This is a genomic window from Trichodesmium erythraeum IMS101, assembly GCF_000014265.1.
Classification (GTDB): Bacteria; Cyanobacteriota; Cyanobacteriia; order Cyanobacteriales; family Microcoleaceae; genus Trichodesmium; species Trichodesmium erythraeum.
Map to the genome: position 1 here is coordinate 3,460,291 of NC_008312.1, position 57,671 is coordinate 3,517,961.

General features: G+C 33.7%; 44 protein-coding genes and 1 other RNA gene (2 of these 45 only partly in view). 17 read left to right on the forward strand and 28 right to left on the reverse strand.

The genetic code is table 11. The features are described from left to right. The 4 genes from TERY_RS10540 to rnpB form a co-directional block, all read right to left on the reverse strand. A protein-coding gene (locus TERY_RS10540) for a tetratricopeptide repeat protein (protein WP_011611817.1) crosses the window boundary here: on the reverse strand, window positions 1-1,078 show its start. It extends 1,085 nt beyond the left edge of the window; the window shows 1,078 of its 2,163 coding nt (coding positions 1-1,078); it begins with the start codon at window positions 1,076-1,078; its stop codon lies off the left edge, out of view. Window positions 1,079-1,879: 801 nt separating this feature from the next. After that, window positions 1,880-2,053: a photosystem II assembly protein Psb34 gene (psb34, locus tag TERY_RS32880; RefSeq protein ID WP_011611818.1), complete on the reverse strand. Its 174-nt coding sequence runs from the start codon at window positions 2,051-2,053 to the stop codon at window positions 1,880-1,882. Window positions 2,054-2,138: 85 nt separating this feature from the next. After that, complete coding sequence (locus TERY_RS10545; protein ID WP_011611819.1) at window positions 2,139-2,978, reverse strand: thiazole synthase; 840 nt, start codon at window positions 2,976-2,978, stop codon at window positions 2,139-2,141. 531 nt (window positions 2,979-3,509) lie between these two features. Further along, window positions 3,510-3,929: RNase P RNA component class A (rnpB, locus tag TERY_RS26090), an RNA gene on the reverse strand. Window positions 3,930-4,126: 197 nt separating this feature from the next. Between rnpB and TERY_RS10550 the strand changes: the two genes are divergently transcribed. Further along, on the forward strand, window positions 4,127-5,323 hold the full coding sequence (locus tag TERY_RS10550; RefSeq protein WP_011611820.1) for a lipid-A-disaccharide synthase-related protein: 1,197 nt from the start codon (window positions 4,127-4,129) through the stop codon (window positions 5,321-5,323). A 265-nt stretch (window positions 5,324-5,588) separates the two neighbouring features. Here TERY_RS10550 and TERY_RS10555 read toward each other — a convergent pair whose 3' ends face one another. Further along, a complete protein-coding gene (locus tag TERY_RS10555) occupies window positions 5,589-6,632 on the reverse strand; it encodes a leucine-rich repeat domain-containing protein (protein ID WP_011611821.1) in 1,044 nt (347 codons plus the stop codon). 1,311 nt (window positions 6,633-7,943) lie between these two features. Between TERY_RS10555 and TERY_RS34970 the strand changes: the two genes are divergently transcribed. Next, window positions 7,944-8,102 (forward strand): hypothetical protein, encoded by a 159-nt coding sequence (locus tag TERY_RS34970; RefSeq protein WP_196797271.1) that lies wholly within the window; start codon window positions 7,944-7,946, stop codon window positions 8,100-8,102. A gap of 475 nt (window positions 8,103-8,577) precedes the next feature. Here the strand turns inward: TERY_RS34970 and TERY_RS10560 are convergent, their stop codons facing one another. Further along, entirely contained in the window at window positions 8,578-9,291 is a 714-nt protein-coding gene (locus TERY_RS10560; protein WP_011611822.1) for a M15 family metallopeptidase, read from the reverse strand. 533 nt (window positions 9,292-9,824) lie between these two features. Here TERY_RS10560 and TERY_RS25175 point away from each other — a divergent pair. Further along, the gene (locus TERY_RS25175) at window positions 9,825-10,451 is read left to right on the forward strand and encodes a DM13 domain-containing protein (protein ID WP_011611823.1); all 627 of its coding nucleotides are present in this window, start codon (window positions 9,825-9,827) and stop codon (window positions 10,449-10,451) included. Window positions 10,452-10,800: 349 nt separating this feature from the next. Here TERY_RS25175 and TERY_RS10570 read toward each other — a convergent pair whose 3' ends face one another. From TERY_RS10570 to TERY_RS10640, 15 genes are all read right to left on the reverse strand, one after another. Then, window positions 10,801-12,141, reverse strand: a complete 1,341-nt coding sequence (locus TERY_RS10570) for a WD40 repeat domain-containing protein (protein ID WP_052845777.1) — start codon at window positions 12,139-12,141, stop codon at window positions 10,801-10,803. Window positions 12,142-12,355: 214 nt separating this feature from the next. Beyond that, window positions 12,356-12,895 carry a ferric reductase-like transmembrane domain-containing protein gene (locus TERY_RS10575; RefSeq protein ID WP_011611825.1) on the reverse strand — a complete coding sequence of 180 codons (540 nt, stop codon included), beginning with the start codon at window positions 12,893-12,895 and terminating at the stop codon, window positions 12,356-12,358. A gap of 692 nt (window positions 12,896-13,587) precedes the next feature. Next, window positions 13,588-17,178 carry an SAV_2336 N-terminal domain-related protein gene (locus TERY_RS36760; RefSeq protein WP_011611826.1) on the reverse strand — a complete coding sequence of 1,197 codons (3,591 nt, stop codon included), beginning with the start codon at window positions 17,176-17,178 and terminating at the stop codon, window positions 13,588-13,590. Between the two features lie 144 nt (window positions 17,179-17,322). Next, window positions 17,323-18,468, reverse strand: coding sequence for an AAA family ATPase (locus tag TERY_RS10585; protein WP_011611827.1), 1,146 nt, complete (start codon window positions 18,466-18,468; stop codon window positions 17,323-17,325). 37 nt (window positions 18,469-18,505) lie between these two features. After that, window positions 18,506-20,029 (reverse strand): hypothetical protein, encoded by a 1,524-nt coding sequence (locus tag TERY_RS36765; protein WP_011611828.1) that lies wholly within the window; start codon window positions 20,027-20,029, stop codon window positions 18,506-18,508. A gap of 35 nt (window positions 20,030-20,064) precedes the next feature. After that, window positions 20,065-20,316 carry a hypothetical protein gene (locus TERY_RS10595; RefSeq protein ID WP_044136703.1) on the reverse strand — a complete coding sequence of 84 codons (252 nt, stop codon included), beginning with the start codon at window positions 20,314-20,316 and terminating at the stop codon, window positions 20,065-20,067. A gap of 35 nt (window positions 20,317-20,351) precedes the next feature. Then, window positions 20,352-20,603: a hypothetical protein gene (locus tag TERY_RS10600; protein WP_044136704.1), complete on the reverse strand. Its 252-nt coding sequence runs from the start codon at window positions 20,601-20,603 to the stop codon at window positions 20,352-20,354. Between the two features lie 35 nt (window positions 20,604-20,638). Continuing rightward, the gene (locus tag TERY_RS10605; RefSeq protein ID WP_044136706.1) at window positions 20,639-20,890 is read right to left on the reverse strand and encodes a hypothetical protein; all 252 of its coding nucleotides are present in this window, start codon (window positions 20,888-20,890) and stop codon (window positions 20,639-20,641) included. A gap of 35 nt (window positions 20,891-20,925) precedes the next feature. Beyond that, window positions 20,926-21,177 (reverse strand): hypothetical protein, encoded by a 252-nt coding sequence (locus TERY_RS10610; protein ID WP_044136706.1) that lies wholly within the window; start codon window positions 21,175-21,177, stop codon window positions 20,926-20,928. A 35-nt stretch (window positions 21,178-21,212) separates the two neighbouring features. Continuing rightward, the gene (locus TERY_RS10615) at window positions 21,213-21,464 is read right to left on the reverse strand and encodes a hypothetical protein (protein WP_044136708.1); all 252 of its coding nucleotides are present in this window, start codon (window positions 21,462-21,464) and stop codon (window positions 21,213-21,215) included. A 35-nt stretch (window positions 21,465-21,499) separates the two neighbouring features. Further along, window positions 21,500-22,903: a CHAT domain-containing protein gene (locus tag TERY_RS10620; protein WP_011611833.1), complete on the reverse strand. Its 1,404-nt coding sequence runs from the start codon at window positions 22,901-22,903 to the stop codon at window positions 21,500-21,502. A 31-nt stretch (window positions 22,904-22,934) separates the two neighbouring features. Beyond that, window positions 22,935-23,870 carry a hypothetical protein gene (locus tag TERY_RS10625; protein WP_011611834.1) on the reverse strand — a complete coding sequence of 312 codons (936 nt, stop codon included), beginning with the start codon at window positions 23,868-23,870 and terminating at the stop codon, window positions 22,935-22,937. A 157-nt stretch (window positions 23,871-24,027) separates the two neighbouring features. Then, window positions 24,028-24,249, reverse strand: coding sequence for a hypothetical protein (locus tag TERY_RS10630; protein WP_011611835.1), 222 nt, complete (start codon window positions 24,247-24,249; stop codon window positions 24,028-24,030). A gap of 1,370 nt (window positions 24,250-25,619) precedes the next feature. After that, a complete protein-coding gene (gene nblB, locus TERY_RS10635; protein WP_011611836.1) occupies window positions 25,620-26,282 on the reverse strand; it encodes a phycobilisome degradation protein NblB in 663 nt (220 codons plus the stop codon). 307 nt (window positions 26,283-26,589) lie between these two features. Further along, the gene (locus TERY_RS10640; RefSeq protein ID WP_011611837.1) at window positions 26,590-27,051 is read right to left on the reverse strand and encodes a CBS domain-containing protein; all 462 of its coding nucleotides are present in this window, start codon (window positions 27,049-27,051) and stop codon (window positions 26,590-26,592) included. A gap of 191 nt (window positions 27,052-27,242) precedes the next feature. Between TERY_RS10640 and TERY_RS10645 the strand changes: the two genes are divergently transcribed. Next, the gene (locus TERY_RS10645) at window positions 27,243-27,572 is read left to right on the forward strand and encodes an NAD(P)H-dependent oxidoreductase subunit E (RefSeq protein ID WP_011611838.1); all 330 of its coding nucleotides are present in this window, start codon (window positions 27,243-27,245) and stop codon (window positions 27,570-27,572) included. A gap of 30 nt (window positions 27,573-27,602) precedes the next feature. Here the strand turns inward: TERY_RS10645 and TERY_RS10650 are convergent, their stop codons facing one another. Then, window positions 27,603-28,508 carry an alpha/beta fold hydrolase gene (locus TERY_RS10650; protein ID WP_011611839.1) on the reverse strand — a complete coding sequence of 302 codons (906 nt, stop codon included), beginning with the start codon at window positions 28,506-28,508 and terminating at the stop codon, window positions 27,603-27,605. A gap of 429 nt (window positions 28,509-28,937) precedes the next feature. On the opposite strand from TERY_RS10650, the gene TERY_RS10655 reads away from it, so the two are divergent. Further along, on the forward strand, window positions 28,938-29,417 hold the full coding sequence (locus TERY_RS10655; protein ID WP_011611840.1) for an ATP-binding protein: 480 nt from the start codon (window positions 28,938-28,940) through the stop codon (window positions 29,415-29,417). Between the two features lie 30 nt (window positions 29,418-29,447). Here TERY_RS10655 and TERY_RS10660 read toward each other — a convergent pair whose 3' ends face one another. Next, entirely contained in the window at window positions 29,448-29,762 is a 315-nt protein-coding gene (locus TERY_RS10660) for a DUF6439 family protein (RefSeq protein ID WP_011611841.1), read from the reverse strand. Window positions 29,763-29,813: 51 nt separating this feature from the next. On the opposite strand from TERY_RS10660, the gene TERY_RS10665 reads away from it, so the two are divergent. The 5 genes from TERY_RS10665 to TERY_RS10685 all read left to right on the forward strand — a co-directional run bounded on the left by TERY_RS10665 (window position 29,814) and on the right by TERY_RS10685 (window position 38,420). After that, window positions 29,814-30,227, forward strand: a complete 414-nt coding sequence (locus TERY_RS10665) for a hypothetical protein (RefSeq protein WP_011611842.1) — start codon at window positions 29,814-29,816, stop codon at window positions 30,225-30,227. A gap of 2,627 nt (window positions 30,228-32,854) precedes the next feature. Next, complete coding sequence (gene asnS / locus TERY_RS10670; RefSeq protein ID WP_011611843.1) at window positions 32,855-34,246, forward strand: asparagine--tRNA ligase; 1,392 nt, start codon at window positions 32,855-32,857, stop codon at window positions 34,244-34,246. 1,512 nt (window positions 34,247-35,758) lie between these two features. Continuing rightward, window positions 35,759-36,520, forward strand: a complete 762-nt coding sequence (locus TERY_RS10675) for a DUF1995 family protein (RefSeq protein WP_011611844.1) — start codon at window positions 35,759-35,761, stop codon at window positions 36,518-36,520. Window positions 36,521-36,737: 217 nt separating this feature from the next. After that, complete coding sequence (locus tag TERY_RS10680) at window positions 36,738-37,493, forward strand: metallophosphoesterase (protein WP_011611845.1); 756 nt, start codon at window positions 36,738-36,740, stop codon at window positions 37,491-37,493. 222 nt (window positions 37,494-37,715) lie between these two features. Beyond that, the gene (locus tag TERY_RS10685) at window positions 37,716-38,420 is read left to right on the forward strand and encodes a TrmH family RNA methyltransferase (protein WP_011611846.1); all 705 of its coding nucleotides are present in this window, start codon (window positions 37,716-37,718) and stop codon (window positions 38,418-38,420) included. Window positions 38,421-38,526: 106 nt separating this feature from the next. Here TERY_RS10685 and TERY_RS10690 read toward each other — a convergent pair whose 3' ends face one another. Beyond that, a complete protein-coding gene (locus tag TERY_RS10690; protein ID WP_011611847.1) occupies window positions 38,527-39,381 on the reverse strand; it encodes a M48 family metalloprotease in 855 nt (284 codons plus the stop codon). Window positions 39,382-40,859: 1,478 nt separating this feature from the next. Here TERY_RS10690 and TERY_RS10695 point away from each other — a divergent pair. Then, a complete protein-coding gene (locus TERY_RS10695; protein WP_011611848.1) occupies window positions 40,860-41,387 on the forward strand; it encodes a DUF4330 family protein in 528 nt (175 codons plus the stop codon). Window positions 41,388-41,873: 486 nt separating this feature from the next. Here TERY_RS10695 and TERY_RS10700 read toward each other — a convergent pair whose 3' ends face one another. Continuing rightward, window positions 41,874-42,674 carry a methyltransferase domain-containing protein gene (locus TERY_RS10700; RefSeq protein WP_011611849.1) on the reverse strand — a complete coding sequence of 267 codons (801 nt, stop codon included), beginning with the start codon at window positions 42,672-42,674 and terminating at the stop codon, window positions 41,874-41,876. Window positions 42,675-43,363: 689 nt separating this feature from the next. Beyond that, the gene (locus tag TERY_RS10705) at window positions 43,364-44,989 is read right to left on the reverse strand and encodes a 2-isopropylmalate synthase (RefSeq protein WP_011611850.1); all 1,626 of its coding nucleotides are present in this window, start codon (window positions 44,987-44,989) and stop codon (window positions 43,364-43,366) included. 1,245 nt (window positions 44,990-46,234) lie between these two features. Here TERY_RS10705 and egtC point away from each other — a divergent pair. After that, on the forward strand, window positions 46,235-47,023 hold the full coding sequence (gene egtC / locus TERY_RS10710) for an ergothioneine biosynthesis protein EgtC (RefSeq protein ID WP_011611851.1): 789 nt from the start codon (window positions 46,235-46,237) through the stop codon (window positions 47,021-47,023). A 490-nt stretch (window positions 47,024-47,513) separates the two neighbouring features. Next, on the forward strand, window positions 47,514-51,638 hold the full coding sequence (locus tag TERY_RS25180; RefSeq protein ID WP_011611852.1) for a LamG-like jellyroll fold domain-containing protein: 4,125 nt from the start codon (window positions 47,514-47,516) through the stop codon (window positions 51,636-51,638). Window positions 51,639-52,254: 616 nt separating this feature from the next. On the opposite strand, the gene TERY_RS10720 is transcribed toward TERY_RS25180, so the two are convergent. Then, the gene (locus TERY_RS10720) at window positions 52,255-52,722 is read right to left on the reverse strand and encodes a DUF4334 domain-containing protein (RefSeq protein ID WP_370497030.1); all 468 of its coding nucleotides are present in this window, start codon (window positions 52,720-52,722) and stop codon (window positions 52,255-52,257) included. Window positions 52,723-52,947: 225 nt separating this feature from the next. Between TERY_RS10720 and TERY_RS10725 the strand changes: the two genes are divergently transcribed. Together TERY_RS10725 and TERY_RS10730 are read left to right on the forward strand one after the other, a co-directional pair. Continuing rightward, the gene (locus tag TERY_RS10725; protein WP_011611853.1) at window positions 52,948-54,252 is read left to right on the forward strand and encodes a serine hydrolase; all 1,305 of its coding nucleotides are present in this window, start codon (window positions 52,948-52,950) and stop codon (window positions 54,250-54,252) included. Window positions 54,253-54,372: 120 nt separating this feature from the next. Beyond that, window positions 54,373-55,041 carry an IS630 family transposase gene (locus tag TERY_RS10730; RefSeq protein WP_011611854.1) on the forward strand — a complete coding sequence of 223 codons (669 nt, stop codon included), beginning with the start codon at window positions 54,373-54,375 and terminating at the stop codon, window positions 55,039-55,041. An 891-nt stretch (window positions 55,042-55,932) separates the two neighbouring features. Here TERY_RS10730 and TERY_RS10740 read toward each other — a convergent pair. Continuing rightward, the gene (locus tag TERY_RS10740; protein WP_011611855.1) at window positions 55,933-56,196 is read right to left on the reverse strand and encodes a hypothetical protein; all 264 of its coding nucleotides are present in this window, start codon (window positions 56,194-56,196) and stop codon (window positions 55,933-55,935) included. A 49-nt stretch (window positions 56,197-56,245) separates the two neighbouring features. On the opposite strand from TERY_RS10740, the gene TERY_RS10745 reads away from it, so the two are divergent. Together TERY_RS10745 and rfbF are read left to right on the forward strand one after the other, a co-directional pair. Then, on the forward strand, window positions 56,246-56,446 hold the full coding sequence (locus TERY_RS10745; RefSeq protein ID WP_044136713.1) for a hypothetical protein: 201 nt from the start codon (window positions 56,246-56,248) through the stop codon (window positions 56,444-56,446). Window positions 56,447-57,030: 584 nt separating this feature from the next. Further along, window positions 57,031-57,671 carry the 5' portion of a glucose-1-phosphate cytidylyltransferase gene (gene rfbF, locus TERY_RS10750; protein WP_011611856.1) on the forward strand. The gene runs 136 nt beyond the window's last position, so 641 of the gene's 777 nt are visible here — the first part of the coding sequence; it begins with the start codon at window positions 57,031-57,033; its stop codon lies beyond the right edge, outside the window.

Genomic DNA, 57,671 nt, shown 5'->3' on the forward strand with positions numbered 1-57,671 from the left:
TCACATTTTCTGTATCTTCAGATGTCAACTCAATAACCATCTCATAAGCACGAATGGCAATAATTAGACTTTGCTCTGAGACTTCCCCGGCTAAAATGAGATCGCGATAAAAATCCCCCAATGTTTGATAAGCTATAACTAACTCTGGAGATGGATATTGATTAGTTTTCAACTCCTGAATTTCTTTAAGGATTTGAAACTGTTGCTTTTTCAGGGATGTTTTTACCTCTTGAGACTTTCTCGAAATTTCTGCCCATACTAAACTTGCTAGTTCAACTAATTCTAATTCTGGCTGTGGAAGATTTTTTTTGTGTGGACTTAAGTTAATAGTTAACTCTGACAGTTTTTCTATAGCCGGGGAAAGAAAATAACCTTGAGAATTTTTTGATTCGTAAGATTTTTGTTCGAGTGCCATCAATGGCCTTGCTATGTTTATGGAAGGTTGGCTAGTTATTGATGGCAAGAAAGATTGAGGTTTTACCTTGTTTGAAAATAATGATTTTTTTTGTCTAGGAGTTACTGGGGTAGGTTCTCCCTCAAATTCAAATATACCTGTGTGCCAATTCCAAAATTCTGGTGCTGACTGTTTGATAGTATTTAGCCAAGGTTTAGTCACCCAAAGTAAGATACTAGATTCTAATTTGGATAAATTTTTTTCGATTTTTTTGAGATTGCTAATAAATGACCATTGAACTGCTGAAGGTTGTTTGGTTAAGTTCTCTACTCCAATAATTTGAAATCCCAAGATTTGATATTCTTCTATTTTTTTAAATTCAGGATTAAGTGCAAACCATTGATTAATCTGAGTTACTGGATTAGGATTACTTAGGTTTAAATTTAGAGTAACAAATAATATATTTTGATTGTTATTTATTTTGTTTTTTGATTGTTCTTCCCTGTCATCAATAGTATTTGTTAGGTCGGCTTCTAACTTTTCAACTAAGCTAATTTTTAGCTGTTGGTGATCACATACAGCTATAAAAATTTGGCGACGTAGATTTAAGGATAGAGCTTGTTTTAAGCGTTGATAGATTTGCCGATTCAATCTAGAAATTGTTGGGGCATGAATGTCTATCACAGTTTTCTTAAGGGGATAGGTAAATTTAAATAATGTTGACTTGATTTTATGATAAAAAGTTAAGTATTATCTTAATTTTAACTAAGTTATTTAGTTATAGTCAATTATTTTATACCATCTTCTACTCTAACTACCCAGAATCAGAAATTTCATAATAAATCAGAGTTTTTTTTACATTACCTAATCATACTTCTAGGACATTCGGTAGTTGATGAAGTACAGTAGCAGTAATTTCAAGAGGAGTTTAATAGTTATTGAAGTATCAAATTAATGTTTTATTTTGTTCGGCAAATCTACACCTCATAAATCAAATCAGATTACTTTTGTAAAATATAATAAACAATAAATATTAAATATAAATATCCCTTGCCTTTTTAATTGAAAAAATTTAAAATTACTATATTAAAGGTTGTTTTTTTCTATCGTAAAGTTGATTATTAGAGTATTCGCTATTAAACAAAAACTAGACCCCCGAAAATTCAAGAACCTAGTTCAGTTTCAGTTATAAACGATTCCTAAAAATAATAAAAGACTTTGATCAAGACTTTAGTTATTAATTAATAAGCAAACTTCAGCAATATTTTTAATCATTCTAGGAAAACATATCGCAGATAAAATTTACAACGTGGAATAGTCAAACTTTTGTATTATAGGCATCCTGCCCGCTAAATATTATATACATCGCGAACAACATCCCTGCTATATCTTAATTTCTAAGAACCTTAAGCATGATCCCTACTATCAATAGAAAAGTAGGGATTAGAGATACTTTTAATATTTTGTGTTATTTATAGAAAAAATCTAAGCTGATACAGAAAAAGCCACAAACACTAAACTAACTATTAAGAAAGTTCCTAAAGCTCCTAAGATTAGATAAAGCTTTTGTTGGTTTTGATCTGGAGCTTCTGCTTGATAAACTTTTGGCTCTTGAGCAAAATTATTTAAACGTCCACCTTCTTCTGTTGTATATGGCATAACCCAAAGTCCCTATTTCTTTATTATTTCTTAACTATTACTTAGCCTAACAGAAATTCGGAGAATATGAGAATATAAGAAATTATTATTCTGAAGTAGTTGTATTAATCTTTCCAGTTACAGGAGAAGAAGGAGTAGCATAACTTTTTTTCGGTATTCTGCCAGCTAGATAAGCTAAACGTCCTGATTCTGTGGCCATTCCCATAGCTTTTGCCATGATGGGCGGATTTTTGGCTAAAGCGATCGCTGAATTAATTAGTAAAGCATCAGCTCCCATTTCCATTGCTTGAGTTGCTTCACTGGGAGTTCCGATACCGGCATCTATTACCACAGGAACAGTAGAATTGTCAATAATTATGGAAATATTGGCTGCATTTTGTATTCCCTGGCCTGAGCCTATGGGTGAACCCAAAGGCATAACTGTAGAACAACCAGCCTCCTCAAGTCTTTTAGCTAGAAGTGGGTCAGCATTAATATAAGGTAATACAGCAAAACCTTCTTTAATTAACTGTTCTGCGGCTTGTAGAGTTCCGATAGGGTCTGGCAGTAAATATTTAGAGTCAGGAATAACTTCTAGTTTGACAAAATTATTATCTTCTTGGCCTAACAACTTTGCCATTTCTCTACCCAACCTGGCTACTCTTACTGCATCTTCAGCAGTTTGACAACCAGCAGTATTAGGCAACATCCAGACTTTTTGCCAGTCTATAGCTTCTGCTAACCCTTTATGGCCAGGAGCTTGAGTTTGTACTCGTCGTACTGCTACAGTGATAATTTCACATTTACTAGCCTCTATACTTTGCTGCATTGTCTCAATAGTCGGATACTTGCCTGTGCCTGTCATCAGACGAGAGGTAAACTTTTTACCGGCAATAATTAGAGGTTTTTCTAGAGTTTCTGTAGTTAATTTTTCAACTGTTTGCATTGTTTAATTTTGATGTTTATAACTATAGCAGTCCTAAATATTATGTCTAATAACTGAACTTCTTAAAAATATCTCCAACTCCTGTTCCTTCTGCTTCCTATATCTTGCTTTAAAGCAGCCCCAATTTTTTATTTTCGAGGTAGGACTGATGTAATAATTCATAGTAAATACTAGAACACTCACCGATTAAATGATTATGTGTATATCATAAATTTATTCCATCACCAACAAGTATCAACTACTTGGGAAATGCTCAAAAAAATATGATTTTAACTTATTTTTCAGCTTTCATTAATTAGATTAAATTAGATTATGATATTTTTCATTTTGAGCTTTATTGAAATTTTCTTAATGTTATAAAGCAAGTCATATTTTTGCAGGTGTTAAGAGATTAGGAATAACTAAAAAAGCATTTAGTATGAAAAATTTAAATTGACGTTTTATTTTTTCTCTTGATAGTGTTTAACCTGTTAAATATTCATATATTTTTTCATTATTTTGTAGTAATTAATTATTAAGCATCAAAAAATAAGGAAAAAGTAGGAAGTAAGCCGGGTTCTGTTCTCTCAACTCAAACAAGCTTTGAGGGCAGTTATCTATCTGGGATGCCTGTTACCAGACACCTCTTGCGGTACACCAAACATTACAAATAAATCTATAATGCAATGGAACCGGAAAAAGACCAACCATTGTTCCTTCGACCTTGCTCCCCGCCGGGGTTTACCGAGCCAGTATCTCACGACACTGCTGGTGCGCTCTTACCGCACCTTTGCACCCTTACCTGAAGTGACTAAACAATAATAATTAATCTACTTTGGCGGTATTTTTCTGTGGCACTATCCTCACGATCACTCGCACTGGGCGTTATCCAGCAGGCTTGGTCTTTTGGGAGCCCGGACTTTCCTCAGACCCTAAATAAGTATTGAGTCCGCAACTGCCTCTTCTACTTTTTCCTATTTAAATTATTGTATCACAGGAGTGAGGCAAATACCCTACATTTAATCTAGTTATTGAATGAGATATTTATAACTAAAGGATTAAATTCATCCCTAAAAAATCCAAATTACAAGGTGATGAAACTACCACTAATTTTTCGTAAAAACATGGATAATTAATCCTACTCCTAATCTTTCCTATTCTCTATTCGTATGAAAACAAAAAATATACTTTTTTTAAGTAATGGTCATGGAGAAGATGCCCATAATTGTCAAATTATTAAAGCTTTTACAAAAATTTCTCCAGATACAAATATATCAGCTTTACCTATTGTTGGTGTTGGTAATAGTTATGAAAATTTGAATATACCAATTATTGGTCCTCGAGTAAATATGCCATCAGGAGGATTTTTATATCTCAGTCCTTTATTATTATTTGAAGATTTGGGAAAAGGTTTAATTAGTTTAACTTGGCAGAAGTTACAAACTATTTGGACATTTGCGAAAAACTGTGATTTAATTATGGCTACTGGAGATATTGTAGTGGCAGCTATGGCTTATTCGACAAGGCTTCCTTATATGATATTTCTTTCGGCTGATTCTAGTTATTATGAAGGTCGGATTAATTTGGGTTTAATATTGCCAAAGTTACTTCATAATTCTCGATGTTTAAAGGTTTTTGCTAGGGATGCTTTGACGGCTAAAGATTTAAAAAGACAAGGAGTTACAAAAACAGAATTTGTTGGTACTCCAGTGATGGATAATTTAATTTCAACTGGAAAAAATTTACGGCTTAAAACGGAATTGTTTACTATTGCTATTTTGCCTGGTTCTCGGTTGCCGGAAGCTGGTAAAAATTTATGTTTGCTGTTGAAACTGGTTAGAGAAATTGTCAAAGTTATGGGAGTAAATGTTTGTCAGTTTCGAGCTGCAATTGTTCCTATTTTAATGTTTGAATTAGAGGCGATCGCTATTTCTGAAGGTTGGGAATGTCAAGGAAGTAAGCTAACATTTTTTACTCAGGAATATACAATAGAAGTAATTTGTTATGAGGATGCTTTTGCAGATATTTTACAACATTCAAGTTTGGTAATTGGTATGGCTGGAACTGCAATAGAACAAGCTGTGGGTTTAGGCAAACCTGTAATTACTATTCCTGGTGAAGGTCCTTCATTTACCTATCGTTTTGCGGAAGCTCAAACTAGACTTTTAGGTTCTTCTGTACAGGTTATTGGTAAAAGAATGGCTAATAGTTTTATTCTCCAAGAAGCAGCTAGAAAAGTTAAAGAAATTTTGGCAGATGAAGAGTATTTACAAAGTTGCATTAATAATGGTTTAGAAAGGATGGGGAAGCCTGGTGCTAGTGAAAAAATAGCTAATTATCTTGTTAAGTATCTGAGTTCAGACTAAGTTTATAGGGTGAATTACTAAGTTGATATTAAGATGGCTAGAGTATTTAATATTGATGGTTTTGGGAGGGGGATTTTCAGGTTTTGCTTTCTGATGATTCAGTTAAGTATTGTGGCTTTTTGATGTGGCTAATATCTAAAACTTATTCTGGACGAAAAATTCTGGGTGACAAAAAAATTAATAGGGAGAATAAAGGGCTTTGAATTATATTTTTTAATATTTTTAATGGCATAAGTAGATACACAAGATTAATTTAATAAGGTTGCTAGAAACGACAAATTGATTCTGGTTGTATAGGACAGGTTTTTTGAGTAAGTGGGTTATTTCGCAGATGTAGAGATTTTAATTTTGCTAGAGTTGATAAGGAGCTAATATCTGTTATTTTGTTGCGACTTAAGTCTAATAAGGTAAGGTCGTTTAAGGTTGATAAAGAATCTACTTTTGTAATTTGATTGAAAACTAGGAGAAGAGATTTGAGGTGATTTAAATTAGAGAGGTTTGAGATTTCTTTGATGTAGTTATCGCTGAGGCTAAGGTAAGTTAGGTTGGTAAGATTAGAAAGAGATGAAATATGGCTTATTTGATTTCGATATAGATATAGGTTTGTGAGGTTTGTTAGGCTCGAGAGTGGGGAAAGTTCCTTGATATTATTATCATTAAGATATAGGTGGGTTAAGTTGGTTAGATTTCTTAAAGGTTTGATGTTTTTGATGTGGTTTACTCCAAGATTTAGTCGAGTTAATTGAGTTAGGTTGGATAGGGAAGATATATCTTCTATTTGATTAAAAATTAGGTTGAGATGAGTTAGTTTGCCTAAGTTGGATAAGGAGGATAAATTTTTGATTTTATTATCGTTGATACTAAGGTGAGTTAGGTTGGTTAATTGAGATAGGTCAGCAATATTTATGATTCTATTATTATCTAAATATAAATGAGTTAGTTTTTGGAGTTTAGAGAGGGGGAAGAGTTCTGAAATTTCATTGTTATTCAGAGATAGTTGAGTGATATTTTTGAGGGTAGATATTGGGAGAATATTTCTAATCTGATTATTATTTAGGGAAAAATAGGAGAGTTGGGAAAGTTTTTCTTCTGCTTCAATACAATTTTGAGTTTTTACTTTTTGCAAAATAATTTTAATTGTGTATTGGGCACTGGGAGAAATATTGCTTTGATTTAAACACCATTCTCTAAAGGTGGAAAATTTTTCTGGGGAGATGGGGCTGGCATTTACAGAGTTTTGTTTTAAGAGTATTGTTGAGCAAATATAAATGCTAAAAAAGATGGTTTTTAGGTTTTTTAATGTTAACATTCGTACCTCACATACTTGACATTTGCTGTCGTGCTAAGGCTGAAAACAACAATGCTATTCTTGATTAAACTTCAATTTAAGTCAGGTTTTTACTAAATTGATAACACTTTCTTATTCAGTTTTTTAGTAGGTTTTGTTACATAATCAATCAAGATAGTTTGAGATAATATAATCATATTTTTATAATTTTGTTTGACAAATGAAAACTTTTAGTGTAGGTTAATAATATAGTTTAATTAGTTTTAAACAATCTTAGGGCATAAGTATTCAGCACTGTATTTAGTTAGCTCAAGCTCTCTTCCTAGTCGTGTTGGGATAAAAGATGTATGAAAGTAATAAGTTACTAAGTAATAAGTTACTAAGCTGAACTAATCATCTTTTTCCTGCCGGGCTTTAAATTCTTCTTCTTGGGTTATTAATGTTTCTTTTCCTTCTAGCTGATGGCTGACTCTGAAGGGCTGAATGCTTACCTTAAGACTAATAACAGGATTTGGTATGGTATACTTTCCCTTCACCCAGACTTACTAATATCCATAAATGACCAATTGAATTGTCTCTACAAATTAGTCGCTCCCTGGAACAATATTTATGTAATATTTTTTTTCAGTAAATCTTTATACAGAATATTTAATTTTTGTAAATATGTATTTACGAATACAGAAATAAGTGAAATAATAATATTGTCACTATTCAGGAGGGTTGAGTTCCATGGAATTTGAGAATTATCAGAGTAGATCTGTTTTAGACCGGGTTACCGCTAGCTTTTTTGTAGCCTTTACTATGTTCATAGTTAGTTACACTGCAACACGGGTTTATCTAAGCCACTCATCGGAAATAAATATTCAAACACGATCAGATGTCATACCCCATCCGGGTTCGTTGTGGAGCGACTTGGGTAAGGGACTTGGGCAGTAAATAACTTGAATATTGCAAAAAGTCTTTGAAATAGAATAGGCGATCGCTTTTTTTTGGTAATAGGAGCGATCGCCTATTCTATTTAAATATCAAACTAATAGAAAAGCTTAGGACTTAGGCACCACTAACTATATACCTAGAATTATGTGTAATTATATCTCTACTACTCAAACATACCAGTATATTTTTTTGTTCGTAAACTAACCCTATTTAAAATTTGTATTGCTCAAAAGAGTTTTACCTAAGACCTTGACTTTTAAAGCGGAATATCTTAACAAAGTTACTCCAGCAGAGCCGTCACAAAAATAACTAATGTAGACTGTGCTACAGAATAAATCTCAATAAATTGAGATAATTTCATAAAATATTAATAATTTAATTAATAAGGTAATAAGTATGAGCACCTTTAACTTAGTTAGTTTAGCATTTCCAGCTATCTTAGGAATAATAACGGGAATTGGTCATGGAATACTTGCCCATCATATAGACTTACCAATGTCCATAGCTGAACAATTTAAGTTGTCTGAAAAAATTAATAGCTCCTGGGAAAAATAAGTTTTGGGAAAATATTTAATATTGATCTATAAAAAATAGAAATGATAACTGAAATCTTAAGTGATAAAAGACTAGATTATAGTTAGTTCAATAGATAGATGGATATCTAGTCATATGCAATTTCATAGTTCTCAAAAGATATTTATTTTCAAGTATTTTATGGCCAGCTTTCCCGTAGCTTTTGTAATTTTTGTATGAAGTTATACATCAACACGGGCAACAAGGATTTATTAAAATAAGTTATCACAGGTAAACTTTCAGGTAGGATCGGATGTGAAACCCTATCCAGCTTCGTTGTGGATAGACTTGAGTAGTAAATAAATTGAATATTAAAAAAAGTCTTTGAGATAGTTGAGGCGATCGCTTTTTTTGGTGATAGGTAGCGATCGCCTAGATCATCATTCTATCTATACAAATTTTTTGAATATAAAACCAGTGGAAAAGACTAGGACTGACGCACCATTATAAAAAACTACTACTCTACTCTTCCATATCTGGCCACAACTTTACCTTGATCATTAGTTAACCAAGCCCACATTTGGTCGCCTAGGGAAAAATGCCACCATTCCTGTGGATGCTGTTGAAACCCCCCAAATATCATGACTTCTGCTAATAATTGTCGATGTTGATGATATTTTTGAGCTTCTTCATTCTGGAGCTCTAAAAAATGTTTGGGATAGGAGCGAGGGGATAATTCATCAATGGGAGAGCCCATATTAATGATTTTGCCATTGGCATCAACTAAGGTGACATCTACAGCAGCACCAGTGCTATGAGGTGGTGGTGTCCTAGGATCTGAATTGGGAGTTGCCCAAAACTGATAAACTAGCTCTAAAATTTCTTGGCGTTTTACTTCGGTTAAAGACGGACTATCTAATGTTAAACCATGAGCTTTTACTGTTTCTGTAAAAGTATAATCTACCATAAATTTTTGTATGATAATAGGGCGATAAGCATCAAATATTTGGATTTGCCAACTGGGATAATTTTGTTGTAATTTTGTTTGAGCTGTTATTAAGCTATCTAATACTTTTTGACGTAAAAAATAAGGTGATTTTGTTTGAGAAAGATGATAGGGAGCACCTAGTTTTTGATAGGGATGAGGTGATTCTATGGCAAATAATTCTAAGGGAATTGGAACTAAGGGCTCGTTACATTCTTGAATTTTAATTTTTTGGTAAGGTTTCATGTTAGTTATGAGTTATTAAGTATTATTTATGAGTTATTATTTGTTAGTTATTGATTCATAATTTACGGATATTTTAAATATATATAAATATATTTTGAATCAGACTAAAAATTCTATAATTTGTAACTATTATAGAGGCTTTTTATGTAAAAAAAAACTATGAAGATAAATCCTCAAAGTAACTGTATTTTTATATATAGTAGGAATAACAGTTATTGACTTTGACTGGTGTATATAATACTAGTTATCAACAAATTTTATGCTCTACTTAGGTAAAACTTCAGTTATTAAGTAATTAACAGAAATAGGATAACCTTTTTTACAAGATTAATGCTTTAAAATTTTGTTAATTGTTATCATTAAATGTTTTTATTTGGTTATTTCTATGGTTAGGCTTATAAGTGAGTTCCCTACTTCGTAAAAATGGAAGTTTATGATAAATTGTCATTTTATATGGGTTGGTAAATCCTATTAATTTCCTGTATACTTCTTTAAATATAATATGAAGGTTATATCTAAAAGGTAAAATATAAATGAAAAAAATAATGGTTTTTTCTTTGGCTATTGTCCGGAAAATATATAAAGATAAAAGTTACAAGTGGCGTCAAGTTTATATAATTTTCAACTGTTTGGTAGTTTTGATATTTTTTGGGGAAGGAATTACAGGAGGTCGAGATTTACTTAAGGTTTCTCTGAGTTGGCAACAGAAATATTTATATAATTGTGATTGGCAAAATCAAGTTTGCTTAGACTCAAAATCTCAATCAAAATCTCCTGAAGTTCTTGTTGCTTCTATCTCAAATTATCCGACTTTGGTACAGGCAAATCAGGTTTTGGCTTCGGGGAAATTTGTAACTGTTACTCGAGGAGAAAATACAAAAGGTAGGGCGGAAATTATTCGGGTGGGAGGTAAAACTCAAGTGCGGTTAGGAGAAAATTTTTCTACTATGGTTGGTCCGGCAGTAAAATTAGTTTTGCATAAACAAAGTCGTCCGGAAAGTTATACGGGAGAGAATTATGTACCCTTGGGAGATTTAAAAAGTTTTACGGGGGAGCAAGTTTATAATATTCCAGAGGGAATAAGTTGGCAAGATTTCCCTAATGTTGTGGTTTGGTGCGAAAGATTTGATGTGACTTTTGGCTCGGCAAAGCTTAATTAGGGTTTGTTGAAAAAGTCTTTTTTAAAAGTATTTTTTAGGAGTAGGATACTTACCCAAAAGAGGAAGTTTCTAGGGACTTTTTATGTAAAGTCCCTACAGTTAAAAGGAAGGTCGAATTAGGTCGGAGATAGTTGGGTATATTTGTTCTTTTATTTTTGGTAAATTACTGTATTAAATGCTTTGGCTTCTGAATAATACAGCATATTTTGGCTGTATGAGTACGGTATGTGCGGGCATCTTGTTCCCGTGGCTGTGCCTGATAATAACGGAAAGCCCTGTATAGTTCTCTCGATCATTATGGGATGGGGATGGGCAAATACCAGAAAGCTTCTACAATATAGGTTCTTATTTAGTTTTCCCAACCTCTCCAAGGACTCACCTCAAGTACTCCTGTTGGTGTCATTACTGTTTTGAATAGTGCAAAAGACTTTTGATGACTCCCATGAGCATCAGAACTATTGAGCAATTTTGGTAAAGGTGTTTGTTGAAAATAATCTCTTGCTGATCTATTTATGGGTTCTAAACTGAGGATGACACCATTATTATTAACTGTGGCCTGATAAACTAAGTTCTCAGACCATGTTGGAGTCTGTTGCCAGCTTTGATTAATTTGATGATATAATATTTGGTTTAACTCTTCTAATTTTTGTGTATCAATAATTTCTGAGATGAAGATTTTATCTGCTTCTTCCTTGACGACAGGTCGAAAAGTAGTATTCTGTAACTGTTGAGTATTTAAGTTAGATAAACACCACAATTTAATGTTCCTGTCAGTACTACCACTCACAAGGGTTTGACCATCTGGGGTAAATTTTAAAGACCAAACTGCTTGAGAATGGCCTGTAAATGTTTCTAGTAATTTTCCTGTCTCTACTTGCCACAGATGAATTTTGCTGTCATAACTACTACCAGCAACAATTTTGCTATCAGGACTAAAGTCGACGGATAAAACTGCTTGATCATGGTTTTCTAAAGTACTGTGAAGTTGGCCTTTTTCTATCTCCCATAGCTTAACTTTCTGGTCTTGGCTGCCACTAGCAAGAATTTTGCCGTCAGGACTAAAGGCGATCGCCCAAATTGTCTTGGTATGTGCTGCAAAGGAGTGGAGTTCTTTACCTGTATTTAATTCCCAAGTTTTGATGTTTCCTTTCTTACATCCACTAGCAAGTATCTCTCCATCAGGACTAAAAGCTAGAGCAATTATAGGGTATGGCTGTTTAATTTTCATCTTAAGGGAACCGGTTTTGAGGTTCCATATTTTAATGACACCATTATAACTACCACTCGCCAGGGTCTGACCATCCTTACTCATTGCTATGGCTTTCACATCGTCGGCATGACTTTTAAGGGTCTGGATAAATTTTCCATTTGTAATATTCCAAAGTTTAATGTCGTTATCCCAACTACCACTGATAATAAATTTTCCATCGGGACTGATAACAAGGGACTCAATGGCATCTGCATGGGCATTGATGGTATGAAATAGTTGACCGTTTGTTAAGTTCCAAACCTTAATTTTACCATCATGACTGCTACTTGTTAAGGTTTTTCCGTCAGCACTAATGGCAACTGCATAAATTGGTGTTTTATGTCCGGAAAGGGTGACGGAGGCTTGAGTTTTTGCTTTCAATTCGGTTAATATTGATAGCGATCGCCACAACCATAGTCCACTAATAGCTGTTACTATCATTATGGAATATTTCCAAAGCTTTGGTTGGTTTAGTATAAGTTTAAGTTCAGTCATTGTTATCTTTTGGAAAAGCTTGAAATTACTGTTTACTATTTATTGATTTCTTTAATGATATTGCTACAGCATTTGTATGATTTTTTTTTTTAGCAAGTAGCTTTTTGTTAACAAGAAGGGAAGTAATGTAGATAGTAAATATTTAGAATTTATATCTATATTATGCAATAGTGGTTTCGTTTTTGCTTTTAGTTTTTGCCCATTTTTTTCTCCACTCTAGAATTTTTCTAATAATAAATAAAATTGTTATGCTTGTAATTCCTAACATTGCTAATGGGGTAATATAGCTCCAATGACCCTGCATTTTGTCTATGACGTGCCAGAGTAAAAGAAACATTGCTAAATAAGTCATTTGATGTAGTTTCTTCCAATTCTTTTTCATTATTTTGATACTCCAATTATTGGAGGTTATTGTTAGTAGTGCAAAAATAATGAAGCTGGCGACTCCGGTATATGATATCAAGTATGTTTGAAGATTAAAAAAATCAAAGTATCTCTTGATAATTAGTAACCGTGCATGAGCAACAGTAAAGAAAAAAGTAACTATGCCTATTTGACGACGATATTTGAATAAGAATTTAAGAAATCTTGTTTTTTTTGTTCCTGGAAAAACAATTTTTAAAGTTGTGGGAAGTAATGTTGCAATATAGAAAATTAGTGCTAACAAACCTAAGCAGTTAGCAACTGGTGCGCTATCCAAAACAGACTCTCCTGTGTTTAATTATTAAACTATATTGGAAGCAAATAAAAACTAAAGCTGCTCCAAAATTTATTCTTTAATTTTTCAGATTGAGTTTAAATAGCTTCAAAAAGACTTTAATTTTTCAAAAACATAGCTTTTAGCTAAAAAAGTACCTAAATTTAATAATTATATTTATTGATACTTTTGGATTTATGTTCATTAGTATAAGTAATTTTTATATTTTTTTAATAACATCACTATACAAGTTTTCATAAAAACTATTAGCTATCATAACATTTTGAAACAATTATTGTTTCTAAAGTGGTTAGGGGTAGCTTCCTCTATCTCCTAAAGAAGTCTTTTAATTACTTGGACGTAATATTTGTAGGACTAACGCAGTATATTAAGTTATAGAATCAATCTCTTTAATAAATAATATCAATTTTGGGGGGAAAACATCAAGATTTAAGAATTTCTTACTGTATCTAGGCCGTTCATTCTAGATACGTTAGTGTTGCCTAAGTTTTGATGATTTAACCATAGGTTTTTTGATAGTTGATAATTCTATCATTTGATTACTTTAGCTTTTTGTCATTTGTCACAATTATAAGACAAGTGACATTATGAGATAAAAAATCGATACGCCTAGAGGTGGAAACTAAGGGTAAAGAAACACAGGGTAAAGGGCAAAAGGGGAAAAGAGAAAAGGGTTAGAGAGTTCTCCCGCCATCGCAGACAAGACGAAAACCAGAATTGATGATGTGGACGTCGCGCCTAAGACCGTCGGTGCGAACCGCAGAACGGCAAATATCAGGACTGTTGTTCCAAGAACCGCCCCGCAGCGGTGAGCGTTGTTTGTCTCCATTTAGCCAAGTGCTGCCGTCTATAGGAGCATTTCGATAATTATCATGCCATTCATCACCACACCATTCCCAAACGTTTCCGTGCATATCATATAACCCAAAACCATTGGCTGAAAACTGACCTACAGGAGTTGTTTGCTTTCTATGTTCTCCTTTTGGCTCATCCGCATAAGTCACTGACGCATTATAATTAGCTAACTCTCCTGTGATCGTTTCTCCACAGCTAAAAGGTGGATAACTTTCTCCCTTTCCTAGGCCTAAAGCTTTTCTCTGTGCTCGACAAGCATATTCCCATTCCGCTTCACTGGGTAGTCTATAATTCCTTCCTGTTAATTTCGATAGTCTTTTACAAAATTCTACAGCTTTGTACCAACTCACGGCCTCAACTGGTCTCTGCCATCTATCTATACCTTGGTATGGTTTTTTGAAATAAGATGGCTCTGGGTTTAGGTCTAATTCTACTTTTAAGTCTGTTCGAGAAGCGATCGCTCTCCACTGTCCTTGAGTAACCGGATATTTGCCCATAAAAAAGGGAGAAACAGTCACATTATGCTGGGGGCGTTCTGTATCTCTGTTAAGTTTTTCACTTTCAGGAGAACCCATGGTAAAAGTACCACCAAGAATAGCTACCATTTCTAGTTCTAACTGTTGCGCAATAGTTTCCCTAAAATATCGAGCAAACTTAGTATCTTGCTTAATAATTTTTCCTCCTCGGTCAACTGTTGGCGTTGTATATTCATAGTGAAAAACCTCAAGGTCGGAGGGAAATGAAACCCCTTCTCTTTTTAAACTCCCAACAAAAGTTTTCCTGACAGAACACAATACACGAAAACCAGTATTGTTGAAACGGCTGTAGCTCATATTGATCTCAGAGCAATACGCAGAAAGGGACTTATCAGGACGGCTGCTCCAAGAACCTCCGCGGAGGGGTGAACGGTTTTTATTTCCATCTAGCCAAACACTTCCATCTACAGGAGCACCATTATAGTTTTCATGCCATTCATCACCACACCACTCCCTTACGTTTCCGTGCATATCATATAACCCAAAACCATTGGCTGAAAATTTACCTACAGGAGTTGTTTGCTCTCTATATTCTCCTTTTGGTTCATCGGCATAAGTCACTGACGCATCATAATTAGCTAGCTCTCCTGTGATCGTTTCTCCACAGCTAAAAGGTGGATAACTTGCTCCCTTTCCTAGGTCTAAAACTTCTGTCTCTGCTCGACAAGCATATTCCCATTCTGCTTCACTGGGTAGTCTATAATTCCTTCCTGTTAGTTTTGATAGTCTTTGACAAAATTCTACAGCTTCGTAGCAATTCACGTTTTCAACTGGTCTCTGCCATCTATCTATACCTTGGTATGGTTCTTTAAAAGTAGATGGCTCTGGGTTTAGGTCTAACTCTACTTTTAAGTCGGTTCGGGAAGCGATCGCTCTCCACTGTCCTTGAGTAACCGGATATTTCCCCATAAAAAAGGGAGAAACAGTCACATTATGTTGGGGGCGTTCTCTATCCGTACTACCTTTTTCACTTTCAGGAGAACCCATAGTAAAAGTACCACCAGGAATAGCCACCATTTCCAAATTAATACCATCCGCAAGAAATTCCCTGAAATAAGGAGCGATATAAGCTGTTGTGTTGATCACTTCCCCCCGTCGGTTAACTGTGGGCGTTTTATAAGCAAAAACTTGATTTTCTTTAGGAAGTTTTTTCCCCTTATAAGCAAAAACTTGATTTTCTAACTTAGGAAGTTTTTTCCCCTCAACATTCTCAGAAATTTCATTTTGAGACCTTTCTATTTCCCGAGCAAAATCAGCATAAGGTCCTCCTAATCTTTTTAAAACTTTAGTTGCAACCGTAGCAAAATATTTAACATCTAAATCTAAAACATTCCTCTCAGTTTTTAACCTTTCCAACTCATCAGGTTTTTTCAATAAAGCCAAAAATTCTCGAGGACTATTCCCCAGTCTATTAGCAAAATCCTGAGAAATCATAGTAATAATTTCCTGAGCATTCTTTCTCGGACTATCCTTCAGCAAAATATCTCTAATTTCCTCATCAATAAACTGATATTGAACCTGATCAAAATCAATATCAGGAGTAATCAAAGATTGAGGTTTAAGAATATTACCGAGAAATACCTCAGCCACATGAACCTGTTGAGAATCTCTCAGAAAATTCTTTTGAATTGACCGTACAATAGGTAAATTAATCACTGGTGCAGCAGAAAGATACTCAGCTAACTTTTGTGCTGTTTTTGAAGAACTCATCTTAAAATTATACAGCCGTTTTTCACCTGTTAAATTTGCTCTTTCTTGGTCTGAGACTGTTTGATTCTGGTCTAGTTTTAATAAAGAAGAAAAAACAAAACCACCAGCACCAATAATTCCTTTTCCTACCACCATTTCGCTCCAAGTTTCTATTAGTTCTGGTTCCAAACTAAATACAGGAACTTTGATTCCAGTTTGTAAATTATCATTACTCCCAAAAAAAACTTCCCTAACCAATAAATTAGAATTAGGAACCCTAGGCTGTAAACAATCCAATTGTACCATTGCCCCTAAACTCAGAGCCGTTCTTAACCACAAACGTCGAGGTAAAACTTGGATAATTGCCACAATATTGTACTTTCCCCAATTTTTTAAGAGAGAAAAAAACTGACCATTACGCCAAATCTTGCTAACACAATCACTAACTACTAAAATCAAACGACGACCAGTAGGATCGATAAGTTTTTGAGGATAAAAAAGATGATGAGAATAAGGATTTTGTTTAATCCCTTGTTTAAGGCAAATTTTTCCCTTTGTGTCTGTCAAAATTCTCCAAGTTTTTACATTCCGAAAAATACCATAACGTTTGAATAATTGTTGTAATTCTTGAATATTTTTATCCCAAAAAATCATAGAATCACTTTGGTCAACCACTAAAGCCAAATCAAACTGAAGTTCCAGAGGATATTTGAGAATAGGAACACAAAGTCCTTCTAATTGAGCAATATTTTCAACTGTAGCTTTTTCATCTAATAAAACTGCTTTACCATAAGAAATATATTCCATTAGAGGACGAAAAGCGCTAGCAATTTTCAAAGGGTGACGCAGTGAAGAAACATCAGGAGCTTTTATGGATAAATCACTTTTATTAGAAGAAGTAGAATTAGTTTTAGGAGTAACTTCAGCGTAGGAATTATTTTCAGGAATTTTCGGATAAAAACTATCTTGAAATTGTGTAGTAGAAGATCTTGTAGAAGATATTGTAGTATTTACTTTTTCACCTGTAGTTATTTGATTTTTAGAGGGTATTTTTTTATCAACTGAAGAGGGATATTGACGCCGCATTGCCAACCAAAGATTTTCGGCAATTTCTGTACCTGTTAGTTTTAACTCTTTTTCTAATAGTCTAATTAAATTATCAAATTTATCAGTTTTTTTAGTCATATTTATTAAACGTAGGTTGGGCTAACGTACGACAACCAACATAACTAAATTATATCAATAAAATACACTCAACATTACCAAAATTATCCTGATGTTTGACTTCAGTGTCGTTCTGCCCAACCTACATTACTATTGACATTGTTATCAAAATTCATCCGTAGTTGATAAACCCTTCAATAATAAAGCTTGTAAGTCATCAGTAAAAGCTTCTGGACTAAGGTTATTGCGAATATAAATAGCATTCAATAACTGATCCGTTGCCCGTTCCTGTTCGTCCTTTTCCAAAAAAGCTTCAATAAGTTCCTCAGTTGTTGTCTTCAAACTTTCACCTTGTTCCTCATCCTGAAAATGAGCCTTAATAATAGTTTGAAGAGCTGCCGCACCCGGGTCTGGCATTCTTATTCGGAGACAGCGGCGCACAAAAGCCGGAGGAAAGTCCCGTTCCCCATTACTAGTCATAATTACAATAGGAAAACTAGAACAATGAACTCTTCCCCCTATAATAGAAGCTTTGATACCCGCATCTTCCGTCCGCACTTTTACTTTTGTTGGTTGATCATTTTCAGAACTTTTTTCAGACCTATCAGCCCAACGGACCAACTCAGGAATTTCAAACCTTCCCTCCTCAAATAAGTGAAGCAAATCATTCGGCAAATTAATATCACTTTTATCTATCTCATCAATTAATAATACTCTCGGATATAAAGAAGGTAAAAAAGCTGTTCCTACCGGGCCCAAAGTGACATATTGGCCAATATTTTGTAAGTTCTCCCTATTTAACTGAGAATCTTGTAACCGAGCGATCGCATCATAACGATAAAGTCCATCGACCAAATTAGAACGAGCTGTAATGGGCCAATTCAATACGGGCCCTAATTTTAATTCCTGTGCGATCGCATAAGCCAAGGAAGTTTTACCCGAACCAGGGTTTCCTGTGACCAAAAGAGGCCGTCGTAAATATATTGCAGCATTTACGGCATCAACAACATTAACAAGTGGTTTTTGACCATCATCTTCCTCAGTTATTTCTGAGGAATAAACACGAAATTTTTCACCCTTTTCTCTACCCCTTTTATTATCATCAGACTCAGCTAAAATTTGAATATTTTGCCAATCTTTTTCCAGTTGTTTTTTTAATTCAGAATCTTTTTCTATCTCTTGAAATTTTCGCCAAGGGGGAGGATCAGGAAGGTCAGCAATATTAACATTATGTGTATTTCCATCACCATAGAAAAAAAGCCAGGCTTGTTGATTTTCCATCATATTATTTTGGGGATAAATTTTTACCACTGCTTTCTCCTTTTTTAAGAACTAATTATTTAGTTGATTAAAATTGATTAAAAGCAGGAATGTTGATTGGTTTGCGGTCATTACAATCACATAAAATTCTTAAATGGTAACCTAAAGATTCTGTTTTAGAACTATCAGCAATAGCCAGGTCTGTTTTACGAATATCAAAAATTTGTGTATATAATTGATTAACATCTGACAAATTTTCTAATTCTATTAAATGATTGAGCTTATCTATTAAAGATTGATAATGGGAATCATTTAAATTATCCCTTTGATTTTTCCTTTTTATCCATAGACATAAAGGAACTCCCTTTTCTAAAATAACTTCAAATAAATTAAATGCTTTATTATTTCCTTTAGGTAAACCACAGGATATTTTCAGGATAATTTTATCCTCTAATTTATTTCCTAGCTGTTTTCTTTTTTGTGGGTTAGACAAGAATTCATTTAATTTATCTTCCACTTCAAAAGCTAAAATATTATTTGATATAACTGGTTTTTTCTCCATAATTTTCCAGTTTTTTTTGCAACAGTTTAGCCAACTAGTTTTACCTGGTTGTAATCGTTCTAAAGAGCGTAAAATTACAGGATATTCTTCACAAATAGCTTTTTGTTTTGCTTTTAAAGCACTAGGAATTTTAAACTCAAAATCTTTAATAAAAAGTTCTCTCTTTAAAAATAGCTCAAGTTTTAAATCATAAGTTTTATTTTGTTGCACTAGTTTACGCAAATATACCTCTTGAACCTGCTCAATGAATTTATAAATAATATTAGGAATTTGCTTTTCTGAATATCCATTTTCCTCAAAATCTTCTTTCTTCAGCTCAACTTGAATATTTTTAGTATGACCCCAGTTTTCAATAAACTCACCTTGAACATTAAATGTTTTTTTATGATTTTTAATCTGACTTCCCATAGGAAAAATAGTTATCAAAAGATAGCTTTGGAGATCAGATGGTTTGTCTTTTTTATCAGGAATATTTATATCTGAGCAATTTGTTTCTATCCATTTTCTCAATCTTTGCTTGAGATAATCTCTAATATCTTCAGCATTCAAAATTTTAACTAAATATTGTTCTACAAAATCTATGAACTTTGGATCATAGTAAAAATAAAAACTATCTCTATCACTAAAAAGCAAACCATTACCATTTTTTTCAGTTTTTTCAGTTTCTTCAGTTAACTCTAATAAATGCTCTTCTAATTTATCTATATTTTCAAAGTCCCCAAAAAAAATCCCAAAATTTTGGTTTTCTGAAAAAATTTTTTTTAGTAAAAAAATAAGAGTAGAAAGTTGTGAATATGTTTGGTAAAGTTCTTCAATTAATGGATAGTCCTCACTAACAATTTTAACAAAATCAACAATAAGTTCTGTATTATTTAGCTCAATGATTAAATTAATCAACCTTGTATGATAGGTATCTCCTTTAATTTTATTATAAAAATTAGCTCCAAATTTCTCTGGATATTCAGAAAATATACTTGTCAGTTTATCCTCACTTAATACCTTTTCAATCTCTTCACGAAATTTGATTCTTTGCTTATCAGTAAATTTCATTTGCAATGTACTTACATTACTATTTTATCTACTATTTATAAATCTTGAGCAAAATTATGATACTCATACCTAACAACTTTAATAAAATCAAAAATAAGTTCTCTATTATTTAGCTCAATGATTAAATTAATCAACCTTGTACGATAGTCACCTCCTGGAATTTGATTATAAAAATTAGCTCCAAATTTCTCTGGATATTCAGAAAATATACTTGTCAGTTTATCCTCACTTAATACCCTTTCAATCTCTTCACGAAATTTGATTCTTTGCTTATCAGTAAATTTCATTTGCAATGTACTTACATTACTATTTTATCTACTATTTATAAATCTTGAGCAAAATTATGATACTCATACCTAACAACTTTAATAAAATCAAAAATAAGTTCTCTATTATTTAGCTCAATGATTAAATTAATCAACCTTGTACGATAGTTATCTCCAGAAATTTGATTATAAAAATTATCTCCAAATTTCTCTGGATATTCAGAAAATATACTTGTCAGTTTATCCTCACTTAATACCCTTTCAATCTCTTCACGAAATTTGATTCTTTGCTTATCAGTAAATTTCATTTGCAATGTACTTACATTACTATTTTATCTACTATTTATAAATCTTGAGCAAAATTATGATACTCATACCTAACAACTTTAATAAAATCAAAAATAAGTTCTCTATTATTTAGCTCAATGATTAAATTAATCAACCTTGTACGATAGTCACCTCCTGGAATTTGATTATAAAAATTATCTCCAAATTTCTCTGGATATTCAGAAAATATACTTGTCAGTTTATCCTCACTTAATACCCTTTCAATCTCTTCACGAAATTTGATTCTTTGCTTATCAGTAAATTTCATTTGCAATGTACTTACATTACTATTTTATCTACTATTTATAAATCTTGAGCAAAATTATGATACTCATACCTAACAACTTTAATAAAATCAAAAATAAGTTCTCTATTATTGAGCTCAATGATTAAATTAATCAACCTTGTACGATAGTCACCTCCTGGAATTTGATTATAAAAATTATCTCCAAATTTCTCTGGATATTCAGAAAATATACTTGTCAGTTTATCCTCACTTAATACCCTTTCAATCTCTTCACGAAATTTGATTCTTTGCTTATCAGTAAATTTCATTTGCAATGTACTTACATTACTATTTTATCTACTATTTATAAATCTTGAGCAAAATTATGATACTCATACCTAACAACTTTAATAAAATCAAAAATAAGTTCTCTATTATTGAGCTCAATGATTAAATTAATCAACCTTGTACGATAGTTATTTCCAGAAATTTGATTATAAAAATTATCTCCAAATTTCTCTGGATATTCAGAAAATATACTTGTCAGTTTATCCTCACTTAATACCCTTTCAATCTCTTCACGAAATTTGATTCTTTGCTTATCAGTAAATTTCATTTGCAATGTACTTACATTACTATTTTATCTACTATTTATAAATCTTGAGCAAAATTATGATACTCATACCTAACAACTTTAATAAAATCAAAAATAAGTTCTCTATTATTTAGCTCAATGATTAAATTAATCAACCTTGTACGATAGTCACCTCCTGGAATTTGATTATAAAAATTATCTCCAAATTTCTCTGGATATTCAGAAAATATACTTGTCAGTTTATCCTCACTTAATACCCTTTCAATCTCTTCACGAAATTTTCTTCTTTGTTCCCCCGTTAAACTCAAGAAACCATTTTTTTTCTGAGTTATCTCCATAGATTCTTTGGCAAATAAATAACCATCTAAAGCATTCATAAACACAACAGGAATTGCAAAATCTCTTGCCTCATAACCCTTCTCAATACGCAACTTAAACCGAGCCTTCTGTACCGCCATCTCAACAGAATTACCATCTATTATTTTTGAATAAAACTCCTTCACAAAAATAATCGCCGTTTGATTAGAAACCTTATATTGCATAGCTATAACCACCGGAATTCCCTCAAGCATTAAGCGAGAAGCCAGACTACTAAAAGCATTAGTTTCAGATTGTTTTCCAGTTTCACAAGCTTGTAAAATCACAACTTTAGGTTGATGACCAGTAAACAATTGACAAAACATTTTAGCATCTTTCCAATCAGCTTCACCAAACTCATTAACAAAAGCAACCTGTCCTAAATCTTCTCCATTTTTCTCAACTAATTGACCGTGACCAATAAAATGAAAAATATCCGGTTTCTCAGTTTCTAATCTTTCTACAATACTATAGAAATCTAGAGAATTCATAACAGGTAAAAATTTAACTTGCTCCTGTTTAGTATCTATACTTTTTAAGTATTTATGTACCTCATAATATTCCACATCACTTAATCCAGAATCAGCCGTCGGTTTCGAGACAACTAAAGCAATTTTTAACTGTTCATCCTGATTAATTTTAATAGATAATTTATTTGATTCTTCTAATTGATATCTACGACGGTAAAAACTTAATTTACGATTAGTAGCGAAATAAATTTGACCTTGATTATATTTCTCAGGTAAACACATTAACTCCCAAGGATAAGCTACAACTTCCGGCATAGCTTCCTCATTTATTTCTAAAATAATTCCCAAATTTGCATCCTGTTGTTTGAGAATATCTTGATAGTATGCCAAAAAATATTCTCTTAACTGAGCATCAAACAAAGCCTCAAACAAAGCTTCTCCCACCTTAGTAATTTGTTCACCTTTCAAATTAGTAGGAGCTTTAATAATTTCTCTAATCTTATCGTTAATTTTGTCAAGATTTAACTTACCTATTAACTGCTCTTTAGTAGCTAACTGAGGAGTTAATTTTATGAGTTTAACCGTATTTTCATTAGAAACAATAACATTACAAAAACATTGATTCATCGTCATAAAAATTAAGAACAATCAAAAAGTAAATAATCTACAGTTTTGGTAAGCTAATTTGTTTTTCCCACTGACTAGTCCATTCTTCCTTTATCCCAACCGCAAAACTCTTAGCTGCTTTATCTTTACTCCCAAACAAATTTTTTAAATGACCTGGTAAACTTGATATTACATGAGTTAATTCACCATTCAACCAATCAATGTTAGGTTCAATCCAAGCATGACCAATTAAATCAATAAACTCCCATCCCTTAGGAACCTTAAAAATAACGCTAAATTCTACAGTAGACTTATCCTGAATTTCTGGTTTTTCAAGCCGCCATTCACACCAAGAATTATTTTCCCCATGAGCAGAGATATTAAACTTACCAAATCGATAATTTAAACTATCAAAAACAATAAAAGTTTTAAATTTATTTTTAGCTCTTAAATCAACTTTTAATTGATCATAATTAGGAAGATTAGCTATTTTCATTAACTCAGAACTATCACCTCCAACTCCCACATCCAAGTTAGCATCTAATCCTAAATTAAAGTTAACTCCTGCACTTAATATTGTTTGCCATTTACTATCTGGAATAATACGATGAACTATTGGCTCCTCTTTTCCTTGAGCACCAAAATCAAGCCGACATTCTAACTTTGAAATTAAAACACTTGGTTGAGGTCTTAGATCAATACTCACAACCATAGAATAGAAATCAAACCGCTTCATTAACTGTTTAACTTCGTAATTTAACTCTATTCCTTCTGCTTCAAAACCTTTTGCAGTAAGAGGAATTAATCTACTATCAGGATTACCAAAAGTAACAGTAGTTTCCTTCAATCTTTTAACCGCAGTTGCTCCTCTTTTTAACTCTTGAGCTTCCCCTCCCCCTAACTCATTTTCCTGGCTTTTTACTTTTTCAAATAAATCATTAAGTAAATCTTCTGCCTTCTCAAAATTAGGTAGATTCAATTTCTGATTTGTCATTAATTTTTTGGGAAATACTTTTTAGGAAATAAGGTTTGACTTAGACGTCTCCAAAAACTAAGATTTAACAATATGTTTAAAAGACTTTCTCATTAATTATTCAGAGATGTCTATTGTAGAGATATTTAATGAAACATCTCTACATTTTGTGGACAAATTATTCTATAGTAATTGATTGAGGACCTTCATCTTTAGTATTATTGCTTGTATCTTTAGGAGAACCATTAGTGTAAGTATCACCTGTCTGATTATTAAGCCAAGTTTTAACAGGGTCATCATTAAGATTTAGCCGCAGCATACCAGAAAAAAAGCCTCCGAAGAAGGCAGCTGGTTGTTCAATCAATTCTTTTATAACTGGGGTCAATTCATCTAAGAACATAGAGTTTTTTCTGCTCCATAAAGCTGATATAAAACGTCACAATAGGTGATATTTTAATGTTTACTCCCTGCTTCTATCAGAACTGTCACTAGCAGCCTGTCCACAGGTATTCACGGTCAAAATAACCGCAATTATCAAATTTTTACTAATGTATAGTATACTTAAACATCTAATTTTATAATCATTTTTTCATTAAGTCAACGCTCTTTGCCTTGAGTATATGTTTTTATAGTATTGAATGATACGGGCAAGCTCCCCCCTTAACTTTACCCGCTGCATCTTACATCAAATCAAACTTATGAACTAGTTTCTTTTAACTTGAAAATTTTACTGAAAAGTTGGGTTTAAAGCCTCACCAATAAGTGCGCAACTTTTTAATTGTTTTTTTTTGAATATAGTATGTTAAGATATTAATTTGTATAAGTAAAAAGTTAGAGACAAAAAGACAAACGTAGAGACAAGGGTAGTCCATCCTAGCTCACTCCTAATATCTCCCCGAAAAGAGAACAAGAGTGGGTGTAGTCTCGCCGTAAAGCACTCAAAGTGTGCTAAGTTAAAATCTCACCTATGCTTGAGCTTCTGCTGGCAATAAGCCCCCTATGCCTAACAGCGGGGGAAGACGCCAATAATTAATCCTAGAAACAACTTCCATATTTAAGACAGGACGCTTAATCATGTAAATAATATAAATTTAAATTATCAACTAAGGCCAACCAATATTATATCTATATCTATTTGAAGAATTATACTTTAGAGGATGTTGGCAGAAGTTTCTGTTGCTCTTAGTACCAGAATAAAGCATAAAATTGGCAATTAGAGTCGAAAGTTTTTTTTGATCACTGATTATTCTGACATGATATAAGTCATGTAAATTCCCATAAGTTATTACTATACTTAGATCATACTTAAGTTATTAAGTAAGTTATTAAGTAATAAACACAGGTAGAATAACCTTTTTGCAATCAGAGCCAAAACAAATTAATGTTAATTTCATAAATGTTTTATATCTCTACTCTAAGTGCCAAGTTAAAAAGTTTCTGAGAAAAGCTTAAGGCATCCTTTGCCATCCCATCTAGCCATCCCATCTATTAGTTCAGCTTCTCTTCTTCCCTCAAGTCAACAGGGTTGCCCAGAAGTTACCCCCAATTAAATTTTAATGGGGATACTTCAGAAGTCGATACTAATAACTAACTGTTTCCCTAGGTGACATGAAAAACATAGTTCCTCCGGAAAAGGTTAACTAATAATTGATAACTAAAATAAGGGGATGAAAAGAAAAAACTATTAATATAGCAAATATTTCAGGGGTCCGTACTTATAGCTGATAGCTCATAACTGACATGACCAAAATCTCCTGCCTTTTTTCTATATTACCTGCTCTGAGATAGCTTGGCCTCCTGAGCAACCTGTTCAACTTCATCCTCAGCCAACTGTGCTATTATCTCTTTTGCTTCTGGGGTTCCTAACCTCTCTAAGGCCTGTAAAACTCTATAGCGTATTTGCCAGTCACTGTGGACAGCAAAGGGTTTGAGTAAAGGAATGGCTTCTAAATTTCCTAGTTCCCCTAGAGCGCTAATGGCAATAGTCTGTATTAATTCATTCTCTGAATTGAGAGCATCCTCAAGTAAAGAAAAAGCTTTTGGTTCTCCCATTTCTCCTATTGCCGCAACTATACTGAGTTTTACTAACCATTCTGAAGTATTTTGGTATACCCGCACTAGGTCATCAAAAGCTTGAGTTATTTTTAATGCTCCGATAGCATCTGCTGCTGCTGCTTGCACATCTGCTTCTTTATCTTTGAAGAGACGCTCACACAATATTTCTTGGGATATTGTTAAGTTTTGCTTTCCCAAGCTTGACATTTGGCTGACGGCAGCGTACCTAACACGAGTATTTTTATCCTTGATCGGAATTTGAATTAATTCAAAGGCGATCGCAGGTTCTATTTGACGTAATTTATTAACTCCTCGCAAGCGATCGCCTAGTTCTTCGGATATCAGTAGTTGCTTAACTGAATTTGGGTTAACACTCATTTTATATTTGTTTTCTGTACTTAGTCCGTATATCCTAGCTCCTAAATCAAATCCAAATCTAGGAACAGCTTTTTGGGGGTAGGAAAGCACTTATACATAAGGGCATAGGATTTTTCCAATTTTGACCTGATTTTATGCACAGGACTTACACAATATTAAATCATAAACTATCTAGAAGGGGGTTGACAAATAAAAATATTACTAGTATTTGTATTCATGCATAAGTTTTCATCCCAATATTATCCCAACGGAGTTGATCTCAAAAGCATAAACTTCAGCTGTTGATTTTTTACCATCAAATTACACCTCACTCAGCTGCCATAGCTCTAATGATGTCACCACGGGTTAGTATACCAATAACTTTGCCATTTTCATCTACCACTGGCAAACGATGAATACTACGCTCGTTCATAAGTTTAGCTGTTGCCGAAAGTCGTTCTTGTGATCTAGTAGTCAAAGGATTTTTAGTCATTATCTCCTCAACAGTTTCTCCTAAAGCTTTATGAATTTCTTTTTCATAACGCCCTGGATTTTCTAAGAAGATAATACTATCTAGCAGCATAATATAAGGTGGAGGGGTAACTCCACTCTCTTGCCACATTAAATCTGTTTCTGATACTATACCAACTAACTTTCCGTTGTCATCGACTACAGGAAGACCACTAATGTGTTTTTCTGCCAAGATCTTAATTGCTTCTTTCAAAGGCGTTTTCGGTTTGACGGTGATGGGATTAGAACTCATAACCTCTGATACAATTTTGTTGGTCATACTTACCTCTGATTTTTTTTTCTGAATAATTGAGCAATGATTATAGTTATATGATCAAAATTTTGATTTTGACTTTTGCTTTTTGCTTCTATTAAGGTCAGAAAAGAAAGTGCAATTTACTATAGTATTGCACCTTGATTAAATCAAACCTTTATTTTTTGTAATTAATATATATTAAGAATTTATGACTAATGTTAACTCATAAAGGCCAAAAGCAGAAAATTAATTCTGGGGATCGCTATGTATTTGTTTGTCAAAATCATTCTTGTTTGCGCCAAAACTCTCAAGAAGTTCTCAAGGCCTTTAAAGCTGAGACCGAAAACTTGGTTGGGGTCTATATTGAGTCCAGTAGTTGTCTAGGCCAATGTAGTATTAGCCCTACAGTAAGAATTATCCCGGATGAAATTTGGTACTACCGAGTCCAACCCGAGCATGTCCCATTAATAGTTACACAACATTTCGTGGGCAATAAACCTGTAGATGATCTGCTCAACCCCAGAATTCATCCTCGTTTTTACTGATTAGAAAATAATAAAAGCCTATTGCGTATCCTAGAACCTTTTAACTGTTGAGAAAACCCATTCCTGAATTAACTTATTAACAAGATCAGGAGCTTCGTCATGGGGACAATGACCTGCTTTTAAGAAGTATTCTGTTAACTGAGGATAATATTTACGAAATTGGACACTCCGGCTTCTTGTATTGATCCAAGGGTCAGCTTCTCCCGAAAGCATAAGTAGAGGAGACTCTAAGTCACCCAACAACTCATCTACTTTCTTACCAGATGGTGCCTTAAAAATAGAAGCAAAGACTTGAGCTGCACCGGGGTCACAAGAAGGTCGATATATATCTTCTATTAATTGGTCTGTAATAGCACTTTGATCCAAATAAACTTTTTGTAATATTTTTCTAATAGTGCTACGTCGTCGGGTCCATTGAAATAATAAAAAACTAGGTAGGGTTTGCAGAAATAACCACTTTGTGATCCGAGAAATAAATTGTCTAAATATTGGGGGCTTAGGAGTAGGTTGAGATTCGCTAAATGGTCCAGCACTGTTAAGAAGTATCAAACCTGCTGTAGAAGTTGGATATTCAGCTGCTACGCACAATGCTACATAACCTCCAAGAGAATTTCCTACTAAGACTACTGATCTACCTATAACTTGGGTAATAAAGTCATTGATCTGTTGTTGCCATAGCTTACCACTATATTGCCAGTTTGGTTTACCTGAACGTCCAAATCCTAATAAGTCAATAGCCCAAACTTGAAAAAACTCGCTGAGAGCTGCAATATTTTTGCGCCAATGGTCTGTAGAGCCTCCAAAGCCATGTATTAATAGTAAGGGTGGATGGGTAGGGTTAGACTTACCTGCACATAAGTAGTAGATTTGCTGATTCTTCCATAGCCAATAACTTCCAGGAACTGAAATTGTAGTAGTTATAGATTTAGTCAACATACATTAAATATTTATTAAATGTTTATTAAATTACATTAAATACTATATCAAAAATATAATGGAATAAGATTATATTGCTACAGAATAAATATTGTCAATGATCCCAAATCAGAGTCATACTAAATCCCATTTATAGAATACAGTACCCTTTTGTGTAGATAATGAGATGGGACTGTAGTAGAGATCAAGAGGTAAAAAAATAGTTAAAGAGGATCAGAAAAAAAAATGTCTTTTGATAACTGGATCTAGTACCAGAATCAATCTTTATCTTTTAGATACTTTATTTTTCTGAGGAGTTTTGATATTATAGTAAATATGAGAGCAGTAATGCTCACATAAAAGCTTTTTAAACTGTAGAGGAGATTCAGAACTCTTGACAAAAGTAGTTGCTGACTATGCCCCATACAAAAGCTAGGGAGTTTGTTTTAAGTGATTGCTACATCATCACGTCCACGTCAAATATGTCAAAATTGGGTGACAATTAGTTTCGCTTCTACCCTCTATTTGTGTCCTATCCTTAATCTGTTACTAGCTGATGTTCCTAAACAATGGCACCCAGAACTCCGATTAGGACTACAAGAGGCGTTAGTTAATGCTACAAAGCATGGCAATAATTTAGACCCTACTAAAACTGTTTTAGTACGTTTTTCAATTGTTAAAGACGACTATTGGTGGGTGATATCAGATCAAGGTTCTGGTTTTCAACCACCCATTAGAGCTAACCAATATCGGCAACTAATTGGTGATACTCCTGAACAATACACACATGATGAGGATGAAAAAGAATGTGGTCGAGGAATATACATTATCTACCAGGTCTTTGATTATATTGAATGGAACTCCAAGGGCACAGAGTTAATGCTATGTAAAAAAGTAAAGAATAACTCTAGATTGCCCCTGGTAGGATGAATAATTAATTTAAGTTAAAGTTAAAGTAATTTATTTTTTATGAGAACCATGACTTGGACACGGAGGTGCTGATATAGATTGATTTAACCATTTAGTTGCTTGCTGTAGCCGTGTGATCGCTTCAGTAGTTTTACCCTTAATCATAAAAACTAAGGCAGCTATAGTTAGCTCTAATGCACGAACCTGGCGATTAGATTTGAGTTTATGCCAGTCTCTTTCTGGTATTGCAAGTCTTGCAGCTAATGCTTGGGCTAGTTCTAGTGTACTATATTCTTCTAAATCTCTATGGTGAAAAGTATGTACTTTATTAGAAGTGTTTGTAGAAATAGAGTTAGGTTTAAGCATATCTATCTAGATAATGTTTTTCAGTAAACTTACTATATTAAGTATGACAGTATGAACTCTTCTCCAGAAGATTCTCCGAAAAAATTAAATGATGAATTTTCAAATTATGTCCCAGTTAATCAAGACTCAGAAGTTACGGAGACGAAGTTAGCACAAGCATTGGCAGAGGTAGAACATAACCTGAGTTCGCTGAAAGAACGTTATTCCCAAGTCCAGTACTACCAAAAACGCAAAGTAGAACTGCAGCATCGTTTAGAAGAAGTACGGCCGGAAGTAGGTCGCCAAAAAACTCATAAATTAGAAGAAGAGTTACAACTGATACGGACAGAATTAGAAACAATAGAATTAAATCTAGAAAGTAGTTTATTTCGTTTTGATACCATAAAAAAACCATTTTGGCAAGCTGTAAGATTTGGAGGTTTAGGAATTGTTATTGGTTGGCTTTTAAAATCTTGTACTGGATAATATCAAGTCTTTATATTTTTTTTTGTAGATAGTTAAGAATAAAAAATCATACTGGGAATTAGATAAGGTAAACAGATCTTATATTTTTTTCTTTAGAACTGCCCGTGTTGAGTCGTACTTGCGCCATTGTTACTATAAGTGGCCGAGTTCCTGATCAGCCAATTCCTATCTAGGTATTGTCAATTAACCTCTGTCACTAAAAGCGAGGTCTCAAACCTCTTATTTCAGGGTTCGGAGAAAAAAATCAACTTTAATATTTCAATCTGGATGTTGAGCACTGCTAGGTACTGACAACTAATAGATAAATGCTAATAACTAAGATGTCATGTTTAGTAAAAGCGTTTACAAGAAGAGCTGATAAAAATCGGGATATACTTCTAATATAGACAAATCTTTACTATGTATTTTTAACAAACGTTAGCACTTTAAATCAGAGCATAAATTTAGATGGAAAAAAAATTAAACTAGAAAAACTATGATACAAACCAATTTTTCTGAAGCGCAGGAGCATTGTGAAGCGCGAAGAAAATCTTGATCGAAGTTTTTGGGACTTAGAATGCAGTTTAGACTGGGGCTATGCTTGAAAACTTAATAGATGCTAAAGTAGTATATTTGACTACTGCTCATAAAAATTGGAAAGAATATATGCTCTACTGGAATCAGATAATTAAAGATTTTATCGTATAGATTTTGGCTATAGTAATGGTAACAATGCTTTATGGTTATCGTAACAAAAAGGCTCTAAAGTAATACGAGTTAATACTAGTAGTGGGTCTAGTTTGAAAAGTGTGGGTGAAAAAACCTAGCTCCTCCTTAAAAAGGGGTTGACTGTTTTATTAAGTGTGAAAAACACAAGAGGTTAAGGGGTGTAGATTTAATTTGTTCGCTCCTTACCGAAAATTTTAGTCATATAGTTCTAGTAGCTGGAGAAACAATACCATTTATCAAAAACTCTTCAAAGGGGGATTTTGATTAGAATTAGGGACATTGTCTGCAATGTTTAGTAAAACACCACCTAAGATTAACATTAATTTAGCTGCAAAAAAGTTATTTCCTTTGTGTTAATCATTTTGAATTATTATTCAATAACAGAAGTTTGACAAAAAGTTAGCATTAATACATAAGAATTGGTATGATTTAGTTAAAAAAAAAATTACAGCTCGGAAGCCTTCTGAATGTGCCAGTTTTTCAAAGTCAAGAGCAAAGCTTGACGATCTGCTTGGCAGATATGGAAGGGGATATTTATGCTAGTTTAGCGATCGCTCCACTAGAGCTCAAAACTATGATCTAGCGAAATGAAGATAACTGATAAGCAAAAAGCCAATAACTAATTAGGACTTACTCAGGCACTACCTTATATAGTAGGAAGAAGAACAACCTTAACACACCTAATTTTGGTGTATAGTTACACTTTGAATACATAATATTATGTCCGCCTGAATACTTATACTTTTACTTTGGTGGATAATTTTTCTGCTTTATTTTTATAGGAAATTTTTATGCTGTGGCGATCGCTCTATGGCCAAACTCTAGGACAGTGAATGCACAAGCTGATATTAAGACAGATAGAGTTCCTAATGCTTGTTGGTTATAGAGAAAACTTAAGAGTTTGCTTTCTCAGTATCAGTATTATTGCCTTTTCATCTCAGGGATAGCTGACACCTAAGCTACTGGACTGACACAGCTAAAATGGTGCAATAAATTGGGGTTGGGTTGAAAGACATTAGCAAAGCTTATCCTTAGAATAAACTAAACCAGAATAAAGCACATATTGGATTTCACTTAGTTCTATAAGAGCTTACATTCTTAAGGGAGTCAGTCCATTAGTCTAGATTTAATATTACTTTGACAAACAATGTCTAATCCCTATTTATTAATTGAGTGAGACATATAGTTAGGTTTGCATCTTACCATTCTAGTGTGTCACTTTTGCTTTTGCGACATGAAATACTTTTTTAGCGACTTGAAGTATGTATGTTAAATAATTGGAGAATTTCAGCATAAATGCAAGATTCAGATGACCCAGACTGGGACAATTAAATATTTAACCTCTCCAAAAATGCTAATTTGGTAACGACGGGATCAGATTTTGGGAATCTTTTGGTGGAGATATCTATTAGGTAAATGCTTACCACCTTTATCTTGCTTTATCTTGTTGAGCTTTAATGGTTCTTTTCCCTTCAGTTCATACCATGCTTATGCTTAAGTTAGCTTTTGTGTTGTTTTTTGAGTAAAATTGGCAAGCCATATCAAAGATTTGTTCTTAATAGTTAATAAAAATATTATTTATTTCGTTGTGATGTGCCTAAATATAGCAAATGAGCAAGCAAACGACACACAAGGGAAATTACGATAATTATAAAAGTTCAGACATCTTGCACGGTAGATGTGTACCTCACAGACAATGGGAAACGCTTTAAATATCTTTATTTAGGATAGCATCTAAACTTATGGAATTTTTCCTATGAGAGATACTGATCATAGCATAATATTCTATAATAGAAAGCCAAACTACACCAGATGGTTAAGGCCGGGATTTATCTCGTACTGACGCTATCCCTTGCAGGCGTAGGGCTTTTGCCGGATAAAGCTAAACTTTATAATACTATAAAAGCAGGATTAAATATATGACAAAGCAACGAATTGCAAAAATATTAGGAAGCGGTCAACCTGATGCCAAAGTAACAATTCAAGGGTGGGTACGCACTAAGCGAGAATTGAAAGAGTTTGCTTTTGTAGAAGTTAATGACGGTTCATGTTTAGCTAATTTGCAAGTAGTATTAAATCCTGATCTACCAAATTATCAGGAAAGTTTGCAGCAAATGAATACAGGTGCCTCAGTAGAAATGACTGGTATTTTGGTAGAGTCCCCAGCAAAGGGGCAAAGAATTGAATTAAAGGCAGAAAGTATTACTGCTTATGGTGATGCCGACCCTGAAACATATCCTTTGCAGAAAAAACGTCATTCTTTTGAGTTTCTCCGCACTATTGCACATTTGCGAGGACGTACTAATACTTATGGAGCAGTTTTTCGGGTAAGAAATACTTGTGCTAATGCCATTCATCAATTTTTTCAAGAACGAGGTTTTTTGTGGGTTCACACTCCTATTATTACTGCTAGTGACTGTGAAGGTGCGGGAGAAATGTTTACTGTTACTAATTTAGATTTAAAGAAAATTCCTCTCACAGAAAAACAAGATATTGATTTTAGTCAAGACTTTTTTGGAAAGTCGGCTTTTCTGACAGTTAGTGGTCAGTTAGAAGCAGAAATTATGGCAACTGCTTTGAGTAATGTTTATACGTTTGGTCCGACTTTTAGAGCAGAAAATTCTAATACTTCTCGGCATTTAGCTGAGTTTTGGATGATTGAACCTGAGATGGCTTTTTGCGACTTGGAAGGAGATATGGATTTAGCTGAGGAATTCTTAAAATATATTTTTAAATCTGTTTTAGAAGGTTGTCCGGAGGATATGGAATTTTTCAATAAACGGATTGATAAAACAGTTTTTGAAACCGCGGATACAATTATTAATAATAGTTTTGAACGGATTACTTATACTGAGGCAGTTTCTTTATTAGAAAAGGCGGATAAAAAGTTTGATTACCCGGTAGACTGGGGTTTGGATTTACAGTCAGAACATGAACGTTATTTGTGTGAGGAGTTGTTTAAAAAACCTGTTATTGTGACTGATTATCCTGCAAAAATTAAGGCTTTTTATATGCGGTTAAATGATGACGCTAAAACAGTTAGAGCAATGGATGTTTTAGTGCCGAAAGTAGGAGAAATTATTGGTGGTTCTCAGAGGGAAGAACGTTTAGATGTTTTGGAGAGGCGCATAGATGAACAGGAGATGAATAAGGAAGAATTATGGTGGTATTTAGATTTGCGGAGGTATGGTACTGTCCCTCATGCGGGGTTTGGTTTGGGATTTGAAAGAGTGGTACAGTTTATGACAGGAATGGGGAATATTCGAGATGTGATTCCTTTTCCGAGGGCACCTCTAACTGTGGATTTTTAAAATTATAAATTGTTGGAAAAGTAGGGGACGATATAGTTTAATTAATGGGCAAAAGTTAAAATTTAAAAGTTAAAATGTAAAAGTCTAGTAGGGTGCTTTATACAGACCTAATTCAGGGTATAAAAACTATTTAAAAATATATCGTAACGCACCATTTATATTTCTTAAGTCTACTACTTTTCGCAAAATTTATAGTGTTCCCACAGTTTAATGGTAAGTAGATAATATACATAATATATAATCCTATTTTGCTAATAGTCAAAATGATAATTTGCCTGAAGCTATTAATGCATTATCTATGGGAGGTTTGGTTGGCAAGTAATGTTAGGATATAATATCTTTAATTAGATCAATAAAAAAACGATATTTGATATAAAATTATGGTTTATAAATAGAATAAATTTAAATAATTGAGTCAATTAATGTTAAAAGTTTGTGTTAATTACCCAGATTTTATCAACAGTAAAGTTTACATTAGGCAAAGCTTAAATTATGTTAGTTTAACTGCACTGAAAACTATGGGCAATTTCATAATTATTTGCAGCAGTTTACTGGTAAATTTCCAGACATTTTTGAGGAATATTCACCAAGCAAACTTCAAGATCGTTATTCTGGTGTTGGTAAATTAACATCAAAAAATCTAAATATGGCTAAACATAAATTTTTTTTCAGTTAATAGTTAGGCGATCGCTATTAAAGGATAATCACGTGCCAAAATCACTAACACCCTGATTTTGAGCATAGAGCATATAAGAGAATTTTTACTTATTGGTCATATTTAATTGTTATATTAGACATTTCTATGAGGAGAAATATACAGGGCATTCGGTGGTTTATGAGGTACAGTAGTAACAGTGTTGAAAATATTGTTTGAAGTGGTTAGTCTTTAAACAAAAGTACAGTAGAAAATATTATACCAACCATTTTTGCAGTGGTAGTCTGAAACTGATACAAAAAAAATGTTCTTATGTAAATTTCAGTCTATTAATACTATACTTAGGGCTTTATGAAAAACTATGCATGGGTTCGCCTATAACTCAGAACTCAGGAGTATTTTATCCCCCCTTCCTCCTCCTGAAAATCCTCTGTTGAAGATAAAAGATAGAAATAGAAAAGTTTTTGATAAATGGTTGAAACTCTAGAGCAGATTTCATCAATGGTGATGTAAGGTTTTAACAGGCAATATTATTTTACTACAAAGGTTTGATCATTAATATTTATACAACATAAATTTGGAATTCCCTATAAACTTAGCTTGTTAATAAGTCGATCAAGTCCTCAGTGATAGGACAACCTGTTTACTTTTTAAAATGAAAAAATATTGGATTAAGAAAGAGGGAAATAAACAAATATCTAAATATTCAGCTATTATTTATTTTCCCATAATAGCTTATGTGATATTGATTCTAGTTCAACTTTATACTTAATACTTATTATAGTTATGAAAAGTAACTAAGATACCTTTTAAAATTTTCTATCAACCCATATTAATTTAGTAGATATTAATCATAGATGACTAAACTACCCAATGATATAAATGAGGCAATTGTCCAAGGAATGGAAGCGACTAAAGCAGCCCTCCAAGATGGTTATACTAGAGTCCAAATTGAGATAGTTGTTCCAGATATAGAACTTCAAGCTCAATCTCTGGCAAAACAATTTATCCCTGCTTTGCTCGAAACAAGTACTAAGCTCAAAGTCTTTTTTCCTGACTCGGGAGCAGCAGCTTTAGCTAGACGAGATTGGCAAGATGCCACGTTTAAAATAGAAGATCTTGGTACAAGTAGATCTCCTGTTGACAAAAAAGTTGAACCTGAAGACCAATGTTTCTTATTAATTGCTCCTTCTGCTATAGAAGTGGCCCAGACTGAAAAATTGTCTAATCTTGCTGGCGATCGTCCAGTTATTATGTTAATCCCGAAATTGGAGGATGTTTCTATTGTGGGAATTGGTTATGCAGCACGCCAACTTCGAGAAAGGTTTATCAAAACTATTGAATCTTGCTATTATATTAGGTCTCTTGGTGGGGCAGCACTATATCGTTGTTATCCTTCTCCCTGGCAAGTTTGGCTTGAAGAAAACGGCCAGTATAAGTTAATTGCTGAACAACCAGAAAAACCAGTAGGAGATGAAGTAGATATGATTTTAGCTAAAGCTACTGGTACAGCTAAAACAGATAACTCTATTTCATCTTCTCAGACTATGAATAGTTCTCCAAAAAAGAAAAGTTTATTAACCGAAATTCAAAAATTTTTCCGTGCTTTGAGTAACTAATTTTCTATAAAGACCGAAGGTATTGATGATATTTATGTAGTCTGAAAATACCTTCCAAAATCATGTGATATACTATCAATAATTAAGTATAGTATTAAAATATCTTTACTATACTTGAATGAAAACTTAAACTTAGTATGATGTAAAATTTTTTCTTTTGCCTACTTTAATAAGCAAGGAGATCAGGGTATGATAGTCAAACCTATTAGAAGCAAAAATGAACCAGAGACGTATTATTATTGGCGATATACATGGGAATTATGATGGCCTAATCGCTTTATTAGATATGGTAGCTCCTGGCATAGATGATATGGTATATTTTCTAGGAGATTTAATTGATAGAGGTCCGAAAAGTTCTCAAGTAGTAGAATTCGTCAGAAATAGTCCTTATCAGTGTGTCATGGGAAACCACGAACACATGATGATTCAAGCTCTTTCAGATACAGAACTCAAGCATGAGGCATGGCCACATTGGTATAATAGTGGTGGTCTTGAAACTGTGGAGAGTTATCGAAAAACAGGAGCAATGCCTTATGATGATTTAGAGTGGATGCGATCGCTACCTCTATATCTAGACTTAGGAAATATTTGGTTAGTTCATGGAGGAATTAATCCTAAACTACCTATTGAAAGGCAAACTTCCCATGAATGTTGTTGGATTCGCCATGAGTTTCATTCTGTGAAAAAACCTTACTTTTCTGATAAATTAATTATTATAGGTCATACTATAACTTTTACTTTTGATGATGTTGAACCCGGAGAATTAGTTTGTGGACAAGGTTGGTTAGGTATTGATACTGGTGCATATCATTCTCACAGTGGGTGGCTCACAGGGTTAGATGCTGATAATAATATTATTTATCAGGTTAATATTAAGGATAATCAAACTAGGAAAGTACCCTTAAATGAACTTGTGAAATCTTATAAATCTAGGAAAAAATTTTTTCAAAATTTATCAAAATTTTCTCAATAATCAAACAAAACTAAGAAAAGTTTAAAGTGAAAAAATATTGGTTATAATAGCCTGAAGCCATCAAATAAAGTCAAAATATTGAAGATAAAAGATTTAAATTTTATTGAGTTGCCAACATTTTTTTGTAGTCATATAAATAAAAGCTTTTTCCATAATTTTGAATCTTATTTATTCTGGCTTCACTTCTACTTTATCTACTCATATAGTTGAAATTAATGTTGAATGGAAATAGGAAAAAAACAACAATTAATTACTTATTTAAGTCAATTTATAACTCCAGCTCGTCGGGAAAAAATCTTATCAGTTTTACAGCAACGAACCCGCGACATTACTGTTATTTTAGAAGATATTTATCAGCCCCACAATGCTAGTGCAGTCCTGAGAAGTTGTGACAGTTTTGGTGTACAAGATGTGCACATTGTAGAGAATAAAAATATTTTTACAATCACTCAGAGTGTAACTATTGGTTCAGATCGTTGGTTAACATTATATCGTTATAATGAACAAAGTATAAACAATACAGAAGAATGTTTAAAGAGATTAAAAAATGAGGGCTATGTAATAGCAGCAACAACTCCCTATAAAGAGCATATAACCATTGAGGAATTATCTGTAAATACAAAAGTAGCGTTAATGTTTGGTTCAGAAATAAATGGGTTATCAGAATATGCTAAAAACAATGCAGATGTATCGGTCAAAATTCCCATGGTGGGGTTTAGTGAAAGTTTTAATATTTCTGTTAGCGCCGCTCTATGTTTATATAATTTGATGAGTCGCCTCAAAAAAGAGCATAATAATTGGAAATTAACGGAGACAGAAAAATTAGATTTGGAATTAAATTGGTTGCAGAAATCTATTAAAGGCGGGGAACTTATTGAGAAGAAATTTTTCAGAGATATTTATCAGACTACAGGCGGTGGGGAGTAGGAAATATAGGGAGATAGAAAACAATATTTAGTCAGGTAGGGTGCGTATTTACGGCTTAAATTTAAGCTGTATTTCTCTCACGCACCATTTTAGCTGTGTTAGTCTGCTAGGGCAGCAACCTATTTAAAATTACCTGATAACGTCTATCATCTAACCCATCACCATTATAGGCAAATTCAGGATTAATCATTTGTTTCATCTGAGAAATTCGCGTCGATGTTGCTGGGTGAGTGCTAAGAAAAGATGGCGGCGAAGATTTTTTCAACAATTTTTGCATAAATGTAATTGCAGCATATTGAGCATATCCTGCTTTTCCTAATGTTTCAATTCCAATTTGATCAGCTTCAAATTCTGCCTGGCGGCTTTTGGGGCGACGTAATGCTAATTCTACCGCTATTTGAACTGCAACACTATTATCTACACCTGCTGCAGTCGCTAAACCTTGTGCTAATAATGTTTGACGTAATTGTTTTAGTGCATGGCGATCGGCAATATGAGCAATTTCATGAGCAATAACACTAGCTAATTCTGCTTCATTATCGGCAGCTTTCATTAAACCAGTATTGATGTAAACAAAGCCTCCCATAGTAGCAAAAGCATTTATACTATCATCCTCTACTACCTGAAAAGTATAGGGAATATCTGAGCGGGGACTTGCTAAAACTAATCTTTGCCCAATTCTATCAATATATTTCTTAGCTGCGCGATCGCGATAAAGTTTAATATTTCCACTTTCCAATAACTGTTGATTAATTTGTTTACCTAGTTCAACTTCTTGAGTTTTAGACAGGTTAGAAATTGAGATCATTTGAATACTGCGAAAAATTAATTCTCTCCAGGGAATAGCTTGGCTGGGAAGTACTGTACCTGTCCATAAACTAACAGCGACTATCACAGATATTAATGGGTATAATATTCTACGATAGGAGGACTGAGAAATCAAAGATAGTTTTTTCAACATGATGAATTTTTTTTATTTAGAGGTACTAGATTTTGGGTCTATCAAGATATCATAAATTCGCAAACTATGTTTTGCTAATCTTGTTATTAACTACAAAAGTTATATATAGGTTTTCCGCAAAGCAAAAACTAAATTTTTTCTGGAATATAAGGGAATTTAGCTAATAAAAACTTCCTTATCTTCCCCCTTAAAACTAATTTTTATCCTAAGTTACTGTGTAAGCATTCAGCCCTCAGACATCAGCATTTAGCTATTATAAAGATTTCCTAAAGTCTTGGCCGTATTAATCTCTAAATTTTTATCAGCATATCAAACCATTCTAGTAATATTTTATGAAATTGGGATTTTAATTTTTATTAAAAGTAATACTATACTTAAAAAGTAGTAAAAATTATGTAAGCATTCAGCTCTTTAGCAGTCAGCTTAAGCGCTTTTCCTAGACCATTGTGCGCAAAAAAAGATGAAGTTGAGCTGCTGATCTTTTTTATGTCGAACTTTTCATTCTTCTTGGAAGCTCATTATTTTTTCTAGCTAATTTGGAGCAGTCAGCTTGAGGGCTTTTCCTGAAAAATACGGGAAAAAAAGATAAAGTTGAGCTGCTTATCTTTTCGGTGTCAGACTTTTAATTCTTCTTACAAGCTAATTCCTCTAGCTGATAACTGATAGCTGAATCCTTACAAAATTACTAGAAACATCACAGAGGTTAGTCAACAATAAAATTACCTCAATAAATAGTATTTATAAATATAAAATTTAAGTATCAAAACTTTTTTTGATAATTAGTATTAGCTATTAATTGATAGTTTGCTCTGTAGCAATTATTATTAATATATTTAAGGATAATTAAAAGTATTATAAAAAAAATCCCAAGAATTTTTTTTTACTTTAATATGTTTAAAAAAATGAACTTTTTTTTGATAATTAGCATTGGCTATTAATTGATAGTCTGCTCTGTAGCAATTATTATTAATATATTTAAGGATGATTAAAAGTATTATAAAAAAATCCCAAGAATTTTTTTTTACTATCCATTTTAATATGTTAAAAAAAATGAACCTTTAGCTCTTATTACCTCCTCATTAAGTATAAGTTACTAAGAATTAATAATCGAAATTATCTTGACTTATAAAGTATATATTTATTATTTATAAAACAGCTAAAAATGACTGCAAGCGAACTTAATAGTTACATCATTGTGATTTCTTTAAAAAGATGTTTTTCTGAGGAGTATTATTAATTTTATTTACTGCACCTTTTTACATACAAGAATACTCATGATACTCATATAAATTTTCCCACACTGTCTACAATGGATAGTTTATGTGGTAAATGTAGAAAAGTGATTAATCTTGACTTTGTGCTCAGACAACTAACTATATAGTATATGGGATATGTTGGAAGACTATAAAAAGCTCACTTGATAATTGGGCTATTTAATGTTGAGCAGTTTACTTTTGTAAAAATTAAGTTATAAAGTTATGAAAATTTTGGATTCTCAAGGACGATTATTTGGTAAAATCAGTATCTTAGACCTTGGTGCCGTGTTAATAATTTTTATGGTATTGGTGGGAATATTTGTCTTTCCTGGTACTAACAAAAATTCTGTTGCTCAAGTGGGCAATGTTATTACGAAACCAGTTGAAGTAGATGCTATTGCTTTAGGTTTAAAAGGTCGTTACCCTGAAAAATTATTAAAGGAGGGGGAAAAAACTCAATTAATTATCCGGAACCAACCTTATGGAGAAGTCGACCTAAAATCTGTAGAGTTTTTGACTCGAAAAGTGGCAGTTCCTCAACCGGATGGAACGGTAAGAGCTTTACCAGATCCTAGAGATAAAGAACTATTTAGTAGAAATGTTTTACTAACATTAAAAGGTCAAGGCAGAGTTACTAATGATGGTCCTGTTTTAGGAAATATTAAGGTAAAAATTGGGATGACAATTGAGCTAGAAGGTAGGGACTATAATTTTAATGCTAGTGTAATTGATGTACGAGTACAAGAGTAATTTATACTATTTCTCTGTAATAACTTGCTTAATAATTGTTGCTTATATCTTATTTACACTGACTATTTTTAATCTTGAGATATTATACAAAGTGTCAAAACAAAATTTGAATTTGTTTTAATAATCAGTGTGATTAAAAGACTTTAAATAAGATTTCTCTTTGGCAAAAAAATATAATTTCTAACCTCAAGAATGGTATTGCAGCTATTTATTATGAATCTTAATTCCTAATAAATGGTTCCTAGTAATTTGTAGCCAATATTTATCATTATTGCTTAGTATTACAGTATGTTTAATAATCAGTGAGATATACTTTTGCTAAGTAAGATGCTCATAGTAAAATATTTTACTATTCACAGATTGTAGATAATTTTATTATCAATGCTGTATCTGTAATTTCCTATAAGTATTAGACTACTTAACTCCTAACTCTCAAGAAGTAGAAGTTTGGTAACTGAACTTCTACTTTTGCTATTAATCAGAAATTTATTTAGTTGCTACTACTGCTAAATTCCAAGCAAATTTTTTAATTAAAGGCAACTTTTTTAACACCACATCCAACTTTTCTAATCTCCTATACATTGGTTCTAATCTTTGATGTTCAATAATAATCTTCTTCCAATAACGTTCTTGATTTGGATTAACTTTTTCAATTAAATAAAACCTGAGAAAAATCCACAGAGTTGCTAACCAAAAAGTATCATAAGCTGTTTCTGAATAAAGAGATTTGATAAAATCAATAATATTAATATCCAGAGGCGTTTCATCCTCAGTTCTCACTTTTGTCGCAATGCGTCGATAAATATTAATAACTGGATTATGTTTTAATGGGTCCCAAAAACAAGCTTTACCGCCAGGTTTAAGAACCCGATGCATTTCCCTAATTGCTAATTTTGGATTTGGTAAGTGGTGAAGTAAGTTAGAAGCATAGACAAAATCAAAGGTATTATCAGGAAATTCTAATGCCATAGCATCCATAACTTTACCTTCAACTTTTACACTATTTTTTTCTGCTAAATTAACAGCAACATCTACCATCCCTGAAGAATAATCTGTCGCTAAACACCGTGCTCCTTTTTTGGCAAAATAAACACTATTTTCTCCAGCTCCACAACCTAAATCTAACAAGTATTTATCTATTAAATCTCCCATTTGTTTAAGAATAAATCTGTTTTCTGGTGCGGTACAACTTTCAAAATAATCAACTACTCGGATACCTTCAATATCAATAGTTGATGCCCAAACATCGTGAAATTTTCGCTCTTTAGCTAATACTTTGTCTTCCATTGATTACTTCCTGATATTTTAAATATGTAAAAAAAAATTGCTTTTACAGTAACATTAATTATTGTATTTGTTTTCAACCCAAATGATTACGGGATTTTAAATTCAATTTAGGTCTAAATTTTTATTGGATATAAATAATATTAAATATAGCACTAGTTGTTAATTTATTGATTTTTTTTGACATCTAATTCCCTTTAGCAAATTGTTGTTCGATCACCTTTAACTTCTCTTATTACTACATCAGTAACAGGATAGGAATTTTCACTCAAATACAGCGCTTGACCTTGTTATCAGGTATACCCCGCGGGCAAGATGCATGCACTACATAATTTTCACAAAATATAGCCGTACATTATTTGCCTGATCGGATGCTGTATATAGTTTGACGATCTAGAGCTAATTTAGTACTTTTCTTAAATTCATCAAATAAATTATATCAGTATTTACCCATAATAACCTTATGTAGTAGAGGTTTTCATATTGTGGAGCATGAGCTGCCATTAACCCCTACAAATGCTATATATATAGTTGTTTTATAGTAAATGGGGTTTTTCCTAATAACTGAGCGTTAGCACTCCCAAATACTTGAAGTTTTAGTAGGTTTTACCGAGTTTATTGCCCTAATTATTATTGTTCAAATCAAGAAATTTTGTTAATAAACCCGGTTTCTACAATAAGTTTTAAGCTAGTCAACTACCAGCTACTACTTCCGTAGGTTGATCCTTTGGTAAATTTATTTTCTCTACACCTCTTTGCAAAACTGCATACAACCGATTTAAAGCACTTAGATAAGCCTCAGCAGATGCCACAATAATATCAGTATTAGCAGCATGACCAGAATAAACCCGCCCTTCATGGCGCACGCGAATAGTGACTTCCCCAATAGCATCAATACCAGCAGTTACAGACTGCACAGAAAACTCAACTAAATCATTTTCTACATTCACCACTCGGTTAATTGCTTTGTACACAGCATCTACAGGACCAGTACCAATGGCAGCATCAGTTAATTCTTCCCCATTGGGAGTGCGGATAATAACTGTAGCTGTAGGGCGAGAGCGATCGCCACAAGAAACCTGCACCAACTCCAAACGGAATAGTTCCGGTGGTTGTTGAATTTCAGCATTAACAATAGATTCCAAATCCCAATCTGTTATTTCTTTCTTTTTATCTGCCAAGTCTTTGAACTTGATAAACGCCTTATTAATTTCTTCATCTGAAAGTTTAAACCCAAGCTCTTGCAACCTACTTTGGAAAGCATGACGACCCGAAAGTTTACCCAAAACAATCTGATTATCTGTCAACCCAATTGACTGAGCATCCATAATTTCATAGGTCAGTTTATTTTTGAGTACCCCATCTTGGTGAATACCTGACTCGTGAGCAAAAGCATTAGCACCAACAATAGCTTTATTTGGTTGCACGAACATTCCTGTCAAACTAGAAACCAAACGAGATGTTTTGTAAATATGACGAGTATTAATATTAGTTAGTGGTGTTTCTGACTCTGGTGGGCGACCAAAAAATGGGTTGAAATATTGTCGCCGAACGTGAAACGCCATTACCAATTCTTCTAAAGCAGCATTACCAGCACGTTCCCCAATGCCATTGATAGTACATTCTAACTGACGAGCCCCATTTTTCACTGCTTCCAGAAAATTAGCGACTGCCAAACCCAAATCATTGTGACCGTGAACTGAAATAATAGCTTGGTCAATATTTGGTACATTTTCTTTAATACCCCGGATCAGCCCCCCAAACTCAGCAGGAGTTGTATAACCTACAGTATCAGGAATATTCACAGTAGTAGCTCCAGCAGCGATCGCCTTTTCCAATACTTGATAAAGAAATTCTGGGTCAGAGCGACCCGCATCTTCCGGAGAAAACTCTACATCGTCTACAAAGGTTTTAGCATAGGCAACCATTTCTGAAGCAATCTCCAATACTTCTGCTCTAGTTTTCTTCAGTTTGTAAGCTAAGTGAATATCAGAGGTAGCAATAAAGGTATGAATACGCGCTTTAGCTGCTGGTTTAAGGGCTTTACCTGCTGCCTCAATATCTGCACGAGTTGTTCTTGCCAAACCGCAAATAGTTGGGCCTCCTTCTACTCCCACTATCTCAGCAATTTTTTGTACTGCCTCAAAATCCCCAATACTAGCATAGGGGAAACCAGCTTCAATGACGTCTACTCCCAAAAGAGATAGTTGTCGAGCAATGGTCAATTTTTCATCTATATTGAGAGTTGCTCCTGGAGATTGTTCTCCATCCCTGAGGGTAGTATCAAAAATAATAACTCGGTCTTGACTGGTGATCATTGCTTTTTCTTCTTTTACTCTATAATGTTAAAGGGAAGTTGGCTTTATTTTATGCAATTTCTTTTCAAGTCCCTACACAAGCGACCGACTATAAAAGTTACAATACAAGACCGGACTTAGTTTGTAAACTTTTAGCTAATAGTCGGTAGGACTTATGCACGCACTTTAAATTATACACCAAAAATAGGGGTTAAGAACCAAGTGCTATGGCAAATGAAAACCTCTACTATTTATGGTAATTATGGGTAAGTCCTAGTAGGATTTTTCTTTAACTGCTACTTATATTGTTCAAGCTTGGCCACTATCTCTAGTTGATATTTTCCCCGGCTGTTAGGCACCCTTAAACAACTGACCCGTGGCTCTGATGAGAGTTAATGTTTTACGGTTAGCCTAACCCACCCCTCTTGGGAAGTGAACCGTCCATTTAAAGTCTGAGAATGCCTGAGGGCGACTTACTAAAAATTCTTGTTTGTCTTTGCTTGTTTCTTCAGGGTGCGAATTTCTCCGAAACCTAAAAGCTGCTCAAGTTCAACTTGAGGGTACGCGGAGAGTTTCTTAGGATCTCTTCTGTTGGAGGGTTTTTAGTGATACAAGGCGCGTGTTCAAAAACTACTTATTAAAAAGCTTGATGGGCGGGCGAGGCTTTAGAGCAAATTTTTCCCTAAATTTTAGATAAATGTTAGTATAATCTGTGAAAATTATAATCCACTTCCATCTCCTCCCAGGATTTGGAGTTTTAGGGTTATAGCACTTTACTCACTATTTTATGGTAAGATAAATATATCAGTTTTACTAAGCTCATTACTTTGAGTTTAGTAAAAGATTTATTGAAAGCATCTACTAAACCTATTCAATAAAAAGATTTATTGAAAGCACTGACTGAATAAATCGACTAAATAAATATTTAAAAGGACTGGTTCTACTATCAAACTAGGGATAATGTACTGGCAATTTGAAGTTCTATAAGTGCTGGCGATCGCTGATTATTAGAAAATAGTTTTACTATCTTAAATTTAAGTTGCGATCGCTCAATTTGATCAGTTTTCTATACCCTACCTTTTCAACCTTAGTCGGTCTAAAACAGATATTTTAAATTATTTTTTTTTAATTGATGGTATTACTCTATTGAATAAATTTCTCTCGATCTGAATTAGTTAAAAATGGATTGTATTGTTCATCAAAATGTTATGGTAATTAAATTACTAATATGTAGATGTATACTAAAATCAAAAATCAAAAAATTATATGTGTAGATTATTAGGTTATCTTGGTGAGCCAATCTTATTAGAGTCCATTCTTACTCAACCAAAACACTCGTTAATAGTCCAAAGTTATCAACCCCAAGAAATGCAAGAGTCATTACTAAATGCTGATGGATTTGGATTAGGTTGGTATGATACTCAAAAGCAGACTTCACCTTTTACTTATAAAAATACCCAACCTATTTGGAATGATATAAATCTTAAGAGTCTTGGTGGTTATATAGAGTCAGGCTGTATTCTAGGTTATGTTAGAAGTGCAACTCTTGGTCAAGGAATTGATATCAGTAACTGTCAGCCATTTAATTACAAAAATATACTATTTATTCACAATGGCTATATTGATCAATTTCGATCTACTCTTTATAAACCCATACGGGATTCTCTCCAAGATATTCCATATTTATTGATTAACGGTAATACGGACTCTGAACATATTTTTGCTTTGTTAATTAATGAAGTTCTTGAAATAATTAAGTATAACTTTCAAGAAGCTTTACATAATATATTAATGTTTTTGAAAAAAATTGCTCAGGAAAATAAAGTCAAATTTTTGGCAAATACAATTATTACAGACGGACATCAATTAGTTGCTTCTAGATTTGCTCAAGAGGCAAGTTCACCTAGTCTTTATTGGTTAAAAAATTCTTCTAAATTTCCTAATTCTGTAATTATAGCTTCCGAACCTTTGTTTGCAGATGATTGGCAAAAGTTTCCAGAACAAAGTATCACTAAAGTCAGTGAAAATCTTGATATTCAGATCTATCAAATATGAAAGAGAAATATGAGATATTTATCCCAAGAAAAATATCTCTATTTTAGATATTATATTTTAAGTGAAGTTAATTAATACAATAACCCCGATACAAAATACTATTTTGGGGTCAAAAAATCGACCATAAGTGAATTATAAAAAATTGCTTATTTTACCTGGTAAGACCTAGATATTATACTTAATACTTGAGTATTAGTGTCTGAAATTAAATTAAATAAAGGGAGAGCGATCGCCTGTTTAGCACAAAATATTTTTTTTAGAAAAAAAATATAAAATTTAACCATATTAAACTTCATGAGTAGTATAATTACTCATTAAAGAAAAGAGAAGCTGACTTAATATGCAGTGTATAGTGCATCTATAGACCTAAAATTTATTGTATGGGTAAAACTCTACACAATCATCTGAATTCTATATTTTTGAGAGAATCAAAGGATGATGAGTATCCTCAGTAAATTACCAATTAATTAAGACAAAAGGAGAATAATTAGTGTCTAAAGTTGCTACTAAAAATATTACATTCTGGAATACTACTGGTTATAATTATCCAGGATTTGGCAAAACCGTAGAAGTCCCTGATGGCCTAGGTGGCACAATAAGTATTACTTATAATCAAATTGATTATAATGACCGTAACTGGAAAGCCAAACCAGATGGCAGTGTTCCTGTGACAGAAAATCGCTTCCTCTCAGGAGAAGTAGGGAATAATTTTAGCTTAACAGGCCAAGTACAAGGCATAACTGCTACTATGCCTCTTATAAGAACTCTAGGAGCTGAAAATAACTATTCTGTCACTTTAGATTTTAGTAAATACAAAGCCTCCGCAGGAGGTTCAAAAGCAACTGATGGTGCAACCTCTGGTGACACCTATTTAGCCATATCAAGATTTTTTAACGGTAGCAAAACTGGATATACAACCATTAAAGTCACTGCAAGAACTCTCGATGGTAGCGAACTTAACCTAGGTGATTGGAAATTATTCAACAGTGGAACTCTCGGCCAAGGCAATAATGCTCGGATATTCTTAAATGCAGCTACTCAAATTCTTTCTGGTAAAAACTCTCAAGGCAAACCAGAATTCTGCCCAACTCCACCTAACCCAAACTCTTCTCTTGGTAAAGGCACAGGGCTAGGTTTATTTGAGTTAGCAAGTAATCAACGTTATGTATCTATTACTCTTAGCTTTAAACAAAAAAAAATTACAGGTTCTTTGCCTAATGATTTACACGATATTTATGTTGCTAGCAATACTAGTTCTACAAGTCCAATTGATGTAACTCCTCCACCGATGGATATAAATCGTGGTTTACAAGTACATTTGCCATTGAATGAAATAGTCAAAAATGCCGAATCAAAAAAAGAAGTAGTTGATATTTCAGGAGCTCAAGTTAATGGCAAAGTTAATGGTGCAAAAGTTGTCGCCGACTCAAAATTTGGTCATTGTCTAAGTTTTGATGGGGTGGATGACTATCTTGAACTACCAACAGCAACTATTCCTCAAACAGGGGCAATCACAATTAGTTTTTGGGCTAATGGTGATAACTCTTTACCCAAGGATAATTCCATAATAGCTGCATACGACCAAAGTAATAACAGGGTGATTAATATTCATTTACCTTGGAATAATAGTTACATTTACTTTGATTGTGGAAATACGGGAAACAGTTATGACAGAATAGAAAAATTAGCTAAAGCTGCTGATTTTAAAGGGAAATGGACTCACTGGGTATTTACGAAGAATGTTACCACTGGAGAGATGAAGATATATCTCAATGGTGCTTTATGGAGTAGTGGTAAGGATAAGAGTAAGCAAATAAGTGGCATGACCCTGGTGAAGCTTGGTTCTGGTTATGGATTTTATCATGGTCAAGTTGCTCATCTGCGAATTTATGACCGAGTGTTGTCTGCAGAAGAAATTAACGAATGTATGAAGGTGGATGTAACTCCTCCACCGATGGATATAAATCGTGGTTTACAAGTACATTTGCCATTGAATGAAATAGTCAAAAATGCCAAATCAAAAAAAGAAGTAGTTGATATTTCAGGAGCCCAACTCAATGGCAAAGTTAATGGTGCAAAAGTTGTCGCCGACTCAAAATTTGGTCATTGTCTAAGTTTTGATGGGGTGGATGACTATCTTGAACTACCAACAGCAACTATTCCTCAAACAGGGGCAATCACAATTAGTTTTTGGGCTAATGGTGATAACTCTTTACCCAAGGATAATTCCATAATAGCTGCATACGACCAAAGTAATAACAGGGTGATTAATATTCATTTACCTTGGAATAATAGTTACATTTACTTTGATTGTGGAAATACGGGAAACAGTTATGACAGAATAGAAAAATTAGCTAAAGCTGCTGATTTTAAAGGGAAATGGACTCACTGGGTATTTACGAAGAATGTTACCACTGGAGAGATGAAGATATATCTCAATGGTGCTTTATGGAGTAGTGGTAAGGATAAGAGTAAGCAAATAAGTGGCATGACCCTGGTGAAGCTTGGTTCTGGTTATGGATTTTATCATGGTCAAGTTGCTCATCTGCGAATTTATGACCGAGTGTTGTCTGCAGAAGAAATTAACGAATGTATGAAGGTGGATGTAACTCCTCCACCGATGGATATAAATCGTGGTTTACAAGTACATTTGCCATTGAATGAAATAGTCAAAAATGCCAAATCAAAAAAAGAAGTAGTTGATATTTCAGGAGCCCAACTCAATGGCAAAGTTAATGGTGCAAAAGTTGTCGCCGACTCAAAATTTGGTCATTGTCTAAGTTTTGATGGGGCGGATGACTATCTTGAACTACCAACAGCAACTATTCCTCAAACAGGGGCAATCACAATTAGTTTTTGGGCTAATGGTGATAACTCTTTACCCAAGGATAATTCCATAATAGCTGCATACGACCAAAGTAATAACAGGGTGATTAATATTCATTTACCTTGGAATAATAGTTACATTTACTTTGATTGTGGAAATACGGGAAACAGTTATGACAGAATAGAAAAATTAGCTAAAGCTGCTGATTTTAAAGGGAAATGGACTCACTGGGTATTTACGAAGAATGTTACCACTGGAGAGATGAAGATATATCTCAATGGTGCTTTATGGAGTAGTGGTAAGGATAAGAGTAAGCAAATAAGTGGCATGACCCTGGTGAAGCTTGGTTCTGGTTATGGATTTTATCATGGTCAAGTTGCTCATCTGCGAATTTATGACCGAGTGTTGTCTACAGAAGAAATTAACGAATGTATGAAGGTGGATGGTACCGATGCCACATCAACTACTGATGAGACTGATACCATATCAACTAATGATGTTACTGATGTCACCCCAACTACTGATGGTACTGATACCACATCAACTACTGATGGGACTGATACCACACCAACTACTGGTGGGACTGACACCACACCAACTACTAGTGAGACTGATACCACACCAACTACTGATGGGACTGATACCACATTAACTACTGATAGGACTGGTACCACATCAACTACTGATATTACTGATGCCACATCAACTACTGATGGGACTGGTACCACATCAACTACTGATGGAACTGATACCACACCAACTACTGATGGAACTGATACCACATTAACTACTGGTGGTAATGATACCACATCAACTAATGATGTTACTGATGCCACATCAACTACTGATGGGACTGGTACCACATCAACTACTGGTGGTAATGATACCGCATCAACTAATGATGTTACTGTTACCACACCAACTACTGATGGGACTGATACCACATTAACTACTGATGGGACTGTTACCACACCAACTACTGATGGGACTGGTACCACATCAACTACTGATGGGACTGTTACCACATCAACTACTGGTGGGACTGATACCACACCAACTACTGATGGGACTGATACCACACTAACTACTGATGGGACTGATACCACATTAACTACTGATAGGACTGGTACCACATCAACTACTGATATTACTGATGCCACATCAACTACTGATGGGACTGGTAACACATCAACTACTGATGGGACTGGTACCACATCAACTACTGATGGAACTGATACCACATTAACTACTGGTGGTAATGATACCACATCAACTACTGGTGGTAATGATACCACATCAACTACTGGTGGTAATGATACCGCATCAACTACTGGTGGTAATGATACCACACCAACTACTGATGGTACTGATACCACATCAACTACTGGTGGGACTGATACCATATCAACTACTGATGGTACTGATACCACATTAACTACTGGTGGTAATGATACCACATCAACTAGTGATGTTACTGATGCCACATCAACTACTGATAGTACTGATACAACCCAAAAACCTATGGAATATCAGATTTATCAGGTAAAAGGTAATCCCACAATTAAAACCGGATATCAAGGATCAGAATGGACTGCAGTTATTGCTGGATTTAATTGCGGAGCAAAGAAGAAACACAAAGCAACAGCATTCACTATCATGCCTGTTCTAGATGATGGAGAATGGAAAATTAAGTGCGATATTAAGGATGTAGATGATCGCTATTGGGATGTAGCAGTTCTATTTATCAGGAACAACATGGTAAATATGTTAAACCATTTTCACCGTTAAATAGCTGTAACTTAAAACCGTATTTGATAGATTTTTTAAGGGTAGTTTTTTATAGCTACCCTGTTTTTTGTAGTCTAGGCTCTTAATAGAAAAGAATAAAGCAAACTTTTATAAAAGACATCTCCAAAATCAAAACTAAGCTATAATTTTAGTTAAGGTTTTGATAAAAAAATATACTAGTGAATAAAATATAAATAAGGACCTAGAGGATACTAAAATAGTTATTAATTTTCTTTTAATAAATAATTGAAAAAATTAATAGAAAATGCTTAAATTATAGTCGACAATAAAGAAGCAAAAGCAGCTCGAAAAAATTGCCTAGTGTTTAGTATTTCAAGATGAAAAAGTTAGCATTTTAGGCATTCCCATGGCATAATAATCAGGAGAAAAATACATCCGACTCCCAAGAGTGGGAGGGATTAGAGGTGGGTAAATTCACTGTTCCTCTGTAAGGAAATTCCATGCAAAGTTTCTACCTATCTCCCTAATCCTTAAAATAGTTTTTCAGCAAACCCTACTAAGTTTTCATCGGGCTTTTAATTAATAGGAAACTCATATCACAAGAGTTATTTAGAACACAAACTAATGATAAATATTATACTGATAAATGTTTTTCCTACTGTTGTATACTACCTCTAATCATATCTCTCTTCAATACAAAAAAGAAAGGTTGTGGTACACCTTTAAAATCCATTAAACCTAAAACTGTATTATCGTCTATTTTTCTAAAGATATCGTTAATGGGTAAATTATCATAAATCATGGTGGCACTAACCTTTTGACGATACTCCATCATACGAATCCTGGCCTGACTTTTCTCTGTTTTTAACATCAAGTTCATCAGGGTCAAAATAGGTTTCATGGCCTTATTTTTGAGACCTGACAAACTAAGTCCCAAATTCATGGCAATTGGACTTGGCTCAACCTTAAATATATTATTATTCCCATCTGAAAATAATAAAGGATGAACAAACTCAGCATCAACAAATTCTTTTCCATACCAACCACTAGCTTCTAACAAGCCATCTATTGGGTGATTTGTAGGAAATTCAGCTCCTTGCCACCTACCTATCATAAACTCCAAGTCTACCTATTCTAACTCATCAAAAAATGTTAAGGCTTGCTCTGTACTATACCCTCCATTTTCTAGAGCTGTATCTAATCTTTCTAAAGTGTTCATGTTAGCTTTTTGATTACTTACGATTAACATAGTATATTTGTATTCAGACTGATAGATTAATTTTCTTTAGAGTTAAAGATTATCTTTATTAGTCAGCAGAAAATTATTTATTTGTTTGGGAAAAATTATATGCACCAAATATTAAAAATAAAACAAATCCTCACTGGCACTTTAACAACAATGGCCAGCATTACCATCATTTCAATTGGAAATATACAGAGTGCCTCAGCAGCAGAATCTCATACTAAATCTGTTCAAGAACTTTATGAGATGCGCGATCGCATCGTAAATCAATTAGAATCTCTACCTACTCCTAGAAAAACATTATTTTTTTCTGAGCAATATCAAACAACATTAGAAAAACAACAAAACTTAGTTCAAAAATTACAAGAAATTGATGTTCAAATATTAATTGAACAGCGAGCTAATGATAATTGGAAACAAGCATTAAATCTAGGTGCTCAAGCTGCAAAAGTATCAGTATCTCAAAATCCCAGCCTCAAAACTAGAAAAACACAAAAACATCTCTGGCAACAAGCTATTTATAACTTAGAGGAAATTCCTACCGACTCACTTATCGGAGAAAAAACTAATAAAAAACTCAAAGAATATAAGCGCAGTCTCAATGATTATTCTGATCAATTAAACCTAACTAAATCCAAATTTTTAGAGAGAATTCGTAAAGACAGTGGCCTATCAAGCAAAGCGATGATTACTGTTTGTAATCTCCAACGAGAATGCTTAGATTTAAATGGTAATAAACCACCAGCAAGTGCTGCAAGTTTAATAAAAGTTCCTATTGCTGTAGCATTGATGCAAAAAGTATCCAAAGAAAATATTAGTTTAGATACTCCTGTTTATGTGAGTCGAGGTAATTTTACTGAGGATGGTTCAAAAATTCGAGCTAGAAAACGTTATCCCTTGAAAACTTTGGTCGGAGAAATGATTGACCATAGTAGTAATATTGCCACAAATCAACTAATTGATTATTTAGGGCAACCTTATATTAATAAAGTTCTCAAAGATGATGGCTACAAAATTATTCGGGTCAACTACAAACTAATGGGCAACCGTATTAGGCCTAAAAATCCCGGTAGAGGTCGTAATCGTTTAACCAGCAATGAGCTAACAGATATGATGGTCTCAATATATAATAACGAGTACCCAAATTCTGATGTATTGATAGAAGCATTAGCTAATCAGAAAGATAGGTTATTGGGATATGCTGGCCTAGAAAAATTGCCAGAAGCCAAATGGTTAGGTGAAAAGACTGGAGAAAATTCTCGTGCTCTGGGTACTACTTTAGGATTTAGTATTAATGGCCAAGTTTACGTAATGACTGTAATTGATAATCGTGGTGGACGGGATCCTCAGATTCGTGCTTCTGTTAATAAGTTGGCCAAATATCTAATTGATAATGATGGTCTGCTATAGATAGATGGCGAGATCGATATTTAACCACAGGCTCAATAGTCCCTAAGGCCAATGTACCTCCTCCTCAAATATCTAAAATTAAAGATTGGGAAGAATTTGAAAAATTTCTTGAGGCTAATCATGAGCAAACTCAAAAACAAATGGCTGGAAAATGGGGAAATTATAGTCGTTTTACTATTAGTAGAGGTTTTAAAAAAATTGGTTTTACTCCTAAAAAAAACATCTGGTTATCAAGAAAGAGATGAATTAGAAATAGAAGAGTTCATGTTGAAACTAAATCAAATAGACAACAAAAGTATTGTCTATGTAGATGAAGCCGGAATAGATAATCGGGAAGATTATTCCTATGATTATGGAGTTAAAGGAAAAAGATTACCAGGTATGAAGTTAGGAAAAAGGACTGAGAGAGTAAGTTGGATTGCAGCTATAAATCAAGAAAAAATGTTTGCTTCTTTAACATTTATAAGAAGTTGTAATCGTGATTTATTTGAGAACTGGTTGGAACATTGTTTACTACCAAAATTACACCCAGGGCAAGTGATCATAGTGGATAACGCAACGTTTCATAAGTCAGTTGATATTGAAGAATTAGTAGCTAAAGTCAAGTGTGAAATCTGGTATCTACCACCTTACTCACCAGATTTTAACAAGATAGAACGTTGGTGGTTTGTACTAAAAAATTGGATCAGACCAAGACTCAAAGAATTTAAGAATTTTAGAGACTGTGTAGATGCAGCTTTCATAATCCAATCCTCAAGTTTTTTCCTAGGGAGCAAAGATATGCTATAGAAATAATTAGTGTAGTTGCTCTTTGAGACGCTTGCTATCACACAAGAATGTGATTTTTGACTTGTCTGTTAAATCAACAGGATTTACGCATAACCACTATATATCCTAGGGTTAACTGCCGTTGACCCCTACAGATGATGTATCTTTGCATTTGCGTGGGTAAGTCCTGATCAAGTTCCAAGGTGCGAGGGCGAGAGAGTCATGTCAGTGATAGCAGAATGGATGCGAAAGCAACATTCATGCAACAAAGCCGTTATGAACTATAAATTTTAAATCCATTACACGCATCCTTAAAACTTTAGTGTTTGGCGATCGCCTAATTTATGAAAGAAAAATGCAGGTCATACAGTACACAGTACTACATCAAGACAATCTTTGTAATATGTAAATATGCCAGCGCTCATTGCTATATTACTCTACATTATATCTAACAGTGAGTAAGTCAGCTTTATAGCTTTTTACTCAATCCTACTCCTCCTAAAACCTACAACCTTATGTGTATAATTACCTTGAATGGCTTCCTAGCTTTTTGACCTATATTACTAGGATGTTCTAAGAGGGTTTTCTTGTTCCCTTATTCCTTTATTGCGACTGATTTAGCAGAGTAAAATCTCCCGGAGGGTTCTGTATGATAATAATTACCAGCCCATATAATTATCCATTGACCCCCTGACCTTTTGGTCCTAAATTCCTTAGCTGTTTTTGGAATGGTCAACGCTAATGAGAGTTTAATTACCTTCCTATTCTTCTGCGTATCAGCCTTTGCTAGCAAACTCACTCATTTGACAGTTAGAGCTTTGTCCGCATTTAAACAAGCTTTACGGATTGATGTTCAGTCTCTACCGTATGGTCTACGCTGTTAACCCAACAACAAGGTAGTAGAAATTTTACCTACAAGGATATAAGAGTTTGCCATGACCGATGTTTTACCATCATGTATTGGCATGGAAGAATTATTATACATGCTTTACAGCGGTTTTGTGCAAGCCAACAAGTCCCACGACGCTGGAGAGTTTCAGGTGATTTTGTTGGGTCTCGAACTCCAAGCTGATTGGGGGGAAGTGGGCTATCTTGACGAACTGCTTGTTGCCAAGTTTTGGGTTCTACATTTGCAAAAGTTTTAATTTCAGCTAATTTTTCTAGTGCTTTTGCCATATTTTCGCCACGATTTTTTTGATTTGACTCTGGTTTCTTTAAAGTATTAATGATTGATTTTCTAGACTTTTTGCTGAGTCAAAAACCTGGTCGTAATTCGGAAAATTCATCTGACAAGGAAGAAGAAAAAAAAGTTTCTTTTTATGAAGCAACTAAAGAAATAGCAGGCGCTCTTAATTTTTGTCCCGGAGACTTAGCAACCAATAAGAAATATTTGGAAAATCTTGGTAAAGAATGGATAAAAAAGTAATTATAGACACAGGTGTTTTAGTAGCTTATTTGAACAAACGTGTTCAATGATCGGTTTGGCAAAAATAGATAAACTTAGTTTACTCAAGGAACTAGGCTGCGCGATCGCTATTGATAAATAATAGAAATAAACTCGTTTTTATTGATTTTAATATATAGCTTTATGATTTTTTAAGGGGGCAATATAAAGAAAAAAAAGTGCTATAAAAAGAGTAGTTACTAACAGTATTACTGATGTAGGAGGCTCTAAGCACACAGTTATTTGAGTAAGTTTTTTTCTTCATTCTAAATTATAAATGATGAGGTGATAGGGCTGATACTATACTCAACGATACAGCTAACGCCACGCTCGGCAAAAGCTTTTTTTCATAGATGTAATACCACTCTTTTTTTTATGTATAAGCCATCTATTGGCATGAGAGTTTCTTGTTAAATTGGCCAAAACTTATGTTAAATCCATATTCCTGTTTTTAGATCAATATCCTACTTTTAGTGTTTTGGAGGAAATTTTACTTTTGTTGCGTCAATTGTGGTAGTCTTTTGGGACAGCAAATTCTCGGATGTTAGAAAAAAACAGAAATAAGAATGAAAGTAGTTATTCTAGCGGGTGGTATTGGTACTCGTCTGAGAGAAGAAACTGAATATCGTCCTAAACCATTGGTGGAAGTGGGAGGATATCCCATTATTTGGCACATAATGAAGCTTTATGCCCATTATGGCTTTTTAGATTTTATTATTTGTTTGGGCTATAAGGGCAATTTAATTAAAGATTATTTTCTTAATTACGAAGCCATAAATAATGACTTCACTATTAATTTAGGTCGTTCTCAGAAAATTACTTATCACAAAGCCTATAATGAACAGGATTTTCGGGTTACTTTGGTCAATACCGGTCTGGAAACTATGACGGGGGGGCGAGTGGTTAAGGTCAAACCATATATTGATGAAGATTTATTTATGGTGACTTATGGGGATGGTCTGGCAGATGTTAATATTAGAAATTTGGTGGAATTTCACAAGGGTCATGGAAAAATGGCTACGACTACTACGGTGCAACCCCTTTCTCGTTACGGGGTTTTAGATGTTGACAGGGAAGCTAGGGTTTTAAAGTTTGGGGAGAAGATTAAAGATGATAAAATGGTCAGCGCTGGTTTTTTTGTTTTTGACCGTCGGGTTTTTGACTATTTATCTGGGGATAATTGCGTTTTAGAAAAAGACCCATTAGA

Excerpts from the sequence above, each read along its gene's own strand:
- psb34 (WP_011611818.1), bottom strand. The coding sequence starts at position 2,053 with ATGCCATATACAACAGAAGAAGGTGGACGTTTAAATAATTTTGCTCAA.
- TERY_RS10545 (WP_011611819.1), bottom strand. The coding sequence starts at position 2,978 with ATGCAAACAGTTGAAAAATTAACTACAGAAACTCTAGAAAAACCTCTA.
- TERY_RS10550 (WP_011611820.1), top strand. The coding sequence starts at position 4,127 with ATGAAAACAAAAAATATACTTTTTTTAAGTAATGGTCATGGAGAAGAT.
- TERY_RS10555 (WP_011611821.1), bottom strand. The coding sequence starts at position 6,632 with ATGTTAACATTAAAAAACCTAAAAACCATCTTTTTTAGCATTTATATT.
- TERY_RS34970 (WP_196797271.1), top strand. The coding sequence starts at position 7,944 with ATGAGCACCTTTAACTTAGTTAGTTTAGCATTTCCAGCTATCTTAGGA.
- TERY_RS10560 (WP_011611822.1), bottom strand. The coding sequence starts at position 9,291 with ATGAAACCTTACCAAAAAATTAAAATTCAAGAATGTAACGAGCCCTTA.
- TERY_RS25175 (WP_011611823.1), top strand. The coding sequence starts at position 9,825 with ATGAAAAAAATAATGGTTTTTTCTTTGGCTATTGTCCGGAAAATATAT.
- TERY_RS10570 (WP_052845777.1), bottom strand. The coding sequence starts at position 12,141 with ATGATAGTAACAGCTATTAGTGGACTATGGTTGTGGCGATCGCTATCA.
- TERY_RS36760 (WP_011611826.1), bottom strand. The coding sequence starts at position 17,178 with ATGACTAAAAAAACTGATAAATTTGATAATTTAATTAGACTATTAGAA.
- TERY_RS36765 (WP_011611828.1), bottom strand. The coding sequence starts at position 20,029 with ATGAAATTTACTGATAAGCAAAGAATCAAATTTCGTGAAGAGATTGAA.
- TERY_RS10595 (WP_044136703.1), bottom strand. The coding sequence starts at position 20,316 with ATGAAATTTACTGATAAGCAAAGAATCAAATTTCGTGAAGAGATTGAA.
- TERY_RS10600 (WP_044136704.1), bottom strand. The coding sequence starts at position 20,603 with ATGAAATTTACTGATAAGCAAAGAATCAAATTTCGTGAAGAGATTGAA.
- TERY_RS10605 (WP_044136706.1), bottom strand. The coding sequence starts at position 20,890 with ATGAAATTTACTGATAAGCAAAGAATCAAATTTCGTGAAGAGATTGAA.
- TERY_RS10610 (WP_044136706.1), bottom strand. The coding sequence starts at position 21,177 with ATGAAATTTACTGATAAGCAAAGAATCAAATTTCGTGAAGAGATTGAA.
- TERY_RS10615 (WP_044136708.1), bottom strand. The coding sequence starts at position 21,464 with ATGAAATTTACTGATAAGCAAAGAATCAAATTTCGTGAAGAGATTGAA.
- TERY_RS10620 (WP_011611833.1), bottom strand. The coding sequence starts at position 22,903 with ATGACGATGAATCAATGTTTTTGTAATGTTATTGTTTCTAATGAAAAT.
- TERY_RS10625 (WP_011611834.1), bottom strand. The coding sequence starts at position 23,870 with ATGACAAATCAGAAATTGAATCTACCTAATTTTGAGAAGGCAGAAGAT.
- TERY_RS10630 (WP_011611835.1), bottom strand. The coding sequence starts at position 24,249 with ATGTTCTTAGATGAATTGACCCCAGTTATAAAAGAATTGATTGAACAA.
- nblB (WP_011611836.1), bottom strand. The coding sequence starts at position 26,282 with ATGAGTGTTAACCCAAATTCAGTTAAGCAACTACTGATATCCGAAGAA.
- TERY_RS10640 (WP_011611837.1), bottom strand. The coding sequence starts at position 27,051 with ATGACCAACAAAATTGTATCAGAGGTTATGAGTTCTAATCCCATCACC.
- TERY_RS10645 (WP_011611838.1), top strand. The coding sequence starts at position 27,243 with ATGTTAACTCATAAAGGCCAAAAGCAGAAAATTAATTCTGGGGATCGC.
- TERY_RS10650 (WP_011611839.1), bottom strand. The coding sequence starts at position 28,508 with ATGTTGACTAAATCTATAACTACTACAATTTCAGTTCCTGGAAGTTAT.
- TERY_RS10660 (WP_011611841.1), bottom strand. The coding sequence starts at position 29,762 with ATGCTTAAACCTAACTCTATTTCTACAAACACTTCTAATAAAGTACAT.
- TERY_RS10665 (WP_011611842.1), top strand. The coding sequence starts at position 29,814 with ATGAACTCTTCTCCAGAAGATTCTCCGAAAAAATTAAATGATGAATTT.
- asnS (WP_011611843.1), top strand. The coding sequence starts at position 32,855 with ATGACAAAGCAACGAATTGCAAAAATATTAGGAAGCGGTCAACCTGAT.
- TERY_RS10675 (WP_011611844.1), top strand. The coding sequence starts at position 35,759 with ATGACTAAACTACCCAATGATATAAATGAGGCAATTGTCCAAGGAATG.
- TERY_RS10680 (WP_011611845.1), top strand. The coding sequence starts at position 36,738 with ATGAACCAGAGACGTATTATTATTGGCGATATACATGGGAATTATGAT.
- TERY_RS10685 (WP_011611846.1), top strand. The coding sequence starts at position 37,716 with ATGGAAATAGGAAAAAAACAACAATTAATTACTTATTTAAGTCAATTT.
- TERY_RS10690 (WP_011611847.1), bottom strand. The coding sequence starts at position 39,381 with ATGTTGAAAAAACTATCTTTGATTTCTCAGTCCTCCTATCGTAGAATA.
- TERY_RS10695 (WP_011611848.1), top strand. The coding sequence starts at position 40,860 with ATGAAAATTTTGGATTCTCAAGGACGATTATTTGGTAAAATCAGTATC.
- TERY_RS10700 (WP_011611849.1), bottom strand. The coding sequence starts at position 42,674 with ATGGAAGACAAAGTATTAGCTAAAGAGCGAAAATTTCACGATGTTTGG.
- TERY_RS10705 (WP_011611850.1), bottom strand. The coding sequence starts at position 44,989 with ATGATCACCAGTCAAGACCGAGTTATTATTTTTGATACTACCCTCAGG.
- egtC (WP_011611851.1), top strand. The coding sequence starts at position 46,235 with ATGTGTAGATTATTAGGTTATCTTGGTGAGCCAATCTTATTAGAGTCC.
- TERY_RS10725 (WP_011611853.1), top strand. The coding sequence starts at position 52,948 with ATGCACCAAATATTAAAAATAAAACAAATCCTCACTGGCACTTTAACA.
- TERY_RS10730 (WP_011611854.1), top strand. The coding sequence starts at position 54,373 with ATGAGCAAACTCAAAAACAAATGGCTGGAAAATGGGGAAATTATAGTC.
- TERY_RS10740 (WP_011611855.1), bottom strand. The coding sequence starts at position 56,196 with ATGGCAAAAGCACTAGAAAAATTAGCTGAAATTAAAACTTTTGCAAAT.
- TERY_RS10745 (WP_044136713.1), top strand. The coding sequence starts at position 56,246 with ATGATTGATTTTCTAGACTTTTTGCTGAGTCAAAAACCTGGTCGTAAT.